Origin of the sequence: Nonomuraea sp. NPDC050022 (assembly GCF_044460705.1) — a bacterium.
In the GTDB taxonomy this organism is placed as follows: Bacteria; Actinomycetota; Actinomycetes; order Streptosporangiales; family Streptosporangiaceae; genus Nonomuraea.
On sequence record NZ_JBITKE010000016.1, the window covers coordinates 164,822 to 221,842 of the forward strand.

At 68.9% G+C, this 57,021-nt stretch carries 51 protein-coding genes and 1 pseudogene (2 of these 52 only partly in view); 22 read left to right on the forward strand and 30 right to left on the reverse strand.

All coding sequences use genetic code 11. The features are described 5' to 3' along the window. Positions 1 to 1,393: the 5' portion of an amino acid adenylation domain-containing protein gene (locus ACIBO2_RS49660; RefSeq protein WP_397304609.1), read on the reverse strand. Its footprint begins 149 nt before the window's first position; only the first 1,393 of its 1,542 coding nucleotides appear in the window; the start codon lies at positions 1,391 to 1,393; its stop codon lies off the left edge, out of view. Positions 1,394 to 1,874: 481 nt separating this feature from the next. On the opposite strand from ACIBO2_RS49660, the gene ACIBO2_RS49665 reads away from it, so the two are divergent. Continuing rightward, entirely contained in the window at positions 1,875 to 2,078 is a 204-nt protein-coding gene (locus tag ACIBO2_RS49665) for a hypothetical protein (RefSeq protein WP_358557738.1), read from the forward strand. Positions 2,079 to 2,335: 257 nt separating this feature from the next. On the opposite strand, the gene ACIBO2_RS49670 is transcribed toward ACIBO2_RS49665, so the two are convergent. After that, entirely contained in the window at positions 2,336 to 3,049 is a 714-nt protein-coding gene (locus ACIBO2_RS49670; protein ID WP_358557735.1) for an MFS transporter, read from the reverse strand. Between the two features lie 83 nt (positions 3,050 to 3,132). Between ACIBO2_RS49670 and ACIBO2_RS49675 the strand changes: the two genes are divergently transcribed. Then, a complete protein-coding gene (locus ACIBO2_RS49675; RefSeq protein WP_397304610.1) occupies positions 3,133 to 3,780 on the forward strand; it encodes a GNAT family N-acetyltransferase in 648 nt (215 codons plus the stop codon). 80 nt (positions 3,781 to 3,860) lie between these two features. Here the strand turns inward: ACIBO2_RS49675 and ACIBO2_RS49680 are convergent, their stop codons facing one another. After that, positions 3,861 to 5,078, reverse strand: a complete 1,218-nt coding sequence (locus ACIBO2_RS49680) for a globin domain-containing protein (RefSeq protein WP_358557729.1) — start codon at positions 5,076 to 5,078, stop codon at positions 3,861 to 3,863. A 32-nt stretch (positions 5,079 to 5,110) separates the two neighbouring features. Then, positions 5,111 to 5,539: an Rrf2 family transcriptional regulator gene (locus tag ACIBO2_RS49685; RefSeq protein ID WP_358557726.1), complete on the reverse strand. Its 429-nt coding sequence runs from the start codon at positions 5,537 to 5,539 to the stop codon at positions 5,111 to 5,113. 149 nt (positions 5,540 to 5,688) lie between these two features. On the opposite strand from ACIBO2_RS49685, the gene ACIBO2_RS49690 reads away from it, so the two are divergent. Both ACIBO2_RS49690 and ACIBO2_RS49695 read left to right on the forward strand, forming a co-directional pair. Beyond that, entirely contained in the window at positions 5,689 to 6,618 is a 930-nt protein-coding gene (locus ACIBO2_RS49690) for a hypothetical protein (RefSeq protein WP_358557723.1), read from the forward strand. Positions 6,619 to 6,728: 110 nt separating this feature from the next. Then, positions 6,729 to 7,145 (forward strand): hypothetical protein, encoded by a 417-nt coding sequence (locus ACIBO2_RS49695; RefSeq protein WP_358557720.1) that lies wholly within the window; start codon positions 6,729 to 6,731, stop codon positions 7,143 to 7,145. A gap of 62 nt (positions 7,146 to 7,207) precedes the next feature. Here the strand turns inward: ACIBO2_RS49695 and ACIBO2_RS49700 are convergent, their stop codons facing one another. Beyond that, positions 7,208 to 7,669, reverse strand: coding sequence for an NUDIX domain-containing protein (locus ACIBO2_RS49700; protein WP_358557717.1), 462 nt, complete (start codon positions 7,667 to 7,669; stop codon positions 7,208 to 7,210). A gap of 57 nt (positions 7,670 to 7,726) precedes the next feature. Continuing rightward, positions 7,727 to 8,692 (reverse strand): hypothetical protein, encoded by a 966-nt coding sequence (locus ACIBO2_RS49705; protein WP_397304611.1) that lies wholly within the window; start codon positions 8,690 to 8,692, stop codon positions 7,727 to 7,729. Between the two features lie 217 nt (positions 8,693 to 8,909). Between ACIBO2_RS49705 and ACIBO2_RS49710 the strand changes: the two genes are divergently transcribed. After that, positions 8,910 to 9,863, forward strand: coding sequence for a GntR family transcriptional regulator (locus ACIBO2_RS49710; protein ID WP_358557711.1), 954 nt, complete (start codon positions 8,910 to 8,912; stop codon positions 9,861 to 9,863). Here ACIBO2_RS49710 and ACIBO2_RS49715 read toward each other — a convergent pair. The 6 genes from ACIBO2_RS49715 to ACIBO2_RS49740 all read right to left on the reverse strand — a co-directional run bounded on the left by ACIBO2_RS49715 (position 9,860) and on the right by ACIBO2_RS49740 (position 17,025). Further along, entirely contained in the window at positions 9,860 to 10,843 is a 984-nt protein-coding gene (locus tag ACIBO2_RS49715) for a BtrH N-terminal domain-containing protein (RefSeq protein WP_397304612.1), read from the reverse strand. The genes ACIBO2_RS49710 and ACIBO2_RS49715 overlap by 4 nt on opposite strands. A 71-nt stretch (positions 10,844 to 10,914) precedes the next feature. Beyond that, positions 10,915 to 13,185 (reverse strand): bifunctional polysaccharide deacetylase/glycosyltransferase family 2 protein, encoded by a 2,271-nt coding sequence (locus ACIBO2_RS49720; RefSeq protein ID WP_397304613.1) that lies wholly within the window; start codon positions 13,183 to 13,185, stop codon positions 10,915 to 10,917. Then, complete coding sequence (locus ACIBO2_RS49725) at positions 13,182 to 13,685, reverse strand: hypothetical protein (protein ID WP_358557702.1); 504 nt, start codon at positions 13,683 to 13,685, stop codon at positions 13,182 to 13,184. The genes ACIBO2_RS49720 and ACIBO2_RS49725 overlap by 4 nt, the downstream gene beginning before the upstream one ends. A 312-nt stretch (positions 13,686 to 13,997) precedes the next feature. Continuing rightward, positions 13,998 to 14,945, reverse strand: coding sequence for a DUF1152 domain-containing protein (locus ACIBO2_RS49730; protein ID WP_358557699.1), 948 nt, complete (start codon positions 14,943 to 14,945; stop codon positions 13,998 to 14,000). A 65-nt stretch (positions 14,946 to 15,010) separates the two neighbouring features. Next, on the reverse strand, positions 15,011 to 15,658 hold the full coding sequence (locus ACIBO2_RS49735) for a class II aldolase/adducin family protein (protein ID WP_397304614.1): 648 nt from the start codon (positions 15,656 to 15,658) through the stop codon (positions 15,011 to 15,013). After that, on the reverse strand, positions 15,655 to 17,025 hold the full coding sequence (locus ACIBO2_RS49740) for a four-carbon acid sugar kinase family protein (protein WP_397304615.1): 1,371 nt from the start codon (positions 17,023 to 17,025) through the stop codon (positions 15,655 to 15,657). Before ACIBO2_RS49740 ends, ACIBO2_RS49735 begins: the two co-directional genes overlap by 4 nt. On the opposite strand from ACIBO2_RS49740, the gene ACIBO2_RS49745 reads away from it, so the two are divergent. The 3 genes from ACIBO2_RS49745 (at position 17,001) to ACIBO2_RS49755 (ending at position 20,082) form a co-directional block, all read left to right on the forward strand. Continuing rightward, entirely contained in the window at positions 17,001 to 17,792 is a 792-nt protein-coding gene (locus ACIBO2_RS49745) for a DeoR/GlpR family DNA-binding transcription regulator (RefSeq protein ID WP_397304616.1), read from the forward strand. The two genes, ACIBO2_RS49740 and ACIBO2_RS49745, sit on opposite strands and share 25 nt — an antisense overlap. A gap of 321 nt (positions 17,793 to 18,113) precedes the next feature. Then, positions 18,114 to 19,679, forward strand: coding sequence for an alpha-L-arabinofuranosidase B (locus ACIBO2_RS49750; protein ID WP_397304617.1), 1,566 nt, complete (start codon positions 18,114 to 18,116; stop codon positions 19,677 to 19,679). Positions 19,680 to 19,893: 214 nt separating this feature from the next. Next, complete coding sequence (locus ACIBO2_RS49755; protein WP_397304664.1) at positions 19,894 to 20,082, forward strand: cellulose binding domain-containing protein; 189 nt, start codon at positions 19,894 to 19,896, stop codon at positions 20,080 to 20,082. Between the two features lie 35 nt (positions 20,083 to 20,117). Here ACIBO2_RS49755 and ACIBO2_RS49760 read toward each other — a convergent pair whose 3' ends face one another. Further along, positions 20,118 to 20,558, reverse strand: coding sequence for an SRPBCC family protein (locus ACIBO2_RS49760; protein WP_397304618.1), 441 nt, complete (start codon positions 20,556 to 20,558; stop codon positions 20,118 to 20,120). A gap of 139 nt (positions 20,559 to 20,697) precedes the next feature. On the opposite strand from ACIBO2_RS49760, the gene ACIBO2_RS49765 reads away from it, so the two are divergent. The 6 genes from ACIBO2_RS49765 to ACIBO2_RS49790 all read left to right on the forward strand — a co-directional run bounded on the left by ACIBO2_RS49765 (position 20,698) and on the right by ACIBO2_RS49790 (position 30,059). Then, entirely contained in the window at positions 20,698 to 21,684 is a 987-nt protein-coding gene (locus ACIBO2_RS49765) for a DUF1838 family protein (RefSeq protein ID WP_397304619.1), read from the forward strand. Positions 21,685 to 21,821: 137 nt separating this feature from the next. Beyond that, on the forward strand, positions 21,822 to 25,376 hold the full coding sequence (gene dnaE / locus ACIBO2_RS49770; RefSeq protein WP_358557685.1) for a DNA polymerase III subunit alpha: 3,555 nt from the start codon (positions 21,822 to 21,824) through the stop codon (positions 25,374 to 25,376). Continuing rightward, a complete protein-coding gene (locus tag ACIBO2_RS49775; RefSeq protein WP_358557682.1) occupies positions 25,373 to 25,717 on the forward strand; it encodes a DUF6300 family protein in 345 nt (114 codons plus the stop codon). Before dnaE ends, ACIBO2_RS49775 begins: the two co-directional genes overlap by 4 nt. Before the next feature lie 61 nt (positions 25,718 to 25,778). Next, on the forward strand, positions 25,779 to 26,288 hold the full coding sequence (locus ACIBO2_RS49780; RefSeq protein ID WP_358557679.1) for a GNAT family N-acetyltransferase: 510 nt from the start codon (positions 25,779 to 25,781) through the stop codon (positions 26,286 to 26,288). A gap of 173 nt (positions 26,289 to 26,461) precedes the next feature. Continuing rightward, a complete protein-coding gene (locus tag ACIBO2_RS49785) occupies positions 26,462 to 28,216 on the forward strand; it encodes an FG-GAP-like repeat-containing protein (RefSeq protein WP_397304620.1) in 1,755 nt (584 codons plus the stop codon). A 67-nt stretch (positions 28,217 to 28,283) separates the two neighbouring features. Then, entirely contained in the window at positions 28,284 to 30,059 is a 1,776-nt protein-coding gene (locus ACIBO2_RS49790) for an FG-GAP repeat domain-containing protein (protein ID WP_397304621.1), read from the forward strand. Positions 30,060 to 30,114: 55 nt separating this feature from the next. Here ACIBO2_RS49790 and ACIBO2_RS49795 read toward each other — a convergent pair whose 3' ends face one another. From ACIBO2_RS49795 to ACIBO2_RS49805, 3 genes are all read right to left on the reverse strand, one after another. Then, a complete protein-coding gene (locus ACIBO2_RS49795) occupies positions 30,115 to 30,777 on the reverse strand; it encodes a M15 family metallopeptidase (protein ID WP_397304622.1) in 663 nt (220 codons plus the stop codon). A 62-nt stretch (positions 30,778 to 30,839) separates the two neighbouring features. Next, the gene (locus ACIBO2_RS49800) at positions 30,840 to 33,842 is read right to left on the reverse strand and encodes a BTAD domain-containing putative transcriptional regulator (protein WP_397304623.1); all 3,003 of its coding nucleotides are present in this window, start codon (positions 33,840 to 33,842) and stop codon (positions 30,840 to 30,842) included. A gap of 125 nt (positions 33,843 to 33,967) precedes the next feature. Then, on the reverse strand, positions 33,968 to 35,344 hold the full coding sequence (locus ACIBO2_RS49805; protein ID WP_397304624.1) for an aminotransferase class V-fold PLP-dependent enzyme: 1,377 nt from the start codon (positions 35,342 to 35,344) through the stop codon (positions 33,968 to 33,970). A gap of 218 nt (positions 35,345 to 35,562) precedes the next feature. Here ACIBO2_RS49805 and ACIBO2_RS49810 point away from each other — a divergent pair, with 218 nt between their 5' ends. From ACIBO2_RS49810 to ACIBO2_RS49820, 3 genes are all read left to right on the forward strand, one after another. Continuing rightward, a complete protein-coding gene (locus tag ACIBO2_RS49810) occupies positions 35,563 to 36,024 on the forward strand; it encodes a hypothetical protein (protein WP_358554560.1) in 462 nt (153 codons plus the stop codon). A gap of 97 nt (positions 36,025 to 36,121) precedes the next feature. Further along, on the forward strand, positions 36,122 to 37,213 hold the full coding sequence (locus ACIBO2_RS49815; RefSeq protein WP_358554563.1) for a PLP-dependent cysteine synthase family protein: 1,092 nt from the start codon (positions 36,122 to 36,124) through the stop codon (positions 37,211 to 37,213). Next, the gene (locus tag ACIBO2_RS49820) at positions 37,210 to 38,454 is read left to right on the forward strand and encodes an MFS transporter (protein WP_397304626.1); all 1,245 of its coding nucleotides are present in this window, start codon (positions 37,210 to 37,212) and stop codon (positions 38,452 to 38,454) included. Before ACIBO2_RS49815 ends, ACIBO2_RS49820 begins: the two co-directional genes overlap by 4 nt. Before the next feature lie 14 nt (positions 38,455 to 38,468). On the opposite strand, the gene ACIBO2_RS49825 is transcribed toward ACIBO2_RS49820, so the two are convergent. From ACIBO2_RS49825 to ACIBO2_RS49870, 10 genes are all read right to left on the reverse strand, one after another. Next, positions 38,469 to 39,887, reverse strand: a complete 1,419-nt coding sequence (locus tag ACIBO2_RS49825; RefSeq protein ID WP_358554569.1) for a High-affinity nickel-transporter — start codon at positions 39,885 to 39,887, stop codon at positions 38,469 to 38,471. Continuing rightward, complete coding sequence (locus ACIBO2_RS49830; RefSeq protein ID WP_397304627.1) at positions 39,884 to 41,161, reverse strand: tetratricopeptide repeat protein; 1,278 nt, start codon at positions 41,159 to 41,161, stop codon at positions 39,884 to 39,886. Before ACIBO2_RS49830 ends, ACIBO2_RS49825 begins: the two co-directional genes overlap by 4 nt. A gap of 32 nt (positions 41,162 to 41,193) precedes the next feature. After that, a complete protein-coding gene (locus tag ACIBO2_RS49835) occupies positions 41,194 to 42,549 on the reverse strand; it encodes a DUF4331 domain-containing protein (RefSeq protein ID WP_397304628.1) in 1,356 nt (451 codons plus the stop codon). An 85-nt stretch (positions 42,550 to 42,634) separates the two neighbouring features. Continuing rightward, on the reverse strand, positions 42,635 to 43,300 hold the full coding sequence (locus ACIBO2_RS49840; RefSeq protein ID WP_358554578.1) for a hypothetical protein: 666 nt from the start codon (positions 43,298 to 43,300) through the stop codon (positions 42,635 to 42,637). Positions 43,301 to 43,443: 143 nt separating this feature from the next. Beyond that, a complete protein-coding gene (locus ACIBO2_RS49845; RefSeq protein WP_397304629.1) occupies positions 43,444 to 44,463 on the reverse strand; it encodes a hypothetical protein in 1,020 nt (339 codons plus the stop codon). Positions 44,464 to 44,484: 21 nt separating this feature from the next. Continuing rightward, positions 44,485 to 45,453, reverse strand: coding sequence for a branched-chain amino acid ABC transporter permease (locus ACIBO2_RS49850; RefSeq protein ID WP_358554584.1), 969 nt, complete (start codon positions 45,451 to 45,453; stop codon positions 44,485 to 44,487). Continuing rightward, positions 45,450 to 46,310 carry a branched-chain amino acid ABC transporter permease gene (locus tag ACIBO2_RS49855; protein WP_358554587.1) on the reverse strand — a complete coding sequence of 287 codons (861 nt, stop codon included), beginning with the start codon at positions 46,308 to 46,310 and terminating at the stop codon, positions 45,450 to 45,452. The genes ACIBO2_RS49850 and ACIBO2_RS49855 overlap by 4 nt, the downstream gene beginning before the upstream one ends. Continuing rightward, positions 46,307 to 46,966 carry an ABC transporter ATP-binding protein gene (locus ACIBO2_RS49860; RefSeq protein WP_358554590.1) on the reverse strand — a complete coding sequence of 220 codons (660 nt, stop codon included), beginning with the start codon at positions 46,964 to 46,966 and terminating at the stop codon, positions 46,307 to 46,309. Before ACIBO2_RS49860 ends, ACIBO2_RS49855 begins: the two co-directional genes overlap by 4 nt. Beyond that, positions 46,963 to 47,718 carry an ABC transporter ATP-binding protein gene (locus ACIBO2_RS49865; RefSeq protein ID WP_358554592.1) on the reverse strand — a complete coding sequence of 252 codons (756 nt, stop codon included), beginning with the start codon at positions 47,716 to 47,718 and terminating at the stop codon, positions 46,963 to 46,965. Before ACIBO2_RS49865 ends, ACIBO2_RS49860 begins: the two co-directional genes overlap by 4 nt. 2 nt (positions 47,719 to 47,720) lie before the next feature. Continuing rightward, positions 47,721 to 48,908 (reverse strand): ABC transporter substrate-binding protein, encoded by a 1,188-nt coding sequence (locus ACIBO2_RS49870; RefSeq protein WP_397304630.1) that lies wholly within the window; start codon positions 48,906 to 48,908, stop codon positions 47,721 to 47,723. Positions 48,909 to 49,076: 168 nt separating this feature from the next. Here ACIBO2_RS49870 and ACIBO2_RS49875 point away from each other — a divergent pair, with 168 nt between their 5' ends. Beyond that, positions 49,077 to 50,177 (forward strand): 5-methyltetrahydropteroyltriglutamate--homocysteine S-methyltransferase, encoded by a 1,101-nt coding sequence (locus ACIBO2_RS49875; RefSeq protein ID WP_358554598.1) that lies wholly within the window; start codon positions 49,077 to 49,079, stop codon positions 50,175 to 50,177. Between the two features lie 61 nt (positions 50,178 to 50,238). On the opposite strand, the gene ACIBO2_RS49880 is transcribed toward ACIBO2_RS49875, so the two are convergent. Then, complete coding sequence (locus tag ACIBO2_RS49880; protein WP_397304631.1) at positions 50,239 to 51,006, reverse strand: class I SAM-dependent methyltransferase; 768 nt, start codon at positions 51,004 to 51,006, stop codon at positions 50,239 to 50,241. A gap of 70 nt (positions 51,007 to 51,076) precedes the next feature. On the opposite strand from ACIBO2_RS49880, the gene ACIBO2_RS49885 reads away from it, so the two are divergent. Beyond that, positions 51,077 to 51,646, forward strand: coding sequence for a CGNR zinc finger domain-containing protein (locus tag ACIBO2_RS49885; RefSeq protein WP_397304632.1), 570 nt, complete (start codon positions 51,077 to 51,079; stop codon positions 51,644 to 51,646). Between the two features lie 140 nt (positions 51,647 to 51,786). On the opposite strand, the gene ACIBO2_RS49890 is transcribed toward ACIBO2_RS49885, so the two are convergent. Beyond that, positions 51,787 to 52,713, reverse strand: a complete 927-nt coding sequence (locus ACIBO2_RS49890; protein WP_397304633.1) for a D-2-hydroxyacid dehydrogenase family protein — start codon at positions 52,711 to 52,713, stop codon at positions 51,787 to 51,789. A 160-nt stretch (positions 52,714 to 52,873) separates the two neighbouring features. Between ACIBO2_RS49890 and ACIBO2_RS49895 the strand changes: the two genes are divergently transcribed. Then, positions 52,874 to 53,425: a CHRD domain-containing protein gene (locus ACIBO2_RS49895; RefSeq protein ID WP_397304634.1), complete on the forward strand. Its 552-nt coding sequence runs from the start codon at positions 52,874 to 52,876 to the stop codon at positions 53,423 to 53,425. A 559-nt stretch (positions 53,426 to 53,984) separates the two neighbouring features. Here the strand turns inward: ACIBO2_RS49895 and ACIBO2_RS49900 are convergent. Together ACIBO2_RS49900 and ACIBO2_RS49905 are read right to left on the reverse strand one after the other, a co-directional pair. Continuing rightward, positions 53,985 to 54,111 (reverse strand): annotated as a pseudogene (locus ACIBO2_RS49900) (ClpX C4-type zinc finger protein); the annotation flags it as partial. Between the two features lie 17 nt (positions 54,112 to 54,128). Next, entirely contained in the window at positions 54,129 to 54,470 is a 342-nt protein-coding gene (locus ACIBO2_RS49905) for a hypothetical protein (protein WP_397304635.1), read from the reverse strand. Between the two features lie 335 nt (positions 54,471 to 54,805). Between ACIBO2_RS49905 and ACIBO2_RS49910 the strand changes: the two genes are divergently transcribed. Next, positions 54,806 to 56,632 (forward strand): glycosyltransferase family 2 protein, encoded by a 1,827-nt coding sequence (locus ACIBO2_RS49910; protein WP_358554616.1) that lies wholly within the window; start codon positions 54,806 to 54,808, stop codon positions 56,630 to 56,632. Between the two features lie 76 nt (positions 56,633 to 56,708). Beyond that, positions 56,709 to 57,021, forward strand: the beginning of a protein-coding gene (locus tag ACIBO2_RS49915; protein ID WP_397304636.1) for an energy-coupling factor ABC transporter permease. 737 nt of this gene lie beyond the right edge of the window; the window shows 313 of its 1,050 coding nt (coding positions 1–313); its start codon is at positions 56,709 to 56,711; its stop codon lies beyond the right edge, outside the window.

The window sequence follows — 57,021 nt, forward strand, 5'->3', positions numbered from 1 at the left end:
CCGCCTCGACGTCCACGCTCGCCGGGCTGACGAAGCCGATCAGCTCGCCCTCGCGCAGGACCGTGGTGGCGCGGGCGCAGTCCGCGGTCAGCTCCAGTGCGCCGGTGACCGCGTCCAGCTCGACCCGGAAGCCTCTGACTTTCACCTGGTCGTCGGTGCGGCCGTGGTGTTCCAGCTCACCGTCCGGTGTCCAGCGGCCCAGGTCGCGAGTGCGGAACATCATGTGGCCGCCGCCACGGAAGGGATCGGGCCGGTACCTCTGCATGGTCACGACGTCGTTTCCAAGGTAGCCCGCGGTCACGCAAGCGCCGCCCGCCCACATCTCGCCGATCTCGCCGATCGGGCATGGCCTGCCGTTCTGGTCGAGGATGTAGACCGTGGTGTTGGGCAGCGGTCTGCCGATGGTCAGGACGCGGCGTCGCGGATCGTAGCGCTGAATCGTGTTCACGATGGTGACCTCGGTGGGTCCGCACGCGTTGTGGAAGGCGCTGAAGCGAGACCAGGTGTCCGCCAGATGCTGGGGGCAGCGCTCGCCCGCGACCGCGACCACCTTGACGTTGCGGCACCGAGAGGCGTCGAGGGAGCCCAAGATTCCCGGGGTGGCGATGACGACGTCGACGTCGCGTACGGTCTCCTCGATGTCGTCGCCGCGGATGACGAGCGTGGCGCCGTGCGACAGGGCTCCAAGGATCTCCCAAACCGCCATGTCGAAGGCGATGTTGAGGATCTGGGCCACCCTGGTGTCAGGGCCGATCCCCAGGGAGCCCGGCTCGTTCAGCAGGATATTGCACAGGTTGGCGTGGGTCACGTTGACACCGTTGGGATGACCGGTCGTCCCAGAGGTGAAGATGACCACCGCCACGTCGCCCGACCCGCCCGGGACTCGCGAGGACCACTCGCCTGAGCGCGGGACCTCGTCCACCGCGATGACCTCGTGACGATCGCCGGCGGGGATCCTCGGCGCCGAATCAGAGGAGGTCAGGATCACCTTGACGGAGGCCGTGTCGACAATGTGGCGCAGGTGGACGGCCGGGGTGATCCGGACATCCTGCGGCACGTAGGCCGCGCCGACCTTCAAGATCGCGAGGATGCCCACGACCATGGGGATCGACCGTGTCATGAACAGGCCGACGCGGTCGCCGGGACGCACGCCACGGTGGGCGAGCGACGCGGCGAGGCGGTCGGCGCGGCGGTCGAGTTCCAGGTAGGTCATACTCTCGCCGAGATGAGTGACGGCGGTCGCGGTCGGCGTGGCCTTGGCGTGGGCCTCGAAGGCATGGTGAATGCGGTCGAACGCCGGGGCGGCTTCCGGGCCGGCGCCGAAACTCTGGAACAGGATCCGATCCGCAGAAGGAAGATCGACGAGAGCCGAGCGATTCAGACGCAGTGTCACTGGAAGTCTCCCGCTGAGTCGACGTGAGCTTGCTGTCCGCGTTTGGCTGATCTTCGAAACGATGTAGCCGCCGACCCGGTTCAACGATGGGGTGAACTTTTCGCAATCGATTCGCCCTGGCTGCGACGGGGGCTCGGTAACCACCCCGGCGCCTGCCGGGTGTCACACCGCAGTGGTTCGGCATTGGCGAGGTAAATGCCGACGTGCGCGGGTCGGTCCACTGCGCCAAGCGCTCGGCGAGCCCAGCCAAATGGCCGACCGGTGAGTCGGTCAGCGCGTAGCCGATGGTCTGCGGGGTGCGGGGCCTGTGTCCGATGCGATACATGCCGGGCGCCATCGGGCATTGCGCTGCTGGGGGTGCCGTCCTGGTCGTAGACGGCGATCCACTTCACGCTGGGCGCGTGCATGATTAGCTTCTCGGTAAGTTCGCTGGCCAGGGCGTGTCAGCATCGAATCGTGAGGACGGGATCGGAGAATTCGAATGGCTAGCCGCTGGGAGTATGCCCAGATCTTCATCACGCCTGTCATCAAGTTGTGGCTCTCTCCAGAAGGGAGAGAAGATCTTGACCGGAACGCATCTGTGATTGACATTTTGAACAAGGTGGGTGCAGACGGCTGGGAACTGGCCACACATGGAGTCGGCGATCAGGAAATCACCTACACGTTCAAGCGGGAGCTCTACTAGCGTCCAGAAGCCGGAAGAACTCCTGGCATGCACGACCCCCAATCGTCGCGGTGCACGCATTCAGCGCGCGTTGGTGAACATGGATCTCGGTGCGGATGGCCGGGCGATCACTATCGAGATTCTCGGTGCGTGGCCTGGAGATCGGTAAGAGGTTCACCTGGTTAGCCGATCTCTTTCTTGGGGGCAGTCCAGGTGTCGCAGGAGCCGAGTCGGCCGGCATGGTGTCCACGCCGGTCCGCTCGCCGGGCTCCGATGGATCAGCCCATCACCCTGCGCCGGTCACGTTCCGGATGGACGAGTACGGCGAAGCAGAGCCCGCCGAGCGCCACCAGCGCGCCGAAGACGAGGAACACCTCGGCGTAGCCGCGCTGCTGGGTGTCGGCGATGTCGAGCAGCCAGCCGGTGAAGATCGGGCTGGTGACCCCGGCGAGCGAGCCCAGCGCGACCAGCGCGGAGAGAGCGCGCGCCCGCTTGGCGACCGGGGTGATCTCGGCGAGCGAGGGGTTGGCGATGACATTGACGGTGGTCGACAGGCCGTACCCCAGAGTTTGGACCACGATGGCGAGAACCGGCGAGCTCACCCAGTAGAGCAGCATCAACATCAGCCCGGACGCGATGAGGCAGCAGCCGCCGAAGACGCCGCGGGCGAGGCGTGAGGGCACGCCCTTGCGGAGCAGCATGTCGGTGATCGGCCCGACGCAGAGCAGCGAGACGATGGCCATCGCGCTCGGCACGGTGAACAGCGTGCCGGCGGTGGTGATGGGGAAGCCGAGCCCCTCGTGGAAGTAGGACGGCAGCCAGGTGAAGATGACCGCGGCCAGCGCGCCCTGGGTGAAGACGGCGGCGAAGCTGCCGATGAAGGTCCCGCTCAGTACGATCCGCCACCAGGAGACGGCCGGTCCCGAGCCTCCGAGCAGGTCGCGGCCGTCATCGCCGCGCAGGCGGCCGGCCTGTCCGGTGCGGACCAGCACGTTGATCGCGGTAAAGACCAGGGCGTCTGCTTCGGATTTGACGGCCCTTGAAAGTACGTCGTGCCAGCGACTACGGTCTGCGGGTGATCGCTTTGCAGGACATCCTCGCCGATGCGGCTAGCGGACATATGCCCCGGCCTGGGGCAGGCCCCACGATCGTCCCGCAGCCGTCCCCGCGTGACGCGGGAGTGATCGCCTTCACCGCGCACAATGTGATCTACGCCGACCTCGATGAGGACTGGATCAGATCCCGGCTTCCCGACGGAGACCTGTCGGCGCCACTGAACCCGCCCTTCCTCATGGAACTACAGAAGGCCATGGGGCGCAGAGTCAACAACATCGACATGCTCGCTGTGGCCGTCCCCTGCGTTGGCCCTCCGCCGATCGAACTGGTCGAGGTCACGGATGCGGCCCATCCTCGTGTCCGGCGCGCCCACCGCTATCGTGACGATGTACGCGTCTGGACCTGCCCAGGAGGTTTGCTGGTCATCGGACGAGGCGTCGCCGCTCGATGGGAGGTCGCGATCGAGGTCGACTCTTCCAGCCGAGGAGGCGGTTTGGGCCGGACCCTCGCCCGCGCCGCCAGGCATCTCATCACGCACCCCCTCTGGGCTCAAATCGCCCCAGGCAATGCGGCGAGCGTCCGAACATTCCTCGCCGCCGACTACGTTCCGATCGGTGCGGAAGCGCTTCTCGTCCCACCCTCCCCGTTCGGACGGCACACTCCGTGATCAGGAAATGTCCGGAACGATCTCGCGGATGATGAGTTGGTTGACGCCGCTCTCAGGGATCTCAGCACGGGCTAGTACGGTCAAGCGGGCGTCGGTACGGGGGCCGGGCGCCACTGTTCGGAGCCGAAGACCTCGTAGCGGATCCGCTCGTCCGGTACGCCGCGGCGGTGCAGGCCGGCCCGGACCATCTGCATGAACGGGACTGGCCCGCACAGGTAGACATCCGCCTCGGGGTGCAGCGGGATCGCGTCGGTGTCGATGAAACCGGTGAAGGAATCCGGCGCGTCCGGGACCGTCTGCTCGTACCAGACGAGGTTGCGGAAGGACAGCAGCCGGGAGCCGTTGGCGATCATGTCGGCGCGTAGCGGGTGGCGTTCCATGCTGCGGTCGGCGTGCACGGCCGTGACGTCGCGGGTGGGCTGGGTGCGCGAGACGTGGTCCAGGATGGCGGCCATCGGGGTGATGCCGACGCCCGCGCTGACCAGGACCAATGGCGCATCGCTGGCGCGCAGGGTGAGCTCGCCGTACGGGTGGCTCAGCCGCAGGCGGTCGCCGATACCCACCTGATCGTGCAGGAAGCCAGAGACTATGCCGTCCGGGGTGCCGCCGGTGCCGCGCACCCGGCGTACGGTGATCCGCAGCATGCCGGCGGCGGCCGCCTGCGAGAGGGAGTACTGCCGCAACTGGCTGGTGCCGTCGGGCAGGTCGGCGGCGACGGTGACGTACTGGCCGGGCAGGAAGGCGGGGGCAGGGTCGCCGTCGGCCGGCGTGAGGATGAACGACGCCGTGTCGTGCGCCTCGGTGATCTTGTTGGCCACGACGTACTCCCGCCACGGGGTGGCGCTGTTCACGTCGGCGTTGGCGTAGAGGCGCGCCTCGTGGCCGATCAGCCGGGCGGCGAACAACCAGTACACCTCGTCCCAGGCGGCGGCGACCTCCGGGGTGACCGCGTCGCCGAGCACGGTGCCGACCGCGCCCAGAAGGTACTTGCCGACCACCGTGTACTGCTCCGGGCGGATGCCCAGGGCGCAGTGTCGCTGTGCGATGCGCTCCACGATGTGGTCGAAGACCGGGCCGTCCGGGCCGGCGCCGATCAGGTGCCCGGCGAACGCGGCGACCGCACCGGCCAGCGCGTGCTTCTGCTCGCCGGTCGCCTGCGCGCTGCGGTTGAACAGGTTGAGCAGGTCAGGGTTCTCGCCGAGCATCGTGTCGTAGAAGACTCCCGAAATGGTGCCGAGGTGTTCGCCGACGACGGGGAGAGTCGCCTTGACGATCGGGAGACTGGTTGCGGATAGCACTTGTTCCTCCTGGTGCGGGGATGGATGGCGGATCAGCGATGGCCGAGGCTCAGCAGCACCTGCCGGGTCGGCGGCGCGGTCAGGTCCCCGACCGTGAGCGGGTCGAGGCTGGCGTAGAACGCCTCTTGCGCGCGGCGTAGGGCTCCGCGCAGCAGGCAGCCTCGGCTGAGCGGGCAGATCGGGTCGCCGTCGCAGTCGACGACCTCGGTCCCGCCCTCCAGTTCGCGTACGAGGCCGCCGATCGAGGCGGTGCGGGCCGTGGCGGCGAGGCGTACCCCGCCACTGCGACCACGGACGGTCTCCAGCAGGCCCAGGTGCTGCAGCCGCTGGACCACCTTGGCCAGGTGGTGCCGGGGTACGACGAGGGATTCGGCCAGCTCGTCGATGGTGAGCAGGCTGTCGCGGGTCGCGCCGAGCATGAGGATGCGGAGGCTGATGTCCGTGGAGCGGTTGAGGTACACAGGACGACTCTACTTAAACAGGAGTCTGAAAGTCCTCTTTTGTGAGTGACCTCACTGCGGGTGAAGCCGAGGGCCCAATCTCGGCTTTGCGCTCATGCGTAAATTGCGCGTGTATCGGACGGCAAACGGCCCGCCTGACGCTGTACGCCATGGAAGCCAACACAGCGACATGCAAGATGTGCGAGAAGCAGCCCATCCAGGAGTACAACGGAAAGAACGGGCTGGAGCGGGCCCTACTCTGCAGGGATCACGACGACGAGACCAAGTACCCCAAGAAGTGGTGCGACGGTTGTCCTGAGCGCACGACGCTGCTCACCGTGGGCAAGGAAGAGTACGTCGAGATCATCCAATTCACCGTGACGCCCACGACGATGACCTCCGTCTCGGGCCCGTGGAAGTTCTCCGGACTCTCCTTCTGCAAGCCCTGCTCCGTCGCGCAGACGTGCCGGGCCTGCTGCACTCCCGCCTACCTGGCGGAGTCCAAGACCCCCTTGCGGGGGGCCAAGCTGCTGGCCGAGAACGACGCCCGATGCGCGTTCTGCGCCTCCGGTCCCGCCTTCGACGTCGAAGCCTGCGTCAAGGACGGGCTGTTCTGGATCCGTTCGTGGTTCGACAGCAAGAAGGAGACCTTCCCCAAGGAGATCCCGAACTTCAGCGTCAAGGTAGTGCCCGCGAACGTCCTCCTGGCCGAGGGCCACGGGCTGGGTGAGAAGGGCACCCTGCTGGGCCTGTGCAAGGCTCAGAGTGTGGACAACAAGATCACCAGCTACACGATCTTTATTCTCAACGGGATGCGCAAAGCGGCCTTCATGGAGACCCTGGTCCACGAACTCACCCACATCTGGCTCTTCGAGAACAAGCTTTCCAAAAAGCCCTATGTGGAGGGCTTCTGCAACTTCGTCTCCATCAACTACCTGCTGTCGCTCGGCAACGACGAGGACGCCGGGCGCCGCAAGAACTTCATGATGGCCAACCCGAACGCCTTCTACGGGGGCGACATGAAGGCCTACCTGCTGCAGGCGAAAGCATCGGCATTCAACCCGTTCATGAACCTGCGGAGCGCCCCGGACATCAAGTGACCGCTCCGGCGAGGGTCTGGGCCGCACTACCCGGCCCTCGCCTGACGCGCAAGGTGAGTGCCCTTTCGGGACACCGGGACGAAAAGATCATTGATCGCTAGGCTGCGTCCATGGGCTGGAACTTAGAGGTAGCGGCGGTCAAGACCGACGAGCTGTTCATGGCGGTGCCGGACGTCTTCCTGTCGACGGAGACCACGATGGGGTTCGAGGACGCGACCTCCGTCTCGCGTTTCCCCAACCTGTGCGTGGCGCAGGTCGGCGAATGGGCCGTGACCATCGACTCCGGCCGCAGGCTGTCCGCAAGCAGCGACTACCTGGAGGAGAGCTCGGCCGGGACCGAGCTGCATCTCGTACGGATCGACGATCAGGCCATCGCCCTGCACTTCGTGAACGGTCAACCGGTGATGGAGGAGCAGAAACCCGATGGCGAGGACGGCGAGACGTGGGCGATGGACGTCCTGTTCGACAGGACCGGCATCGGCTTCGGTGACCTGTGGGACGTGAAGTTCACGCTCTTCGAGGTCTGACAATTCGCTTGGTGGCCGGCTCGCGGCGGTGTGGCGGGTCCAGTCGTCGATGGTGGCCGGGGTCAAGCGTGAAGCAGCTCTGTGAGCGGCCCGCGCACGTCGGCGGGATACAGGTTCAGCTGCTCGAACTCGTCAGCCCTCAGCCATCTGAGCTCAAAGGTGTTGTCCGGCCCGTGGTCCAAAGCCTCGTCGCCGGCCAGCGACGGGACGCCGCTGACATCACCTATGAGGAAGTAGAAGGCGGGCCGGCCATTGTGTGAGCTGGTGAAGAGCAGCCGGTCGATCTTCCCGGTGAGAGTCGTCTCCTCGTGGAGTTCGCGTACTGCCGCACTCTCTGGCGACTCGCCATCCTCCACATGGCCCCCGGGGAGAACCGTGTAGCGGTGACCAGGACACGACGACCCCCGCCAGCCTGCGGCATCGCACATGACGCACGGGATGCCGGGGCGGCGCATGAGGAAACGCTTGATGACCAGGACTCGGAGACCGTCGGTGACCACGGCGACTGCTCGGGGGATCGGCATGAAATTGATCATACGATTCGCCCCTGAGGTCGGCCCACGCCTTTATGCCTGCTGGGTCTAGCGGGGGTTGCCGGACAGGTGCTGCACGTTGGGCGTGCGCCCATGGCGGGCGGGTGACATCTCCCTGCGGCGGGCCGCCAAGATGGCCAGCACTGCCAGCAGGGCGGTCACGGCAACCGACACTCCGAGCGCGATCCACGTGGCCGTGTCGAGGTGGATCAGCGACTGACCGCGCAGCGCCTGCCACGCCGTGATGGCGAACAGCGCGGCGTAGCCCACGATGACGACCCCGGTCAGCTGGGCGCGGGCGCGTTCGCCGCGCAGCCAGCTGACCCGGGCCGCGAGGGCGGTGAGAACCAGCACCGCGAGTACGAACACCTGCATGGAGTGCAGGCTGATGAAGTGCGGAACGCGCAGGTCGCCGCCCACGGTACTCCAGTTCGTGATCGGCATGCCATCGCCGTCGGGCACCCCCACCCCGTGCCCCCCGACCAGCGGGACCGGGTTCCCGTAGGCATCCTCGGCCATCCGGGGCGTCCTGTTGAGCGTCCCGACCATGAAGGAGGCCAGCCCCATGCCCATGACGGCCAGCCCGATCCCGGCACGCAGGGCCCAGGTGAGTGCCGGTTCACCGATCCGCTGGAACAGCAGCATGATGGCGATGAGCAGGTTCGCCGCGAACAGCCCGACCACGCCTGTGGAGAAGACCACCTGTCCGATCGTGTTGAACGTGTCGGCGCCGGTGTTGAAGTGGCTGTAGGTGCCGCGAGCGGCCTGCACCGCGATGAAGCCGACGTCGATCATCCCGGCGACGGCCAAGGCCGTTCCGAGGTTCCACATCGTGCGCCTTGCCTTGCGAAGTTTCGGCAGCAGCCAGGCGAGCGTCGCGCCATGGATGACGAACGACACCCCGAACTTCAGCGGCTTCACCCAGAGCGACTGCTGCATGAGCTCGCGGCCGTCTGTGAGGAGGCCGAAGAGCGCGATGACGATGAGCGCGGACATCGCCGCCACCATGATCATCAATGGTCGATGCCATGACCGCACTTCGGTTAACGAGATGGACATCGGGTCCTCCGATCGGGCCGGTGCGTACGGTGTATCAAGTGTCATGCGTACAGAGTAGCTACACGAGACGCGAAAGCCGCATTATTCTGCGCCTAAGGCAAATAAAGTGAACTAGTGCTGTAGCGAGCGAACTAGTACACTGTAGCGATCTCACCAAACGAATCGGGGGCACATGTCGTCGTCAACGCAGCGGCCGGACCCGCCATACCGGCGGATCGTCGCGGAGATCCGTACTCGGATCCTGACCGGCGACCTGCGGCCCGGCGAGCGGATGCCGTCCATCCGGCAGATCGCCCAGCGATGGGGCGTCGCGGTCGCGACCGCGACCAAAGTGATGGCGACGCTCCGCGACGAGGGGCTGGTCGAGACGAAGGTCGGTTCTGGCGCGGTGGTCAGCGCACGCGCGGCCCGGCAGCAGCCGACCGGCCCGAGCGCGTCACCGAAGCCGCGTCAGGGCGGCATCTCCAGGCTGAACAGGAAGCAGGTTCTCCGCACCGCCATCGCGACCGCCGACGCCGAAGGGCTCGACGCCGTCTCCATGCGGCGGCTCGCGGCCGAACTCGGCGTCGGTCCGATGTCGCTGTACCGGCACGTGGCGAACAAGGACGAGCTGGTGACGCAGATGGTCGACGAAGCCTTCGGCGAACCGGATCTGCCCATCCCGGGGCCGGAGGGGTGGCGAGCCAAGCTCGAACTGATCTCCCGCAGTCAATGGGAGCTGTGCCGGCGACACCTCTGGCTACCGAGGGCCATCTCGTTCACTCGCCCGTCGCTCGTCCCCAACATGATGGAGCACACAGAGTGGACCCTGCGCGCGCTCGACGGGCTCGGGCTGCCCGTGACGACCGGGATCCAAGAGGCGCTCACGCTGCACACGCTGGTCCTCACCATCGCTCTGTCCATGGCGGATGAGGTCGAAGCGGAGCAGGAGACCGGTGTGACGCTCGACCGGTGGTGGCTGGCCCAGCGGAAGCGAACCGACGAACTCCTCCACAGCGGACGCTTTCCACTGCTGGCCGCGATTCCCGAGGAAGCGGCGTCGGACCTGAACGGACTGTTCGAGTACGCCCTCGCACGTCATCTCGACGGTTTCGCCGTCTTGGTGGAGGGCCGCGGCGGGCGTTAGAGCTCGCTCAGCACTTGCATGGCGTCCCGCTCGATCCGCGAAAGGTCGTGGAGGATGGCGCCGGCCTGCTCAAGCCGCGCCGCGTCGCCGCTCTCTCCGGCCTTCGCGATCAAGTCGGCCACGCTCGTCCACAGCGCGGCGGCCTCGGCATACAGCCGGTGACCTGTGCGCAGGCGGTCATCGTCGACGAGTTCGGCGCACTCGCCGAGGAAGTCACGGTAGAGGGCGCGGAACAGGGCGCCGCCGGTGCCGGCCTTCTCCATGAGTACGGCGGCTTGCGGTAGGTCGCGCTGCGGATCGTCCGTGCGCAGCAGCCACTTGGGCACCTGGCTCGCGGCTTTTTCGATGCCGCGGTGGCCCAGGTTCGCGATGGGAGGGGCCAGGAAGGCGTCGGCGCAGGCTTTGATCGCGGAGATGATCTGGTCCTGCCAGGAGGGCGCGTGCGCAGGCCGGGTGATGGAGAACGAGCGGTTCCTGGCGGTCATCGGGCCTCGTTCGGCCCTCGCCATGGCCAGGCTGGCCCGGCTCGTACGTACGGCTCCTCCCTGCTGCGCGGTGTCCACCAGGTAGGCATCGTGCTCGTCGTAGCCGTACATGGCGACGACGTGGCCGCCGAAGTGCACCTTGGACTGGAAGTAGGCCAAGTGGAAGGAGTCGAGCTGCAGGCCGACCGGGCGACCGGCGTCGATCTGGGCGGCCACGTTCTCCCACGCCTTGCGTTGTGAGGTGGTCTCATCGACCGACAGCGTCAGCCCGAGCCTGGCAGTCAGGTTTCTGGTGAGTTCGAAGGGCTTGACGCGCCCGCCGAGGAAGGGGAACGGCATGCTTTTGCTGTCCCAGTAGATGAAGGACAGGCCCGAGCCGAGTCCGAACAGCATGGGCTCGGACAGATCGAGTCCCTCATGCCGCAGCAACACTCCCAGGGCCGTCGTCTCGCAGTGCTGCAGGCCACGGCCCTCGATGTCGTGCACGATGGTCATGTCGCTCTCCTCGGTGGTTGGGCGATCGGCGAAAGCAGCATGGGGTCTCCCACAGAGGAAGAGTCAAGCCGTCAGCGCAAGAGACCGGGAGCGGTGGGCGCGCTGAACGTGCCCTCCCGGCGTACCGTGTGCCAGCGCAGCCGGACGCCCAGCACCGCGGTCGCCAATGACTGGATCACCACGAGGTACAACAGCTGCCGGTAGACGAACTGCTGCAAAGGGAGCACCCACAGGGCCGAGGCGCGCTCGCCGTCCAGGCGGAGCGCGTACCAGCCGGTCACCGCCTGCACCGCGACGAACCCGGCCCACACCGCGACCACCGGCAAGGGATCGCCCACGGCCGTGCTGTAGATCGCCATGAGGTCGACGACGGGTGCGAGCAGCGGCAGCAGCACCTGGAACAGCGCCAGGTAGCCGAGGCAGCGCCGACCGAACGGGTCCTGGTCGAGCACAGCGCGTCGATGCTTCCACATCGCCTGCATGGTGCCGTAGCACCAGCGGTAGCGCTGCTTCCACAGCTGGCCGAGCGTGGTCGGGGCCTCGGTCCAGGCCAGGGCCTTCTCCTCGTAGACCACGCGCCATCCGGCCCGGCACAGTGCCATCGTGAGGTCGGTGTCCTCCGCCAGCGTGTCGGTGCTGACGCCGCCCAGGGCCACCAGCGCCGAGCGGCGGAACGCCCCGATCGCGCCGGGTACGGTCGCCATGCAGTCGAGCTGCTCGAAGGCACGCCTGTCGAGGTTGAACCCGATGACGTACTCGATGTGCTGCCAGCGGCCGATCATGCCGCGCCGGTTGCCGACCTTGGTGTTGCCGCTCACCGCGCCGACCGTGGGGTCGGAGAGCTGGCGTACCAGGTGGCCGATCGTCGCGGGTTCGAAGACGGTGTCGCCGTCCACCATGATGATCAACTCGTGCCCGGCCGCCGCGATGCCCGTGTTGAGCGCCGCGGGTTTGCCGCCGTTGCGCTGCCGGATCACCCGTACGTTGGCCAGTCCCAGCCCGGCGGCCAGTTCGGCGGTCGCGTCGGTCGAGCCGTCGTCGATGACGAGGATCTCCAGCCCGCCCTGGTAGGTGGTGTCGGCCAGTGAGCGTACCGTCGCCTGGATCCCCGCCTCCTCGTTGTAGGCGGGCACGATCACCGTCACGGGCGGGGGCGCGGGCCACGCGGGCGCGCGCCCTCTTCGCCGCTTTCCACCTCTGGTACGGCGGGCATGCACCCACGCGAGTACGGCGAAGAAGACCAGTCGCGCCAGCGTGAGCGCGCCCGCGGCGACGAGCACCCACGACAGCGAGTCGGTGAACCATCCGGATACGCGCTGGGCCACGTTCAAGGCCGAGCCGACGAACCGGTCCACTCCGCCGGCCTGCTGCTGTGCCGGCGGCATGCCGAGGGCCTTGGTCACCGTGACCGCCCGGTAGCCCTTGCCCGCGACCTCCTTCAGGACCAGATCGACGGCCTCGACGGTCTGCCGCCTGTCGCCACCCGAGTCGTGCATCATGACGATCGCGCCTCGGCCCCCGGCCGGAAGCGACGAGGTCACGATCTTCCGGGTGCCGGGGCGGCTCCAGTCCTTGGTGTCGAGATCCGTCAGCGTGACGAGGTACCCCTCGGCCGCCAGCGCCTTCATGCTCTCCCACTGCGGGCCCGTGATCGCTTCGGGAGTGGAGGAGTACGGCGGGCGGACCAGGGCGGTGTGCAGCCCGGTCGCTCCCGCCAGGGCCTTCTGCGTCAGGGACAGCTCCAGCCTGAGCCGCCAGCCGGGAACCGTCGCCAGCTCGGCGTGCGTGTAGGTATGGCTGCCCAGCTCATGACCTTCCGCGACGATCCGCCGAGCCAGTTCGGGGTATTTCGCGACCTTCGAGCCGACGACGAAGAACGTCGCCTTGGCACCGTGCTTCCTCAGGGCGTCGAGCACCGCCGGCGTCCAGGCGGGATCCGGGCCGTCGTCGAAGGTGAGGGCGATCGTCTTGTTCGGCAGGTGCGCGCTGGAGGGCTCGCTGCCGGTGAGGTTCAGCACGGGTCCGCCGCGCCGCATCGCCGCCAGCTGCGGGGAAGGGTGGTCGGTGGCGGGCGGAGCGGCGCGGGTCTCGCCGACGACGTTGGTCACGTACCCGTTGAGTACGAGGGCGCCGACCGCCAGCAGCATGCCGATGGCCAGCAGGAACCAGTGGCCCCTCGGGTCGGCCCGTTTGGCGGAAGATGGCGTGGGGGCGGGTGGTCGGGCCTGCTCAGCCTGACCCGCCTCACCTTGACCCGCCCACTGGACCGAAGCGGGATCCTGCCAGGCGGAGACCGCTGGGCGCGGCCAGGCCTGCTTGTCCTGGTCGGCCAGGTCGCTCACTTCTTCGGCCCCTTGGTCCGGCCCGGGTCGAGCCCCGGCGGCGTCTTGTTCTGGCCCGGCGGCAGGTCGGTGGGCTCGGCTACGGGCTCGACCGTGGGCTCAGCGGTCGGCTCCGGTGCCGGTTCCGTGCTCGGCTTCACGCTGGGCGACGGCGACGGGGTCCGTACGGTCGCAGGGTCCTTCGACCGTACGGCGGACCGGGTGCTGCTTGGAGTGGGACGCGCCGGGGCCTGGGTCACCGAAGGGATGGGCCGCTTGGTCCGGCTCGCCCGAGGCGTCGGTGAAGGGTCGGGCGAAGCCGTGCTGCCCATCCCGCCCTTCTGATCGCCCGGCCACCCGGTCACCGACAGCGTCGTGTTGGAGAACAGGCCGCCGATGACGACGGCGAGCAGCGCGAGGGCCAGCACGCCGGACGCGATCGAGCCGATCATGATCAGCCGTCGCCGACGACCGCTCTGGTCGACGAAGACGGCTGTCGTGTGGTGATGCTCAGGAGACACATCGGGAAATGGTAGTGACCAGATGTAACTTGTGGGGAAATAGCGCGATTTGGGCTGGATGCTCAGCGGTGTCTGAGTCGTACCGCGGCGCCAGTCCGGCGGCGGCCCAAGCTTGCAGCCGCGGCGGCGAGGTTCGCGTCGGCGGTCTGCTCCAGGTCGTAGCTACGCCTCGGTCCTCAGGCGGCGTGTTTATCTTCGATGTGAAGGACCATCAAATCGTGTCCGTCTTGATCGCGCTTGCTACGGCCGAAGAGGCCGACCGTGAGATCATCGTGGTTCTCCACCTCGCACGACTTGCTCGGGCGGGATCCCCTAGTGCGGGAACGCCTTCGGCGGGCGGGGCGTCACCTCGTCGCGGAACGTCTCGATGACGGAGACGACCTGGCGCATGAGCTCGGTGTCCCGGAGCCGGTCCAGATAGAGCGAGCGCCGGGCCAGCGCGTCGAGGTCCACGGCGAAGTAGATGGCCATGAGCGGGTTGACGAACAGCTCGCTGCCCTTCGTCCGGTCGGTGAAGCGCACGTCCCCGAACTCGCCGCGCACGGCCGCCGCGATCGAGCCGTTCACGATGCTCGGGTACGTCGGCAGCTCGGCCTGGGCGTGCGCGACGGCGTCGAGGTAGAGCGCACCCGCCTTCGTGGACCTGGAGACGGAGAACGCGCCCAGGTAGGCGCCGTCGCGTTCCAGGGCCGCCAGGTTCTCCAGGACCTGTACGTGGTTGACGCCGTGATAGGCGTCCACCCCGAAGCCCAGGCAGGCCACGATCTTCTCGGGGACGTCGAGAGCCTGGACGGCGGCCAGGCTCGTCATGTCCTCGGCCGGGGTGCCGAGGCCGGCTTCGTCGCCGCGCATGAGGATGTCGGTGCCGCCGTCCACCAGGACGACCGCGTCCAGGTCGAGGTGCTCGGCGAGCTTGGCGTACGCGGCGCGCAGCGGGCGGACGCCCACCTTGGGGAAGGCGTACACGGTCGACGGCTGGCCGTGCGTGGCCAGCCAGCGGGCCAGGCAGCCCTCGGGGAAGTACCAGTCGCGGGCCGTGGTGTCCGGGCGTATCTCCGCCGCGTTCTCGAACAGCCAGACGTCCAGGTCGAGGGCGTCGAGGTGGCTGAACGACAGGTTCGCCAGGTGCACCTCCTTGCCGGCCTCCCGGAGAGACAGGGCAAGGGGCAACCCGGCGTACACGTCGAAACCTCCGCCCGCGCCGGCGACGAGGATCCGGCTGGAACGCTCAAGCCGGGCGGAAAGGGGCGTGCCGAACATGCGTCACATCTTTCCGCAAAGCTTGTTGAAACGCTCAACTGTCCAGGCAAGCGCGCCCTGGTCCTTCACGCGAGGCGCGCTCCCATGTCCCAGGGAGTCCCGTACTTGCCGGTGAGCTCACGGATCTCCGCGTCGGCGAGGAAGCGGGGTTCGCGGTCGCCGAGCAGCAGGAGCAGCGCGCAGACCTCCTCGACCTCGACGGCCGCGTCCACTGCCGCACGCATCGACGAGCCGGTCACGATCGGGCCGTGGTTCTGCAGGAGCGCGGCCCGGAACGGGAAGTCGAGCCGTTCCAGTTCCCCGGCCTGGGCCGGGTCCCCCGGAGCGGCGTACCCGATCAGTGGTGTCTGCCCGACCCGCATGACGACGAAGTACGGTGTGAGCGGCGGGATCGCGCTGCGTGGCGACCACGGCGGCAGGCAGGCGACGGCCGCGGCGTGCCGTGAGTGCAGGTGGACGACCGCCTTGGCGGCCGGATCGCGCCGGTAGAGCGCGAGGTGCAGGGGGAACTCCTTCGACGGCATGGGCCCGGCGACGTGCGTACCGTGCTCGTCCAGGACCGACAACCCCTCGAGGTCCAGGGCGGCCAGGTCGGCGCCGGTTGGGGTGATGAGCAGTCGATCGCCCTGGCGGACGCTGAGGTTGCCCGACGAGCCGGGGCTCAGGCCGAGGGCGGCCAGGTGGGCGCCCGCTTTGACCAGTTCGGCGCTCACGACAGCTTGTCCCATGCGGTGGTGAAGATGTCCGTCTCCCCGAAGTTGCCGGATTTGAGGGCGAGGTTGATCGGTAGGGAACGCCCGTTCAGCCGCGCTTCCGTACGCGACCAGGTCACGCCGGGACTGATCTCGGCGCCGATACGCAGGGTCCGGGCGCCGAGTGCGGTGACCACGGCTCCCGACGTCTCGCCACCGGCCACGAGCAGGTGGTGGGCCCCGGCCGCCACCAGGTCGGCCGCGCACCGGGCGAGCGCGCGTTCCACGAGCTCCGCATCCGTGCCCAGGTTCGTGTCTGGGCCGAGGTTCGCGTCTGTGTCCGGCCTGAGGTTCGTGTCCGGGCTGAGGTTCGTGTCCGGGCTGAGGTTCGTGTCCGGGCTGAGGTTCGTGTCCGGGCTGAGGTTCGTGTCCGGGCTGAGGTTCGTGTCCGGCCCGGTCGAGTAGATCAGCGGTGGCCGGTCGGGGTCCTCGTGCCAGCTGGCCACGACGAAGCCGACCAGGTCGGCGACGACGCCCTCGAAGTCGCGGCGCAGCGCCACCGGATCGAGGCGCCGGTGGGGGAGTGCCGGGCGGGCATGGGCGACCTGCGCGCGAGTCGCCGCCGAGGCGCTGCCGGACAGCACCACGCCGAACCGGCGATCGGCGGGGCGGGCGAGCGCTCGGGCGGATCCGGGGTGCGGGCCGGTGAGGCCGAGCGCCAGACCGGCCGCGCCGGTCACCAGCCGCAGCTCGGCGGTAGCCGCCGCGATGGCGCGCAGGTCCGCGTCCGTGGTGGCGTCGACGACGGTCAGCGCGCCATCGGCTTCCGTGGCGTTCAGGGCCGTACGGATGTGCGAGGCGCCGGCCCGTACCGTGTCGTGTCCGATGAAGTGCACCCGCCGCCGCGTCTGAGGCGACAGCAGACGACCGAGGTGCGAATCCCGCATGGGCGTCAGCGGGTGGTCACGCATGGGACTCTCGTCGAGCAGGTCGTTGTGGACGAACAGCCGGGCGCGGTAGACGGTGCGTCCGGTCGCCGGGAAGGCGGGCACCACCACCGTACGGGTCTCACCGAGCGCGTCCAGCAGCGCGTCGGCCACCGGGCCGATGTTGCCCTCGGGTGTGGAGTCGAAGGTGGAGCAGTACTTGACGTAGAAGCGCTCGCATCCCGCGGCGCGCAACGCGTCCAGCGCCGCCACCGAGTCGCGCACGGCATCGGCGACGGGCGCTGTGCGCGACTTCAGCGCCACCACCACGGCATCGGCCTGCTCGTCGACGAGGCTCTCCAGGCCGCCAGAACCGACTGCCACCACAGTGCGGAACCCGCGGGCGACCAGCAGCCGACAGGGAGGGAAAGCGCACGATGACCGCCCCGGAGGAGCCCCCACTCATCCCGGACCAGCGCCGCGAACGGCTGCTCAAGCAGCTGCGGCGCGAGGGTGTGCTGAGCGTCCAGCAGATCACCCAGATCTTCGGCGTCTCGCACATGACGGTGCGGCGCGACATCGCGGAGCTGGAGCGGCAGGGGCGGGTCTTCTCCGTGCCGGGCGGTGTGCGCATCGCCCACCAGGTGCACACCGAGCCGACGTTCCATGACAAGTCGCTGATCGAGCAGCCCGAGAAGCGGGCCATGGGCCGGGCCGCCGCCGAGCTGGTGAAGGACGGCATGACCGTCTACCTCGACGCCGGAACGACCATCCTGTCCATGGTCTCGTTCCTGTTCCCGCGCGAGGGGCTGACCGTGGTGACCAACGACTTCACCACGGTCGAGGAGCTCCGGGCGGCCAGGCACCTGTCCGTCATCCACACCGGCGGCCAGGTCGAGCCCGACAACCGCTCCAGTGTGGGGCGGCTGGCCGCGGCCACCGTACGGCAGCTCGCCTTCGACCTGGCGTTCATCAGCACCGGCTCGTGGGACCTCATCCGCGGCGTCACCACTCCGACCGCCGCGAAGGTGGAGATCAAGCAGGCGGCGATGGAAGCGGCGTCACGCTCGGTGCTGGTGGCCGGGTCGTCGAAGTACGGAAGTTTCGGGATGTACCGGGTCGCGCCGCTGACCGCCTTCGACATGGTGATCACCGACGCCGCGCTCACCGAGGCGGCCGCCGAAGGGATCCGCGCCGGCGGCACCGACCTTGAGCTGGCCCGGATCTAGCAGCGCCTCGCGGGGCGATGCGGGGTTTCCCGGTGATCGTTCTGGCCGCGCCGCGTTTTCATAACTCTGCTGAAACCTTGACGCAACATAGGCTTCCGATCCATAGTGAGCCAGTCAACCCATAAGCGCGTCTCTGGAGGTCTTATAGCACGCAAGAATGTTAGCGCTAACAATGTAACCTCCTTTCCGTCCCTGTCGCGATATCGCAGGTCGGCAGGCATGTCGCTGTGCGCACGGCCGCATGGCGGCGTCCTTCGCGTCTTTCATTGATGACCTGTGCCTGGAATATAGCGACGCCCCCCTGAAAGGCAGAGGTTCATCATGATTGTTCGGTCCCAATTACGGCAGCTTAAAAAGGTACTGCTGTCCGCCGGTGCGGCCGTCGCGCTCGCCGCCGGCCTCCTGGCCGGGGTCTCCACGCCGTCCCAGGCCGCCACATCGCTGTCGTGTGACATCTACGCCGCCGGCGGCACCCCGTGCGTCGCGGCGCACAGCACGACCCGCGCCCTGTACGGCACCTACAACGGCTCGCTCTACCAGGTGCGTCGTACCTCGGACAACACCACCAGGAACATCGGCCTCCTGAGCGCGGGCGGATACGCCAACGCCGCCACCCAGGATTCGTTCTGTGCGGGTACGACCTGCCTCATCACCATCATTTACGACCAGTCGGGTCGGGGTAACAACCTCACCCAGGCGCCTCCCGGCGGGTTCCCCGGCCCGTCTCCGGGCGGGTATGACAACCTCGCGAACGCGACCGCCGCGCCGACGATGATCAACGGTCACAAGGCGTACGGCGTCTACGTGGCTCCCGGCACCGGCTACCGCAACAACAACGCCAATGGCGTCGCGAAGGGCGATCAGCCCGAGGGGATGTACGCGGTCTTCGACGGCACGCACTACAACGGCGGCTGCTGCTTCGACTACGGCAACGCCGAGACCAACAGCCGTGACAACGGCAACGGCACCATGGAGGCCATCTACTTCGGGAACATCAAGGTCTGGGGCTACGGCACGGGCAACGGACCCTGGGTCATGGCCGACCTCGAGAACGGCCTGTTCTCCGGAGTGAACCCGGGTTACAACGCGAACGACCCGACCGTGAACCACCGGTTCCTGACCGCCATCATCAAGGGTGAGCCGAACCACTGGTCGATCCGGGCCGGCAACGCGCAGTCGGGCAACCTGTCGACGTACTACAACGGAGCGCGCCCCAATGTCGCGGGCTACAACCCGATGAAGAAGGAAGGGGCGATCATCCTCGGCATCGGCGGCGACAACAGCGTCGGTGCCCGCGGCACCTTCTACGAAGGTGTGATGACCTCCGGCTATCCGTCGGACGCCACCGAGAACTCGGTGCAGGCCGGCATCGTCGCCGCCGGATACGCGCCGTCGAGCGGCGGCAACCCCGGCGGAACGCTCACCCCCGGCTCGTCGATCTCGCTGCGCGCGACGACGCCCTCCTACACCGACCGCTACATCCGGCACCAGAACGACCAGGTCGTCACGTCGGTGATCACCTCGGCCAGCTCGTCTCTCGACAAGAGCGACGCCTCATGGGTCGTGCGCAGCGGCCTGGCCAGCGGTTCTTGCGTGTCGTTCGAGTCGAGAAACTACCCCGGCGACTTCCTGCGGCACCAGAACTACCAGCTGTACCGGCAGCACAACGACGGCAGCTCACTGTTCGCCGCCGACGCCACCTTCTGCCCGCAGGCCGGCAAGAGCGGCCAGGGCTCCTCGCTCGCCTCCTACAACTTCCCGACCCGCTTCATCCGCCACTACAACAACATCGTCTACATCGCCAGCAACGGCGGCTCGAACGCCTTCGACAGCGCCACTTCATGGGCCAACGACGTCAGCTGGATTGTTGAACAATCCTGGGCATAGATGACGTCGCCCGTTTGAGTGGAGCCGTCCCCGGTCCCTGGGGGCGGCTCCTTGCCGTTCTCCGTAGAACTTCCATTTTCAGCTAATTTCCGAAATTTTCGGCTGCGAAGGGGATGTTTGCCCAGTTCGCGCGGCCACCGGGTACGTCGTCCAGCCGCTGACCATCACCAACACCGGCACCTCGACGATCACCGGATGGACGGCCACCTTCACGCTGCCGGCCGGGCACACGGTGACCGGCTCGTGGAACGGCACCCTCACCGTCAGCGGACAGACCGTGACCATCAGAAACGTCGCCCACAACGGCACCCTCGCCCCCGGAGCCAGCACCACCAGCGTGGGCTTCCAGGCGACCCGCCCGAGCGGCAACACCGCACTTCCGTCCGGGTACACCTGCGCCTGACAGTCCGGATACACCTGGGCCTGACAACTGAGGGCCTACCTACGAGACAGCCGCGCTGCCAGGATCCGAGCGCGGGCGAGCTGGACATTGCGCGCCTGGCCGGCCGCGAACCCGGCCAGGAGCCACGGCGCCGTCAGGTCGAGCCGGTCGCTCATCCGTGTACCAGTACCGTCCGGCTCAAGGTCGAAGCGGTAGGCCATGCGTATGCGTCCCGGGCTCCGCACCTCGCCGCGGACGGACAGGCCGTCGGTGTGCAGGGCCACGTCGATCGCGTTGTCGTAGGTGAAGATCCGTAAAAACCGGAAACGCTCGACGGCCCTGTACCGGATCACGTCGGGCTCCGAGCGGTCCACATCGCTGACGGCCACCACGAGGGGGGACAGGCCGATGTAGCTCTCCGGCGTCGTCAGGTGCTCGAACACCTTCTCCGGTGTGGCGTTCACGTGGAATTCGTGGGTCAGCACGCTGCTCGACACCTGGCCTCCTCCCGTACCTGCGAGTTATGTCGACGATTGTGGTCAGATTTCTTACCGCCGGGAAGCGCGGAATGATCACGAACAGCGGCCTGGGATGATCAGCGTGATCACTGTCATCCTCGGCATCCCAGGAGCACTCTTGTCCAAGCGTCGTGGCTTAACCCTGTCCGCGGCCCTCGCCGCGCTGTTCGTGTGCGTCGCCATTCCCGGCGCGGCGGCGGACCAGCAGACCGAGGATCCGACATATCCGGGACCGGTCTTCAAGACGGTCACGGACAAGAGCGGGCTGCTGTCCCTGCAGACCAACGGGCGGCCGGACGGAAAGGACATGGTCTTCCGGATCTCAGGGGCCGTCTACGCCAACATCGAGGGCAACGCCTACGACCCGCAGCTGCGCCATGGCCAGAGACTGTTCAACATCGAGGGCTACAACATCCGGCGGCTGTACCGGGTGCCCGGCACCACGCAGCTCTACCAGCTCTCCCGCGAGATCGTCTTCTACACCGACCCCGCCGACCCCACGAAGATCCTGCGGGAGTGGAAGAACCCGATCGACCAGCGCACCTACCCCGTCGTCCCGATCAACAACGACACGGTGAACTTCGGCCCGTTCAACGTCACCTCCTCCTACGTCGGCCCGCCCCTGCGGCAGATGCACGACGAGACCGAGTGGACCAGTGACATCCCGGTACGCACCGACTTCGGGGCCACGCTGCGCGAGCAGTTCGGCCTGGTGAACGGCGTCTACGCGGCCCAGGAGATGTTCGACTTCTACGTCGACGATCGCGAGGTCGCGGCCCGTACGGTCGCGGGCAGCATCCCCAAGGGCGCGATGGACACCAAGATCAGTTGGGCCAGGACGAGCCCGTGGGCGCCGTTCATGTGCCTGCCGGAGACCGGCGTCCGCGGCCAGCTGACCTACCACGCCCGCAGCTGGTCGCTGGATTCCTACCTGGACGTCGAGCCGTGGCTACGGGCGGAGATCGACACCGCGTACCCGCTCTTCAAGGCCGCTCCCACCGCGCCCGGCCCGAGCGAGAACTCCTGGAGCTCCTTCTACAACAAGCAGCTGGGCAAGGGTGCCACCACGTGGTCCGGCTGGTGCGCCGCCAACGGAAAGGGCTGACCTTCCGGGAGTCGCATTGCACTCTGGCAACACCCTGGCAACAGGGTGTCTGTGCCTTGGGTTCGATGCTCCAACAGCCTCGCGTGACGGAATAGGCTCATGCGTGCAGTCGGGCCGGGGCAAGGTTAGGGGAACGGGTGAGCAAGTCCTTCGTACATCTGCACGTCCACACTGAGTACAGCATGCTTGACGGGGCGGCGAAGATGAAGCCGCTGTTCAAGGAGGCCGCCCGCCTCGAGATGCCGGCGATCGCGATGTCCGATCACGGCAACATGTTCGGCGCGTACGAGTTCCAGAAGGTGGCCAAGGACAGCCCCGTCAAGCCCATCATCGGCATCGAAGCCTACGTGGCGCCGGAGAACCGGTTCGTGAAGAAGCCGGTCTTCTGGGGGTCGCGAGCCGAGACCGGTGTGGCGGACGGCGAAGGCGGCAAGGACGTCTCCGGCGGTGGCCGGTTCACCCACATGACCATGTGGGCCAAGGACGCGGATGGACTGCGCAATCTGTTCAAGCTGTCGTCCTTGGCCTCGTTCGAGGGCTACTACTCCAAGCCCCGGATGGACCAGGACCTGGTCTCCCAATACGCCAACGGCATCATCGCCACCACCGGCTGCCCGTCCGGTGCGGTGCAGACCCGGATCCGGCTCGGCCAGTACGACGAGGCGGTCAGGGTCGCCGGCGAATACCAGGAGATCTTCGGCAAGGAGAACTACTTCCTGGAGCTGATGGACCACGGCATCGACATCGAGCGGGAGGTCCGGGCCGACCTGCTGCGACTGGCCAAGCAGCTCAACATCCCGCTGCTGGTCACCAACGACAGCCACTATGTGACCGAGGACCAGGCCGACGCGCACGACAGCCTCCTGTGCGTCGGCGTGGGCAAGAACAAGGACGACCCCAACCGCTTCCGGTTCAACGGGTCGGGCTACTACCTCAAGAGCGCCGACGAGATGCGCAGGCTGTTCGCCGACCTGCCAGAAGGGTGTGACAACACGCTGCTCGTGGCCGAGATGGTCGGCGACTACAGCGACGTGTTCGCCTACGTGGACCGGATGCCCCAATACCCGGACGTCCCCGAGGGCGAGACGCAGGAGTCCTGGCTACGCAAGGAGGTCGAACGCGGCCTGGAGATGCGTTACGGCACCCCGGTCCCCGCCGAGGTCACGGAGCGGTACGAGACCGAGATGAAGGTCATCGGCCCGCTCGGCTTCTCCTCCTACTTCCTGGTCGTCGCCGACATCTGCAAGCACGCCCGCGACAACGGCATCGCGGTGGGCCCCGGCCGTGGTAGCGCCACCGGCTCGATCGTCGCCTACGCGACGCGCATCACCGAGCTCGACCCGTTGGAGCACGGCCTGCTGTTCGAGCGGTTCCTGAACCCCGAGCGCATCAGCCCGCCCGACATCGACCTCGACTTCGACGACCGCCAGCGCGACCGCATGGTCCAGTACGTGACCCAGAAGTACGGCAGCGAGGCCACCGCGCAGGTCAACACGTTCGGCACGATCAAGGCGAAGGCCGCCGTCAAGGACGCCTCCCGCATCCTCGGCTACCCCTTCGTGATGGGCGACAAGATCACCAAGGCGATGCCGCCGGACGTCATGGGCAAGGGCGTCCCGCTGGCGGACATGTTCAACGAGAGTCACCCCCGCTACGTCGAAGGCGCCGAGATTCGCGCCCTGTACGACAACGACCAGGACGTGCGCAAGGTCATCGACACCGGCCGCGGCATCGAGGGCCTGATCCGCGGTACGGGTGTGCACGCGGCGGCGGTGATCCTGTCCTCGGCGCCCCTGCTGGACCTGATCCCCATGCACATGCGGGACAAGGACAAGGTGATCATCACCGGGTTCGACTACCCGAGCTGTGAAGACATGGGCCTGATCAAGATGGACTTCTTGGGCCTGCGCAACCTGGGCATCATCGACCACGCCATCAAGATCATCAAGCAGAACCGGGGCGTGGAGCTCGACACGCTGACGCTTCCCCTCGATGACAAGACCACGTACCAGCTGCTGGCCCGCGGCGACACCCTGGGCGTCTTCCAGCTCGACGGCGGCCCGATGCGGCAGCTGCTGCGACTGATGGAGCCCACCCGGTTCGAGGACATCGCCGCGGTGCTCGCCCTCTACCGGCCGGGCCCGATGGCCGCCAACGCGCACACCAACTACGCGCACCGCAAGAACGCCCGCCAGGACATCGAGCCCATCCACCCCGAGCTCAAGGAAGCGCTCGAACCCATCCTCGGCCCCACCTTCCACCTGCTCGTCTACCAGGAGCAGATCATGGCCGTGGCCCGGGAGCTGGCCGGCTACACGCTGGGCGGCGCCGACCTGCTGCGCCGCGCCATGGGTAAGAAGAAGAAGGAGATCCTGGACGCCGAGTACGCCAACTTCCAGGCGGGCATGCGCGCCAACAAGTACAGCGACGAGGCGATCCAGGCGCTCTGGGACGTCATGCTGCCGTTCTCCGGATACGCCTTCAACAAGTCCCACACCGCTGGATACGGTCTGGTCGCTTACTGGACCGCCTACCTGAAGGCCAACTACCCCGCCGAGTACATGGCCGCCCTGCTCACCTCCGTGGGTGACGACAAGGACAAGGCGGGTGTCTACCTCGCCGAATGCCGCAAGATGGGCATCCAGGTCCTGCCGCCGGACGTGAACGACAGCCAGCTCGACTTCGTCGCCGTCGGTGACACCCAGGTGCGCTTCGGCATGGGCGCCGTCCGTAACGTCGGGGAGAACGTGGTGGAGGGCATCGTCAAGGCCCGCGCCGAGAAGGGCCGCTACGAGCACTTCAACGACTTCCTCAGCAAGGTGCCGTTGACGGCCTGCAACAAGCGAGTCATCGAATCGCTGATCAAGGCGGGCGCGTTCGACTCGCTCGACCACCAGCGCAAAGCGCTGCTCATGGTGCACGAGCAGGCGGTCGATTCGGTCATCGACATCAAGAAGAACGAGGCCCACGGCCAGGACTCCCTGTTCGGCGGCCCGAGCGACGACGAGGGCGAGGCGGCCTTCTCCGTCCAGATCCCCGACATGGAGTGGGACAAGAAGACGCTGCTGGACTTCGAGCGGGAGATGCTCGGCCTGTACGTGTCGGACCACCCGCTGGCGGGCACGGAGCGGCTGCTGGCCCGCAACCGCGACACCACCATCGCCGAACTCCTCGAAAGCGGCCGTGACGACCGCGGCGACGTACGGGTGTGCGGCCTCATCACCAAGGTCGACAAGCGGGTCAACAAGGCCGGCAACGTGTGGGCGATCGTCACGGTCGAGGACATGGACGCGGCCATCGAGTGCCTGTTCTTCCCCAAGAGCTACGAGCTGTACGCCCCAGAGCTACGCGGCGACGTCGTGGTGTCGGTCGGCGGCCAGGTCAACAACCGGGACGGCGCCATCAGCGTCTTCGCGCAAGATCTCACCCCGCTCGACGTGTCCGGCATCACCAGCGATTCCGGGCATCCCGTCACCATCCAGGTTCGCGAGGAACGTCTCACGCAGCAAACCGTGGAAGAGCTCCGTAACGTGCTGAAGTTGCACCAGGGCAGCGTGCCGCTGCGGATCAACGTGCAGCGGCTGAGCGGGAAGACCCTGGTGTGCGCTCTGCCGGAGTTCTCGGTCAACGCCGAGCCCAGCTTCGCCGCGGACGTGAAGCAGCTGTTCGGGCCGGAAGCCATCATGCTGTGACCCAACGGCGGATCGAGGTCGTCTTGACCGCGGAGCCGCCCACGTGCCCGCGCTGCGAAGGCGAAGCGCTGCTGTCGGCGCGGGTACCGTACGGCTGGGCCAACGCCGGCGGAGGGTGGGTGCACGGTCGTACCGGGGTCGTGCTCTGCCCTGCCTGCGATGAGGACGCGCCGCACGCGGCGCCGCTGATCACGTGGTTCCACGTCCACGGCCAGGCCGACCATGAGGATGTGGAGCTCGCGCGGCTGCTGGCGGTGTGGGCCCAGAACGTGTCGGTGTCCCCCTTGGACGAGAGGGCGCTGGAAGCCGAGATAGGGCGGTGGCGGCGCGGCGACCTGTAGCCGCGCGGGATCGCCGTGGTCTCGGGCGGTGACGGCAGGCCCAAAATGGAAGAATCACCTCATGGCAGAAGGTATATCGACATTTCAGGCCACCACGGATGACGGAGACGTGGTGGGGGAGATCCACGCGGAGTCCTGGAAGGTGGCCTACGAAGGCTTCTTCGACCCGGAGTACTTCGCCGAAGCCGTACGGAGCCGACGCGAGAAGTGGCACGAGACACTCGCCGACGGGCAAGGCACCATCCTGCTCGCCGCCCTGGCCGGACGGCCGCTGACCTTCTCCTACTTCGGTCCCTCGCCGACGCGGCCAGGAGACGCGGAGATCTTCGGCTTCTACAGCCACCCGGACGGGTGGGGCACCGGCAGCGCGGGCGCCCTGATCGCCGCCTCCTTGACCAGGCTGCGCGAGGAGGGCTTCAGCGGGGTACATCTGTGGACGCTGCGCGACACGCCCCAGTCACGCCGCTTCTACGCCAAGAGCGGCTTCACCGAGTCGGGTGCGGCCCGCAAGCATGATTTCGGTGACGGCAACCCGATCGAGCAGGTCGAGTACGAGCTGAGCTTCCGCTGATCACCTAGCTAGCCCGCCCACGCCCTCAGCCACCGGAATCAGGCCCGGCGACCGGCCTCTATAGAGCGCGCCGCGCCTCTATAGAAGGTGCTGGAGCACGATTCGAGAGTACTTGGAGCGCCCTGGCCGAGCCTTTCTCACAGAGGTCAGCACCCCTGGAGAAAGGGCCCGCCATGAGCGAGCAGAATCCCCCGGCACCGACGTCCAAGAACGTCACCGGATTCCTTTTACGGCTGGGCGCGGGAGCCACGGCCACGGCGTTCCTGGCTGCGGCGCTGGTCGCCGCGACGACCGCGCCCGCCGCGGCCGTGACGCGCGGCAACATCGTCGCCGTCGCGCAGAGCCAGTTCGCCAACGCCTCCCGCAACCACGAAGAGCCGATGGGCAGTGGTTGCAACTACTACACCGGGTACTTCCGGTCCTGGAAGCCGGCGGGTGGCTGCCCGGCCACGGACGGCGTGCAGTGGCGGGACAGCGACTGGTGCGCGGACTTCTCCAAGTACGTGTGGAAGAACGCGGGAGTGCCCGACGCCGACGTCGCCGAGACCAATGGCGGCGTGCTCACCGGCTGGGCCAGCTCCTTCAAGGATTACGGCACCAAGCACGGGACCTGGCACGCGCGTTCCACCGGTTACGCCCCCCAGCCCGGCGACGCGGTCGTCTTCGACTGGGACCAGAGCGGCGACATCGACCATGTCGGGATCGTCAAGTCCTCGAACGCCACCACCGTCTACACCATCGAGGGCAACAGCGGCGACCGCATCAAGGAGAACAGCTACTCGCGCACGAACATCGACATCGTCGGCTATTCCGCGCCGGTGGGCGCCGAGGACGGTCCGCCCGCCACTCCCCCCACCGACGCGAGCGGCACCAGTGACGTTCGGGCCGACTTCAACGGTGACGGGCTGGACGACGTGGCCGCGTTCTACGACTACCCGGGGGCCCGGACGGTTCTGTTCGTCTGGTCGGCCAAGACCGGTGGCGGCTTCAACCCGCCGGTCAGCATGTGGGACTCGGGAGCGGGCAACTTCGAACAGCCCCGCGCCAAGGCCATCGCGGGTGACTTCAACGGCGACGGCCTGGCAGACGTCGGTACGTTCTATGACTACTCCGGCGGCCGCACCGGTCTGTGGATCTGGACCGCAAAGACGGGCGGCGGCTTCAATTCTCCCGTCATGTCCTGGGACTCTGGCGCAGGAAACTTCGAACAGCCCCGCGCCAAAGCCGTCACCGGTGACTTCAACGGCGACAACATGACCGACGTCGGCACCTTCTACGACTACTCCGGCGGCCGCACCGGTCTGTGGATCTGGACCGCCAAGACGGGCGGCGGCTTCAATTCTCCCGTCATGTCCTGGGACTCGGGAGCGGGCAACTTCGAACAGCCCCGCGCCAAGGCCATCGCGGGTGACTTCAACGGCGACGGTCTCGCAGACGTCGGTACGTTCTATGACTACGACGGCGCCCGCACCGGCCTGTGGACCTGGACCGCCAAAACTGGCGGTGGCTTCAACGCTCCCGTCATGTCCTGGGATTCGGGAGCGGGGAACTTCGAACAGCCCCGCGCCAAGCCCATCGTCGGTGACTTCAACGGCGACAACATGACCGACGTCGGCACCTTCTACGACTACTCCGGCGGCCGCACCGGCCTGTGGACCTGGACCGCAAAGACCGGCGGCGGCTTCAACGCCCCCACCATGACCTGGGATTCGGGAGCGGGCAACTTCGAACAGCCCCGCGCCAAAGCCGTCACCGGCGACTTCAACGGCGACCACATGACCGACATCAGCACCTTCTACGACTACCCCGGCGGCCGCACCGGCCTGTGGACCTGGACCGCCAAGACCGGCGGCGGCTTCAACGCCCCCACCATGACCTGGGATTCGGGAGCGGGCAACTGGGACCAGTTCCGTACCAAGCCTGTCTGATCGTGCGAGCCGGCTGCGGCGCGCAAGCCGCAGCCGGCGGACTTCTCACCCCTTTTTGGAGAAAATCATGAAGATCACCCGTCTCATCGCAACCCCGCGCTTACCCTTCACCCGCCGCCTGACCGTGTCGGCCGCCTTGGCCGCAGGACTCCTCGCCGGAGGTGCTCTCCCTGCGGCAGCGCAGGAGCCGACCCCCGCCCCCACCACCAGCCGCGTCCCCGGCCCGGCCGGCGAGCCGGTGCCCGAGTCGCTCGCGGCATCACTGTCCTACACCGCCTGCGTTCCGGGCGGCGAGACCAGCGCGGACACCGCGATCGCCAACCAGGTCCGGCCGCAGATGAACGGCCCCCGCATGGGGAAGAGCGTGAACTCCTACAACGTCTCCTGCGCCCGGATCATCACGGCCACATCCAAGGGCCGAGGGTTGGACAAGCGAGCGGCGGTGATCGCCGTGACCACGGCCATCACCGAGAGCACCCTGCACAACTACACGGAGGCCGGCGACCACGACAGCCTGGGGCTGTTCCAGCAGCGTCCGTCCCAGGGCTGGGGCACGCCCGCGCAGTTGATCGACCCCGTGTACGCGACCAACGCGTTCCTCAACGCCATGCTGCGCAAATATCCGAACAACTCCTGGATGAGCGGGGACGTAGGCGCCATCTGCCAGAAGGTGCAGGTGTCAGCGGTCCCGGACGCCTACGCCAAGGAGGTCCACGACGCCCAGCTTCTCGTCGACGCTCTGTGGAACGCGGGGACGACACCGTCGACGGACCCTCCGTCCGGCACCTCCGAGGTGAAGGCGGACTTCAACGGCGATGGGCTGGACGACGTGGCCGCGTTCTACGACTACCCGGGGGCCCGGACGGTTCTGTTCGTCTGGTCGGCCAAGACCGGTGGCGGCTTCAACCCGCCGGTCAGCATGTGGGACTCGGGAGCGGGCAACTTCGAACAGCCCCGCGCCAAGGCCATCGCGGGTGACTTCAACGGCGACGGCCTGGCAGACGTCGGTACGTTCTATGACTACTCCGGCGGCCGCACCGGTCTGTGGATCTGGACCGCAAAGACGGGCGGCGGCTTCAACGCTCCCGTCATGTCCTGGGACTCTGGCGCAGGAAACTTCGAACAGCCCCGCGCCAAAGCCGTCACCGGTGACTTCAACGGCGACAACATGACCGACGTCGGCACCTTCTACGACTACTCCGGCGGCCGCACTGGCCTGTGGATCTGGACCGCCAAGGCGGGCGGCGGCTTCAACGCTCCGGTCATGTCCTGGGATTCGGGAGCGGGCAACTTCGAACAGCCCCGTGCCAAGGCCATCGCGGGTGACTTCAACGGCGACGGTCTCGCAGACGTCGGTACGTTCTATGACTACGACGGCGCCCGCACCGGCCTGTGGACCTGGACCGCCAAGACCGGTGGTGGCTTCAACGCTCCGGTCATGTCCTGGGATTCGGGAGCGGGGAACTTCGAACAGCCCCGCGCCAAGCCCATCGTCGGTGACTTCAACGGCGACAACATGACCGACGTCGGCACCTTCTACGACTACTCCGGCGGCCGCACCGGCCTGTGGACCTGGACCGCAAAGACCGGCGGTGGCTTCAACGCTCCCGTCATGTCCTGGGATTCGGGCGCGGGCAACTTCGAACAGCCCCGCGCCAAGCCCATCGTCGGTGACTTCAACGGCGACCACATGACCGACGTCGGCACCTTCTACGACTACTCCGGCGGCCGCACCGGCCTGTGGACCTGGACCGCAAAGACCGGCGGCGGCTTCAACGCCCCCACCATGACCTGGGATTCGGGAGCGGGCAACTGGGACCAGTTCCGTACCAAGCCGATCTAAGGTCCTCACCACACGCGACCGCCGCGGTGATCATCGATCACCGCGGCGGTCGAACTCATGTACGCGGCGACCACTCGATCAGGGGGTACAGGGCCGCGGGAGCGCCGGTGGTCAGGGCCCAGTAACGATCGCCGTACGACCAGTGCCACCACTCCCTCGGGTAGTTGACGAACCCGGCCGCGGACATGACGCCGATGAGGGTCTCCCGGTTGGCGCGGGCGTGCTTGGAGATGTTCGGCGCGACCGTGTAGCAGGCGTTGTCGCTCTCCTCCGGGCTGGCGTTCACCTCGGTGCCCATGTCCAGCTCGGCGCCGTCGCCGGTGCACAGGGTGAGGTCCACCGCCGCGCCGCAGACGTGCGGGCCGATGTGGGGCGGCGCCAGGGAACGGCTGGCCTGCACGTACACGTGCTCAGGCGACCAGTCGGGGTTGTCCGCGCCGAGCTGCGAGGCGTACCGCTGGAAGTACCTTTCCTGCAGCGCGGGCGGCCGGTACGCCTCCACTATGAGCAGCCGCAGCCCGTCGGGCAGGCCGTTCTGGGCGCGCAGGAGGCGCTCGACGTGACCTTGGCGGATGTGCGCGTACGCTCCGCCGGTGTCGGCCATCCGCGGGTCCAGCCGCAGGCCGGGGACGGTGCGCAGGTCTACCAGCGGCTCCGCGCGATCCTCGACGGGGATCTCGCTGATTCTGGGGTCTGACATGAGGACGATGTCCGGCACGACGCTCTCCTTGCACAGAAAAAGGGCTGTTTAGGAGGACGTTGAGCGAGGGCACTCCAAATTCACTCCAGAAAAGCACCAGACGAGCGCAGTTCGCCGTACTCGCGGGTGCCGTACTCGGCGAAGACGGCGAGCGCCTCGGCTCGCATGGAGGCGGCGGCGGAGGCGTCCCCGGCCGCCTCGCGGGCGGAGGCCAGGTCGCGCAGGGTGCGGGCGCGGAACAGCGGCAGCCCCAGCCGGTCCCACAGCGCGACGGATCGGCCGAGATGCTCCTCGGCCTGCGCGTGCCTGCCGTGGGCCAGGTGCAGCTCGCCGACGGTCCGCTCGACGAGCGCCATCCCGAACCGGTCGTCGTTCCGTTCGCACACCTCCATCGCCTCGCGCAGCTCGGGCAGGATGCCGGCGTCGCCGCCGAGCCGGATGCGGGTCTTGGCCAGGGCCTGCACGCAGTACGCGAGCATCAGCGGGTCGCCCGCCTCACGCAGCAGGGCCACCGCTCGCGCGCACAGCTCCTCGGCCCGGCCGAACTCGCCGACGGCCCGGTGGACCAGGCCGATGGTACGCAGCGTGAGCCCCTCGCCGCGCTTGCTGCCCAGCCTGCGGAAGGCGGCCAGGGCGTCGTCGAGCAGTTCGCGGGCGGCGGCGAACTCACCCTGTTCGATCAGCACCGATCCGGCCAGCCGTTTGACGTATCCGACCGCGGCGTCGTCGCCGAGCGAGCGGAACACCTCCGCCGCGTCCCGCAGGTGGGCCAGCGCCCCGGCCAGGTCGCCCAGCTCGCGGCAGGCGTTGCCGATGCCGGCGACGGCCACCGCCTGCCCGTGCGCGTCGCCGCCCGCGCGCAGCAGTGGCAGCGCCTGGTGGAAGAACGCCTGCGCCTCCGAATAGCGGTCCTGCCGGTAGCGGAGCTGGCCGAGCCCCACCAGTAGCGTCGCCTCGGCCAGCGGATCGCCCGCCCGCCGTGCCGCGCCCAGCGCCGACTCGTGCGTACGCCGCCACTCCTCGAAACGGGTGTCCACGGAGAACGAGGAGGAGCACAGGGCGGCGGCCACCTCGCAGGCCACCTCGTGCAGGTTCATGGCGGCCGCCCGCTCCACCGCGACGACCAGGGCGGGACTCTCGGCGCTGAACCACGTGACCAGGTCGGCCACGTCCGCGTCGACGGGCCTGGCCATGGCGTACTCGCGCCGCAGCGCCAGCGCGCCCGGCGGCCGGGCGGCGGCGGCCCGGGTGATCAGCCACAGCCAGCCGCCCAGAGCGCGGTTGACGGCCGCCGCGCGCTCCTCGGGCGGCTCTTCGGCCTCGGCGCGTTCGGCCGCGTACACGCGCAGGAGGTCGTGCAGGCGGTAGCGGGTCTGCCCGGCCGCGTCCACTGCGACATCGTCGAGGAGCTGGGCATCCATCAGGCGTTCGACGGCCTCCTCGGCCTCGGCCTCGGGCACGTCCAGGAGCGCCGCGGGCACCCAGGACGCGAAGTCGGGCACGCCCAGCAGCCCGAGCAGGCGGAACGCCCGTTTCGCTCCCTCGTCGAGCCCTCGGTAGCTGAGCGCGACGCTGGCCCGTACCTCCAGGTCGCCGGCGGTGAGCTCGTCCAGGCGGCGGTGTTCGTCGGCCAGCCGCCCGGCCAGCGTCGCGAGCGGCCAGTTCGGGCGGGCCGCCAGCCGCGCGCCCGCCGTGCGCAGCGCGAGCGGCAGATGACCGCAGAGGCGGACGATGTGCCCGGCCGCCTCCGTCTGCGCCCGTACGCGCTCAGGACCGGCGATGCGGGCGAGCAGGTCCACTGCCGCAGGGGTGTCGAAGACGTCGAGGTCGCTCACCCGCACCCCGTCCAGGCCGGCGAGCCTGCGCCTGGCCGTGATCAGCACGGCGCAGGTGGGGCTGCCCGGGAGCAGGGGGCGTACCTGCTGCTCGGAGCCCGCGTCGTCGAGCACCACGAGCACCCGCCGGCCGTGCAGGGCGCTGCGGTAGGCGTCCACGCATTCGGGCACCGTCGACGGAATCGCGGACGGCGGCAGCCCGAGCGCCCGCAGGAAACGGCCGAGCACCTCCAAAGCCGGGGCCGGAGAGCCGGTGACGCCGCGCAGGTCGGCGTAGAGCTGCCCGTCGGGATAGGCCGGGGACGCCTGGTGGGCGGCCTTCACCGCGAGCGTCGACTTGCCGACTCCGCCCTTGCCGGAGATGACGCACACCGTGACCGTGTCGCTGGGGGCGTCGAGCAGGGCGGTCAGCTCCGCGAGCTGGCGCTGCCTGCCGGTGAAGTCGGCGACTCCGCGGGGCAGGTGCGCCGGGACCGGCTGTGATCTGGACAGCGCCGGAGCGGGGTCCAGGGCGGGGTCCGCGCGCAGCACCGCCTCGTACAGTTCCTGCAGCTCGGGGCCGGGATCTACGCCCAGCTCGTCGGCCAGCGCCTTGCGGCCCTCGTGGTAGACCGCCATCGCGTCGGCCTGGCGGCCCAGCCGGTACAGGGCCCTCATGAGCAGGGCGCGGGGGCGCTCTCTGGCGGGGTGCAGGCGGACCAGCTCGGTGAGCTCGCCGACCGCCTCCGCGTGCCTGCCCAGCGTCAGCTCCGCGTGAAGCAGCTCCTCCTGGACGAGCAGCCGCGTCTCGTCGAGGCGGGCGGCCTCGCCGCGCAGCACGTGCCCGATGCCGCCGAGCGCCGATCCGCGCCACAGCGCCAGCGCCGCGCGCAGGCTTTCGGCCGCGCGGTCGTGCCCACCGTCCGCCGCGTGCCGCCGGCCTTCGGCGACCATCCGCTCGAACGACTCCACGTCGAGCCGGCCGGGCTGGAACCGGGCCGCGTACCCGGGCGGCCTGGTCTCGATCACCTCCCCCTCGCCGCCGTCCGCGAGCGTGCGGCGCAGGCCGTACACGTACGTCTGGACGAGCGCGGAGGCGCTGCGCGGCGGGTCGTCGCCCCACAGCACGTCCACGAGCCGCTCGCTGGAGACGACCTTCCCGTTGGCCAGCAGCAGCGCGGCCAGGAGTGCGCGGGGTTTCGGCCCGCCCAGCGCCAGGCGCTTGCCGCCGTCCCAGGCTTCGACGGGGCCGAGCAGACGGAACTCCACTGATCCCCCTCGGGGAGGTGACCTTGTCCCCGCAGTGATAACACCGCGCGACCCCGTACGCCACCGCCCCGAGGAAGAAATCGGTCAGTCAGTCAGGCAGCAGGGCGGCTCGGCGTCCTTGCCGATCACGCCACTCTGCGGGCGATGTCGCGCAGTGCGGCTGCGAGCCGGTCCACATCGTCGGCGGAGGTGAACAGGGCCGGGGTGACGCGTACGGCGGCGCCGCCGGTGATCCCGGTGCGGGCGATGGTGAAGATCCGGTGCCGGGTCATGAGCTCGTCGGCGATGGCCTGGTTGTCGGCCTCAGAGGTACGGCGGCGCAGCCGCATGGCGGTGATGGCGCCGTACATGTCCGGTTCGTCCGGCGTGAGGATCTGCACGGTGGGGAGGTCGCGCAGCTGGCGGACCCAGCGATCGCGCAGGAAGCGCAGCCGGGCCTGCTTGACCTTGGCGCCGAGGGTGTCGTGGAAGTCCAGGGCGGTGTCGGCAGTGAGGAAGGGGGCGACGTTCATGGTGCCGGAGTGCACGCGGGAGCGGATGTCGGTGGCCGGATAGGTCTCGTCGGCGTAGAGGGGGTCGATGTCGGCCAGGCGCTGGGCACGGATGTAGAGGAATCCGGCCCCCAGCGGCACGTTCATCCACTTGTGCAGGGAGAAGGCGGCGAAGTCGGCGTCGAAGTCGGGCAGGGTGAAGTCGAGCTGCCCCCAGGAGTGGGCGGCGTCGACGATGACGTCGACGCCGTACTGGCGGGCCATGGCGACGATCTGGCGCACCGGAGTGACCAGGCCGGTGCGGTTGTTCATGTGGCTGAGCAGCAGCAGCTTCACTTTCGGGTGCTCACGTAGCGCGCGCTCGTAGACCTCCAGCACCGCCTCACGGGTGGGAGGCTCGGGGATGACGATCCGCGCGAGGTGGACGCCGCGCCGGGCTTGGAGCCAGTTCATCGCGTACTGGGCGCTGTGGTAGTCCAGGTCGGCGTACATGATGCCGTCGCCCGGGCGCAGGCGGCGGTAGCCGGAGATCAGGCTCTGCAGCGCCTCGGTGCCGCCTCGGGTCAGCGCGATCTCGTCCCTGGTGACGCCGAGCAGCGTGGCGATGCGGTCGCGGACCTGGTCGGCTCGCGGCTTGTACGCGGTGCGCAGCAGGTGCGAGCTGCGCTCGTTGAGCTGGTCGATGTTGCATTGGTACGCCAGCCGGACCGGCTCGGGCATGATGCCGTAGTAGCCGTTCTCCAGGTTGACGAAGTCGGCGCTCACCTGGAACTGGCGGGCGACGGCGGCCCAGAAACCCTCGTCCTGGGCCAGCTGCTCAGGGGTCAGACCGCCGCCGGGCACGGTCAGCGCCTTCGCCGGGGCTGGGCGGGCCACAGCCGGGGCTGAAGGCGTCACGGCGGGGGCTGAAGGCGTCACTGCCGGGATTGAGGGCGTCACGGTTGGGCGGGTCGCGGCGCCGGCGGCCAGCGCGCCGAGCCCGGCGAGGATCCGGCGTCGGGACAGGCTCATGAGGGACTCCACCTGATAACAGCGCGATCCACGCGAGGCGCGAATGTCCACCGTAAATCGCGGTACGGGATAAATGGCCGTGCGATAGGACGCTCTTTCCCCCATGTCGATGAGCCGGCCATCGACGCGCCCGCGAAACCGGATGACGGCACGAGCTTTACCGGAAGCATTGCTATTGCGGGGCGCGTCCGGCTGCCTTTCGGGCACTATCACCGGTGATGCTTGCGACACGAACGCTCCGTTCGCGCCGACCGGCCGCCCGTGGCACCGGCCGGCTGCTGACGCACGCGGTGTTCGCGATCGCCTTGGTCCTCAGTGTGGTGTTCGCCCATGGCGGCGCGTGCGCGGCCGTGGAGCTGTCGGAGCCGGTCGCTCACAGCGCTCAACTGGCCGGCGGAGGGGTCTCCGCGTTCACCCACGGCGCTCATCTGGCGGCCGGCGGGGTCTCTCCGGTCACGCACGGCGTCCGCTGCCTGCATCGTGACCTGCCCGTGGGCCATGTACACGGAACCGAGCAGGACCGCTCGGCCACCAACCCCACCGGCGTGCCGCTCGTGCTGGCCGGGTCGGCAGTGGAGCTGCCCCGCCCGGCGGCACGGCAGACCGCCCAGGCCCCTTCGTCGTCGGCCGATATCGGGCGGGGGGTCAGGCCCGATCAGGAAAGCGTGATGCGCGTATAGGCCAGGACCGCGTCTGATTTCGTTGTCCATTGCCCGCCCAAGTTCGCGGTCATATCGCCGTGCCGTGAACTTCGCGTATTCTTCGGGGATTTCATCCATGTCATCACCAGCAATGTTCGCGCGCCCGCAAGAGTTTTCGCCGGCCGCCCATTCCACTCTGGCGCTCACCGTCGGCAATACGCCGCTGGCGTTCATTTCCGAGCCGTCCGTGCCGGGGGGAGGGGGATTCTGGGCCAAGCTCGAAGGCTTCAACCCGGGCGGCATCAAGGACCGGCCCGCCCTGCACATGGTGCGCCAGGCCCGAGCCCGGGGAGAGCTCGCACCGGGTGCGACGATCATCGAATCGACCAGTGGCACCCTGGGGCTCGGCCTGGCCCTGGCCGGCATCGTGTTCGGCCACCCGGTCGTGCTGGTGGGCGACCTCGGCATGGAGCCGTTGATGTGCCGGCTCCTGACCTCCTACGGCGTCCGCCTGGAGATCGTCACCGAGCCGCACCCGGTCGGCGGCTGGCAGCAGGCCCGCCGGGAGCGGGTACACCGCCTGCTCGCCGACCTTCCCGGCTCCTACTGTCCCGACCAGTACAACAACCCCGACAACGTCGACGCCTACGCCGGGCTCGCCCACGAACTGCTGGCCCAGCTGCCGCACATCGACGTGCTGGTGTGCTCGGTCGGCACCGGCGGGCACAGCGCGGGCATCTCCAAGGTGCTGCGCCGTCACTTCCCGCACCTGCGGCTGATCGGCGTCGACACGGTCGGCTCCACCATCTTCGGCCAGCCCGCCCGGCCCCGGCTGATGCGCGGCCTGGGCTCCAGCATCCACCCGCGCAACGTCGCCTACGACGCCTTCAGCGAGGTGCACTGGGTCAGCGCCGCCGAAGCGGTCTGGGCGTGCCGCGCCCTGGCCGCCCGGCACTACATCTCGGGCGGCTGGAGCACCGGCGCGGTCACCCTGGTGGCCCGCTGGCTGGCGCGTACCACCCCCGGCCAGACCATCGTCGCGATCTTCCCCGACGGGCCCTGGCGATACTGGAACACCATCTTCGACGACGAGCACTGCCAGCGGCACGGCCTGCTCGACACGACCCCGGCGGAGGAACCGGACCTTCTGCCGACGCCGAGCGAGCGGGAGGTGCGCCGCTGGACGCGTTGCACCCGCGTGATGGACCCGCTGGCAGGAACGCGATGAGCGGCATGCTGCGGCAGTTCCGCTCCTTCGACCGGCCGATCCAGCTGCTGCAGATCAACCAGCTGGGCATCAACCTCGGCTTCTACATGCTCATGCCCTATCTCGCCCAGCACCTGTCGACCGCCGCCGGGCTGGCGGCCTGGACCATCGGGCTGGTCCTGGGCCTGCGGAACTTCAGCCAGCAGGGCATGTTCCTGATCGGCGGCACCCTGGCCGACCGGCTCGGCTACAAGCCGATGATCATGGCCGGGTGCGCACTGCGTACGGTCGGGTTCGCGCTGTTCGGGCTGACCACCTCGCTGCCCTGGCTCCTTGCGGCGGCTGCCGTGACCGGCTTCGCCGGGGCGCTGTTCAACCCGGCGGCCCGCGCCTACCTGGCCGTCGAGGCCGGCGAGCGCAAGGTGGCGGCATTCGCCGTGTTCAACGTGTTCTACCAGGCGGGCATCCTGCTCGGCCCGCTGGCCGGCATCGCCCTGATGAGTGTCGGCTTCCCGGCCGTGTGCCTGTCCGCGGCGGCGATCTTCGCGGTGCTGACCGTCCTGCAAGGCGCGTGCCTTCCGGCCCGGCGCCCGTCGGGGGCAGAGCACCAGCCGGTGCTGCGCGAGTGGCGCGCGGCGTTCGGGAACCGGGCGTTCGTCTCCTTCGCTACGGCGATGATCGCCTCGTACGCGCTGTCGTACCAGATGTACCTGGCCCTGCCGCTGCAGGTGCAGCGCTTCGGCGGCGGCCAGGCGGGGGTGATGGCGCTGTACGCCCTCTCCGCGCTGCTCGGCATCGCCGGGCAGGTGCACCTGACCACCTGGTGCGCGGCGCGCTGGACTCGCGGGCAGGCGATCAGCCGCGGTCTGGCGCTCATGGGCCTCGCCTTCCTGCCGCCGGCTGTGGCGGCGCACCTGCCGCTGGCGCCGGTGTGGGCGATGCTGCCCGTGCTCGCCTGCACTCTTCTGCTCACCGTCGGCACGCTGATGGCCTTTCCCTTCGAGATGGCCACCATCGCCGACATGGCGGGAGATCGGCTGATCGGCACCTACTACGGGATCTACAACCTGGCCTCGGGCGTGGGCATCCTGGCCGGCAACCTGGTCGCGGGTGCCCTGCTCGACGCGGCTCGTACGACGCGGCTGGCCGCTCTGCCCTGGCTGCTGCTGGCCGTCGCCGGGCTCGCCTCCGCGGCCGCCGTCAGACGGCTGGACCGGCGCGACCGGCTCACCCCCGTCGGCCGGGTGGCCACCGCCACTTGACCAGCTGTGCCGTCTCAGAGGAGGGAGGCCAGGGCGCGGGCGGCGATGCCGAGGCCGACGAGCAGGACGAGTGCGGCGGTGATCGTCGCCGTGTACGGGCGCAGCCTGTTCAGCCGGTTCGTCAGGGTGAGGTCGGCCAGGTGGCGGACGGCGAGGGCCGCGGCGAGCAGGGTCAGGGCCATGCCCAGTCCGTAACAGACGACCGTGACGATCCCGAACGCCGTGCGCCCGAGCGCCATCGCCCCCAGCAACACCACGAGGGCCGACGGGCTCGGCACCAGCCCGCCCGCGACCCCCAGCCCGACCACGCCCCGCCCCGACGAAGCGAAATGCCCGTGCCCGCGCCCGTTTCCGTCCGCATGTCCGTGTCCGTGCGCAGGTCCGTGCCCGTCCGCGTGCCCATCCGCGTGTCCGTGCGCGTGTCCGTGCGCGTGTCCGTGTCCGTGCCCGTGTTGGCTCGCGGGTCGTACGACGGCCGAGCGCAGCAGGGCGGTGCCGATCGCCGCGATGAGCAGTCCGCTGATCACCCCGAGCCAGCCCAGCACCGTCTCCCCGGCGACCGAGGCGGAGACCGACAGCAGCACGCCCAGCACGATCACCCCGGCCGTGTGCGTCAACGTCACCGTCGCGGCCACGGCGAACGCGTCACGCACGCGGCCGTCACGCCCGGCCAGGTACGCGGCCATGACGGTCTTGCCGTGGCCGGGCAGCGCGGCATGGACGGCACCCAGGACCAGCGACACGAGCAGGGCCAGCAGCCCGAGCGGGACCGTCAGCCGGTCGGCCCCGACCAGGCTGTTGAGGCGGTCGGCCAGTAGACCGGTGTAGCGGGTGAGCACGTCCGCACCGGGCACGCGGGCCGGTGCCCCGAGGCCGCCACTGCCCGGCTCCACCGTGAAGCGGGCCTGACGGACATCGAGCGGGGAGCTGAGCAGGTCTGCCGGGTAGGCGTGCAGCTCACCGGACACGCTGCGGGTGGGCACACTGGACGCGCTGAGCCGGACACCGGAGCCGGACGCCGTGATCTCCCGCCAGCCCACGGCCTCGCCACGGTACGGGTTGGCGAATGTCAGAGTGAGTGGCCCGTCGACGCGTAGGGGAGCGGCCAGGCGGCAGGTGAGCCTGCTGGTGGGCAGCCCGGCGGCCCCAGGGCGGTAGGCGAAGGACGCGCTGGTGACCCGCCAAGCCAGTGGCCGTTCCCCGGCTTGTCCGCGCACCGCGCCGGCCAACTCACCACAGGCGCGCGCCGCGTAGGCGTCGGGCGGCCCGGAGGCGCCCTGGCGCTGCTGCAGGGTGGGGATCTCGGCGCTGTCGATGATCGCCGTGTCCTCGATCCGGTCGAGGTACACGCTCAGGCCGTCGTAGTGGTTGACGCTCAGATTTCCCAGTGGATGCGCGGCCAGAATCACGGCAGCGGCGACAAAGCCGATCACGCCGCGCCGCCCAGCGCCGCGCGGGCCTTTGCCGGGCCGTCCGGTGAGAAGTACGGGTTGATGGACAGTGCTCTGGTCAGCTCGGCGTGAGCGGCAGAGGTCCGGCCGAGGGCGCGGGAGATCTCCCCTCGGTGGTAGGCGAACAGCGCGTTCCGCCCGCCGAGCCGGTCGGCGTAAGCGGCATACCGGGCGGCCTCGGCGTGGCGCCCGGCCCGGTGCAGGGCCCAGCCGAGCGCGTCGGCCACGTCCACGCTGCGCCGCCGCCCCCACTCCGCCCGCAGCTCCCGCACGGCGACGGCCGGTGAGCCGTGGTCCGCCTCGTACCGGCCGACGGCGAGGGAGTCCGTTACGCCGTTCGCCGCCTGCAGCTTGACCTGCGCGCGAAACACCGCGTACATCCGCCGAGCCTCGGCCTGGTCCCCGAGGTGCTGGAGCAGTTCGCCGTACTCCACGACGAAGGAGGGACTGCGCGTGACGGCGTCGGCGTAGTCGCGGCGAGCGTCGGCGAGGCGCCCGAGCGCGGCCTCCGCGCGGGCCTTGCCGGCCAGGGAGGGCGTGTGCGAGGGGTCGGCGGCCAGCGCCTCGGTGTAGGCGGACAGGGCGGCGCGCGGGTCGCCGTCGCTCCAGGCGAGCTCCCCGAGCTGCCACACGCAGAAGGCGTAGTCGGCGGGGTCGGAGGCGATGTCGCGGGCCCGTTCCAGGGCCTCGCGCGCACGGGCGCTCTGCCCGCGCAGGTGGAACAGGTGCGCGGCGCGGGTGAAGGAGACCAGGTCCGGACGGCCGTCCAGCAGGTGGCGGAGCACCCGGCCGGCCTTGACGTACTGACCGAGCTCCACGTACGCGTCGGTGAGCACGGCGTACAACGGCCATCGGTACGGTGCGGCAGCGCGCGCCCGCGTGCCCCAGCGCAGCGCGAGGGCGAAGTCGTGGCGGGCGTTGGCCAGGGCGCCCATCCCGATCACGGCGTCGATGTGCGGCAGGGAACGCTGGAACGCCCCCTGCGCCTTGCCGTAGAAGGCCGGGTCGCCGGTGCGGCGGGCCTGCTCCAGGTACGCACCGCCGAGGTCGGCCCAGGTCCGCGTGTCGCCGGGATGGCGGCGCAGGTGGTCCTGGGCCTGATCGATGAACGCGGCCGGTTCGTACGCTGTACGCCGCGGCGGGGTGGGCGGCGTTTCGTCCCGGCGCAGCCAGGCGCCGGGGGCGAACCAGGCCAACAGGGCGCAGCCCAGGAGCACGCAGCCCAGCAGCGGTAGCGCTTTCCGTACGCGTCTCATCAGTCCTCGGTCAGTCAGAACGAGCTGTCGGTCTAGTGCACCGGCAGGGCGACGTACGGGAAGCTGCCGGTGATGGGTGCGGTGAGGTAGACCGGGTTGTTCTCGTCGATCAGATTGGGCGCGCCCGGTGCTGCCGGTTCGCCCAGGAGCATCCGGAGGTTGACGGTGACCACGTCGTCGGTGAGGCGACGGCCGTTGGGATAGCCCTGCTTGTCGCCTTTGAGGTAGCCATACTTGTGCGGTTTGGCGGTGACGGGGGTGCTCATGTTGAGCCGCAACTGCTCCGTGGGCGTGAAGCCGGAGGCGTCCCGGTTGAGCAGCTGCGAGTTGAGGTCCTCCTTCAGCGGGCCGCCCCGCTTGGTGGTCAGGCCGGTGAGGTAGATCTCCTCCAGGTCCGCGCGCGGCGGGGCCGGCGCCTTGACCCCGGCCTGCCGCTCGACGGTTCTGGCCTGCTCGGGGTCCCGGGTGGACTCGACGACCAGGCCGCTGCCGGTGTCGTCCTGCGGACGCATGCCGTTGAAGCGGTCACGCGAGGCGAACGGGATGAGCACCTCGTTGAAGTTGGGGTTGCCCAGCCGTGACAGCTGCTTGTATTCGCCGTTCAGGGACTTGCGGGCGGCCGTGGTCCAGACGCCGACGACCGGGTTGGCCGTGGAGTCGCCGCCCAGGGCCAGCTCGGACTTGGGCACCTGGATGGCGAGCGAGTCGACGTTCATCGGCACGCCGGTGGCGAGCGGCGGGAACGGTATGCCGAACCTGAGCAGGTTCACCGCCTTGTTGTCGCTGAAGAAGGGGTCGGCGGCCTGCCCGGTGAAGACCTTTCCGCCGCCGGGCAGGTCGAGTACGGCCTTCTGACGCAGTCCCTGGTAGCCGGGCGTGATCAGGATGCCCATGTCGGAAGGGCCCACGTAGCCATCCCTGATGAGGGTCTGGTCGGGCTGGCCCGGGCGCAGCTTGGTCAGCGTGAAGCTCTGCTCCACCAAAGATCCGGGTCCGGCCGCTTGGCGTTCGCGCCGCAGGACCGAGGGCACCGGGAACCCCTTGTCGCGGAAGGTCCAGCGGTAGGTGATGGCCGCCTTGCCGCTGCCGGTGTTGTCGATGTGCAGGTCGTATTGAACGTTGGTGTCGAACTGGTAGGGCTTGTAAGGGATCTGGAAGGGGATGTAGTTCGCGACGATGGTCACCGTGTCGGGCTTGTCCGGGCTGGTGAAGGCGTACAGGTCGCTGGCGTCTATGACCTTGTCCTTGAACGTCCCCGGGGCGTCCCAGTGGCTGGTCGCCGTGACGGCGTTCATCGCCGGGCCGAGCAGCACGGCGCCGGTCAGTACGGTGGTGGAGGCGGCGGCGGCCATGAGCCATGGCCGTCTGCCGATGAGGTTCGGCATCATGTCCCTCGCTTCGCGGATGGTCTCGTACGCGGTTCAGAGCGGTCCGCGGCGACGAAGCCGTCGCCGCGGGTGCCGGGCTGTTACGTCACACGTACTGGACGACCGCGTCGAGGTTGGCGAGGTACTCGCCCGCGTTCAGGGTGATGCCGGTGATGTCCTTGACCGTGCTGCTGAGGTACGGGCTGACGTAGAACGGCCAGTACTTCGGCCCGACGCCGCCCTCCAGCGGTCGGGGCGTGGCCACGGTCGGCAGGAACTCCGCCAGCTTGTACGTCGCCACGAGCTGCTCGCCCTGCTCGACCCCGTCGATCGCCACCCCGGCGTGAGCCCCGTCAGCGCGCAGGTGGATGTCGTGGATCGTCACCTTGTGGCCGCTCTTGACGTCGTTGAGGGCGAAGCCGCCCGGGTAGTACACGCCGTTGCAGGGGTCGATGTGGTCCTGCTGCCAGCCGATCGGCATGTAGACACCTTTGTTGTCGGGCTTGGCCTCGATCGGGTCGACTCCTTCCACCTTGACACCCCGGTCATCGAGCAGTTGGACGACTTTCGGCCCGAAATCGAAGTTGGCGTGCCCCTTCGGGCCGAAGTACGGCAGCTTGAAGCAGACGGCGCTGAGCTGGTCCACGGGCGGACCGCCGGGGACCGCGGGTCGCGGGGGGAAGGGATTGGCGGCCGCGGACAGGGCCGGTGCCGCCAGGAAGATCGCGGCGACGAGTGCGGCGGTTCGAGCGACGAGAGGGAGAGCGCGCATGCTGTGCACCTTTCATCGTGCGGAGGGTATCTGGCCTTTGACCAGGTCGGATGCACTCACAGTAATCGATCTACTACGCACGGTAAAGTGCTTGTAAAAGAAACCTCTTCAGGGGCCATTAGCCACCAAATAGCATCAAAGGCTCATGATCCGCTGATGTTGAACGGCGCGAACCACTGGCTGATCACCCGCACCTTTCCGGACGACGGAGGGATGACGGCGACGTAAATGGCCCCGCTCTTCATGGTGACCTTGGATTTGTAGAACGTGCCGCGGCTCAGCGCCTTCCAATTGGGCTGCGACAGCCCCAATTCCGCGGCGCCGGGGCGGGCGGTGAAAGTGTCCTGTTCGCGCATGCCGTACCAGACCACGGCACCGCCGGCCGATGTCTTGAGGGCGAAGACCTCCGGCGCGAGTTGCGGCTGGTATTTCAGATTCCACTGGCCCTGCGCCTTTTGCCGGTCGCTCCGCAGGCTTGCCACGAGTTCGGTGGTGTAATCCCCGGCCGCGAACAGCTGCTTGGCGCCCGCGTCCGCGCCGAGTGTGCTCATCAGGCGCGCGTGCGCCGTGGCCGCCTGCCGGGGTGAGACGGCGAGGCCACCGCGCTCGTCCACGTTCAGCGCGGTGGCGTAGCCGTTGCCGTCCTTGGCGATGGCGGGTGGCCGCGTCGCCGAGGCGGAGACCACGCGCCACCCTTCGGTGGTCTGCTGGAAGATGAGTTGCGTCCAGTTCGACCCGGTTTTGTACTCGGCCAGGAACCAGTCGCCCCTCGCCGGGATCGCGAACCGGGACTCGTCGACTCCGGCGCGGCCCTTCCTGCGCTCGCCGAGCAGCGTGTCCATCCGGGTGTTGGCGTTGGTCAGCTGCAGCGAGAGTCCCGCTTCCGCGGCCTCCCAGCCCTTGCCTTTCGAACTCGCCTGCTTGGCCAGGCGCTCGTACCGATCGAGAATGTTCTTGGCCTCGGAAGGGGAGACCGACGCGCCGGCCGGCAGCGGATTCGCGGTCGCGCCGCCCGCGAACGCCGGTGCCGCCGGTTCGCCGCCGCCATTACACGCGGCGACACCGGAAAGCGCGAGGACAATGGCCGAATAGCGGATCCTCATGGCAAGTCTCCGGAAAGTCGATTGCCACGATGTACGCAGTGGCCCCCGATCCGGGTTCACCGCTATTCCCAATCGGCAAGTTCACCGGGAATTGCCGCGCGGATTCGGCGAACTACGCCGGGCGAACGTGGGCAGCAGCCCCCGGGGCATGAAGAGGACGACGAGGATGAGGACGAGCGCGTAGACCGCGTACGACAGCACGCTCGGCGCGTACGTCGGCATCCCCGGCAGGTTCGCGACCCGGTCGAGCCCCTGCACGAGCAGCGTGATCGCGGTGGCCCCGACGACGGCTCCCCAGATCGTGCCAAGGCCGCCGACGACGGCCATGACGATGTACTGGATCGAGATGAGCACCGGGAACGACCCCGGCGCGACGTACCCGGTGTAGAAGCAGTAGATACCGCCCGCCAGGCCGGCGAAGGCGGCCGACAGTGCGAACACGACGAGCTTGTAGCGGCCGACCGGGATCCCGGCGGAGGCGGCGGCGGTCTCGCTGGTGGCCAGGGCGCGCAGCGCCCGGCCGGGCCGGGAGGCGATCACGTTGTGCGTCACGAGCATCACCAGGGCCAGGCCCGCCCAGGTCAGATACGCGTACGCGGACGCGCTCTCCGCCTCGACCGAGCCGATGCCGAACCGGGGGATGGCCTGCAGCCCGATGTCGCCGCCGGTGAAGTCCAGCTGCCCGGCCAGGGAGAGAAGGATCAGCTGCATGGCCAGGGTGGCGAAGGCCAGATGGTGGCCGCGCAGCCGCAGCAGCGGCGTACCGATGACGAGGGCGAACGCCGCCGCAGCGACGGGCGCGGCGATCAGCCCGGCCAGGGGAGGGACGCCGTTCAGCGCGAGCAGGGCGGCGGTGTAGGCGCCGATGGCGTAGAAGGCGCCCTGGCCCAGGGAGACCTGCCCGGCGTACCCCATCAGCAGGGAGACCCCGACCGTGACCATGGCCGCCAGGCCGAGCAGGATGTACACGGCCAGCGAGCTGTCGTCGAGCACGGCGGGCAGGACGAGCGTGACGGCGGCGATCAGCAGCCCGGCGGCCGCCCGCTTCACACCGTCTCCTGATGGATCGTCGATCGGCGGCTCGCCTGTACGACCATGACGACGAGCATGAGACCCAGAGCGACCTCCAGCTGGTGAGACCCGTAGCCGTACCCCGCCGCCATCGTCTCGGCGACGCCGAGCAGCAGCGCGCCGCCGAGCGCGACGCCGGGACGGGTGAGCGCGCCGAACACGGCGGCGGCGAAGCCGTTGACGATGAGCGTGACGTCGGTGTCGAACGAGATGGGCCGCAGCGGCGTGACCAGCACGCCGGCGATGCCGCCGAGCAGCCCGCCCAGAGCGAAGGCCAGCAGGCCCATCAGCCGGGTGTCGATGCCGATGACGCGGGCGGCGAAGGGGTTGGAGGCACACGCGGTCAGCGCCTTGCCCAGGTAGGTACGGCCGAAGAACAGGATGAGCAGCACGAACGTCGCCGCGGTGACGGCGATGACGAGCAGGTGCTGGGTCTGGACGTGGGCCCCGGCGATGGTCACCGAGCCGGCCAGGCCGGGGGCCGAGCGCGGCTGGTCGCCCCACAGGACGATCTCGACGGCGTACGCGAGGACGCCCACGCCGAGCGTGACGATGAGCGACGACAGCGGGGTGGTGTCCCGTTTGCCGGTGGCGGCCAGGCCGGTCAGCAGGCCTGCGAGCGCGGCGACCAGAACGGCGGCCACCTCGCTGACCCCGTGGGGGACCCCGAGCCCCAGCAGTGAGGAGGTGCAGAGCCCGGCGACGACGGCGAAGGTGCCCTGGGCGAAGTTGACCACCCCGGTGACCCGGTAGATGGTGACCAGCCCGCTGGCGATGAGCGCGATCGCGCATCCGACGGCCAGGCCGTTGAGCAGGTAACCGATGAACGCGCTCATGTGATCGCCCCGCCCAGGTACGCGCCGGCCACGCGCGGGTCGTCTGCCAGCTCGGCGCACTCGCCCTCGGCCACCACGCGCGCGGATTCCAAGACGTAGGCCCGCCGGCACAGCTCGAAGGCCAGCCGCGCGTTCTGCTCGATGAGCAGCACCGTCAGCCCGTGCGTACGGTTGAGCTCGACCAGGTGTTCGGCCAGCTTGGCGGTGGGCAGGGGAGCGAGCCCCAGCGACAGCTCGTCGACCACGAGCACGTCGGGCCGCGCCATCAGGGCCTGGCCGAAGGCCAACATCTGCTGTTCGCCGCCCGACAGCACACCTGCCCGCCTGCCGGACAGCTCGGCCAGCCGCGGCAGCAGCTGGTAGACGAACGACGGGTCGCGCTGCCGGGAGCGCCAGCCGCCGAGGGCGAGATTGTCGGCGACCGACAAATCCGGAAACACCTGGCGGCCCTCGGGGATGAGCGCCAGCCGGCCGTCGATCCGCACGGTCCCGGAGGCCGGAGTGAGCAGGCCCGCCAGGGTGTTGGCCAGCGTCGACTTGCCCGCGCCGTTCGGGCCGAGCAGCGCGACCATCTCGCCGCGCCGTACCGACAGCGTGACGTGATCGAGCGCGGTGGCCGCGCCGTACGAGACGACCAGGTCGCGGACGTCGATCATGAAGCCTGTCCGAGATAGGCGGCGAGTACGAGCGGATCCGCGCGCACTTCGGCGGGGGACCCGTCCGCGATGACCCGCCCGAGGTCGAGGACGACGACGCGGTCGGCGAGGCGGGTCACGAAGGCGACGTCGTGCTCGATGAGCAGGATGGTCAGCCCGCTCGCGCGCAGCTCCTCGACCAGGGCGGCGAGCCGTTCGCGCTCGCCGCCGCGCAGCCCGGACGCGGGCTCGTCGAGCAGCAGCAGCCGGGGCCGCGCGCACAGGGCGCGGGCCAGCTGCAGCGCCCGCTGCTGGCCGATCGGGAGCTGGTCGGCGGGCCGATCCGCCCACTCGGCCAGCCCCACCCGGTCGAGGGCGAGGTCCGCCTCGCGGGCGATCTCCCGCTCGTCGGCGCGATGCCGCGGCAGCCGCAGCGCCGCCGAGACGAACCCGGCCCGGGTACGGCTGTGCGCCCCGACCATGACGTTCTCCCTGACCGTCATGCCGCGGAACACCCGGGCGCCCTGGAAGACGATGGACATGCCCAGCCGGGCCCGGCTGTCGGGCGCCAGCCGCTCGACCCGGCGCCCGAGGAAGGCGATCTCGCCGCGGTCGGCGAGCAGGTGGCCGGTGATGAGGTTGAACAGCGTGGACTTGCCCGCGCCGTTGGGCCCGATGATCCCGCACACCTCGCCGTCCGCGACGCTCAACGTGACGTCGTCAACGGCGTAGACGCCTCCGAAGGAGCGCGATATCCCGGTGACCGCCAGCACCGCTACTCCGCGGCCACGGTCTTGGCGACCTGCGCCTTGGCCCAGGGCGTGGTGATGAACTGGCCGTTCTTCACGGTGTTGACCGAGATGTACTCGGGGGAGAGCCCGGAATGGTCGGTGGGGGAGTAACGGAAGCGGCCGTTCGGGGTGACCAGGTCCATGGTCTCCAGCGCCTGCTGGATCTTGGCCTTGTCGGTGCCGCCCGCCTTCTTGATCGCCTCGAACAGCAGCAGGCTGGCGCTGTAGCCGTCCTGCGCGAACTGTGGCGGCGGATATCCGTACTTCTGCTGATACGGCTTGGCCATCTGCTCGATGACCTGCTTCTGCTTGCCGTCGGGTAACTGCTCGCCCACCACGCCGATGGCGCTCTGCACGGTCATCCCCTCGGCCGCCGCGCCCATCGGCTCCAGCCAGAGCTTGCTGGCCTGGGAAGCGGTCAGGAACAGCGGCACCTTCAGCCCCGCGGCGGCATACTGCTTGGCCGCGGTGACGCCGGGCGCGCCGGAGCCCCAGAAGACCAGCGCCTCGGCCGCGGAGCCGCGCACATGGGTGAAGAGCGGGCTGAAGTCGGAGGTCGTGGTCTCGTACGGCTCGTCCACGGCGATCTTGACGCCGTACTTCGGGGCGAGCGCGACCATGGCCTTGTGCCCGGACACGGAGTAGGCGCTCTTGGAGTCGTAGGCGACCGCGACCGTCTTGAGGCCGGTGGCCTGGAGGTACTGCAGGTAGCGCTCGGCGTACATGCTGGACAGCGCGGGGGTGACAAAGACGTACGACTTGATCGGCTCGACCTGCTCCTGGGCGGGAGCAAGCGACAGGTAGGGCATCTTGTCGCGCTGCGCCAGGGGCTCGATCGCCAGGGCCGAGTTGGAGAAGACCGGGCCGATCAGCGCGTCGATCTCGCCCTTGATCTGGTTGTAGGCCACGATGCCCTGGTCCGGCGCGGTCTTGTCGTCGCGGGCGACGAGCTCCACCTTGCGGCCCAGCAGGCCGCCGCCGTTGTTGATCTGCTCGACGGCCAGTTCGACGGCCTTCTTGTCCTCGCTGCCGAGTGGGGTGTAGTTGCCGGTCAGCGAGACGATGAGGCCCACTTTGATGGGATCTTTAGCGCCGGATTCGCCGCCGCCACCGCTGCCGCACGCGGCCGTGGCGAGAACGAGACAGGCCAGGGACGGGAGAAACCTGTGCATCAGGACCTCCAGGACCGCGAATGTGGCCCTGAATGTAGGCAGGGCCTTTACGCCTGTCAATAGAGTGCCCAACATTGTGATCAGGTGGACGTTGGGCAGAACCGTGACAGCCGTTGCATAGTGGCCTAACTTTGGGCGTACTACGTACGCCTAGAGAAGGTGATCCACATGCGCACCTCCCCACCTTTCCGCGCGGACCATGTCGGCAGCCTGCTCCGGCCACCCGCCCTGCTCAGCGCCCGTGAGAGTCTCACCGGCGAGGCGCTGCGCGAGGTGGAGGACGAGGCGATCCGCGAGGTCGTGCGCAGGCAGGAGGAGCTGGGCCTGCAGGCGGCGACCGATGGGGAGTTCCGCCGGGCCTCCTGGCACATGGACTTCATCTACCAGCTCGGCGGCATCGGCCAGGCCACCGGCGAGCACATCACGGTCCGCTTCCACAACGAGCAGGGTGACCTTGAGTACACCCCCGCGGCGATGCGGGTGCACGACAAGATCAGGCTGACCGAGCCGATCTTCGCCGACCACTTCACGTTCCTGCGCGACACCGTGACCACCGCGGTGCCCAAGCTGACCATCCCCTCGCCCAGCATGGTCCACTACCGGGGCGGACCCGCCTCCATCGACCCGGACGTCTATCCCGACGTCGAGGAGTTCTGGAGCGACCTCAGCGCCGCCTACGCCGAGCAGGTACGCAAGATCGGCGAGCTGGGCTGCACCTACCTGCAGTTCGACGACACCAGCCTGGCCTACCTGAACGACCCGGCGCAGCGGGCCGAGCTCGCCGAACGCGGCGACGACGCCGAGCACATGCACCTGCGCTACATCAAGCAGATCAACATCGCGCTCGCGGCCAAGCCCGAGGGCATGGCGATCACCACGCACATGTGCCGCGGCAACTTCCGCTCCTCCTGGGCGGCTTCCGGGGCCTACGACTTCGTGGCCGAGGCGCTGTTCGGTGAGCTGGCGGTGGACGGGTTCTTCCTGGAGTTCGACGACGAGCGCTCGGGCGGCTTCGAACCCCTGCGCTACGTACCGCCGGGCAAGATGGTGGTGCTCGGCCTGGTCACCACCAAGCACGGCGAGCTGGAGTCCAAGGACGCGCTCAAGCGGCGCATCGACGAGGCCGCCAAGTTCATCGACCTGGACCAGCTCTGCCTGTCACCGCAGTGCGGCTTCTCCTCCACCGTCGAGGGCAACGTGCTCGACGCCGACCAGCAGTTCGCCAAACTGGCCCTGATCGCCGAGACCGCGCGGGAGGTGTGGGGCTAGGAGACCCCGGTCAGGCGCGGACGGCTGTCAAACGCGGACGGCTGTCAAGCGCGGACGGCTGTCAGGCGCGGACGGCGCAGAGGAGGCGGTTGTTGCCGCGCTGCCAGAGCGTGCCGACCTCGGCGAAGCCCGCCGCCCGCAGGGCCTCGACGTGCTGGGACAGCAGCCCGGACTCGGTGCCGCTGTGGTTCGCGCCCGCGGTCGTGCGAGCGGTACGGGCATCGTTGAGCTCGGCGAAGGCGGGCTCGGCGGCGATCGAGTCCCACCACTGCCGCCAGTCCTCGGGGCGGCCGTCGGCGAACACCCGGTCGGTGTGGCGGTCGTGGACGGCGCGTTCGAGCCGGGCGATGGCCGGAGTGGCGGCGTCGTCGGAGTCGAAGTGGTCGCCGTTGAGGAGCAGCCCACCTGGCCGCAGCACGGAGACCAGGTCGGCGTACAACTTCCGGAGCTCCGGCACGGCGAGCCAGTGCAGCGCGGTGGTGCTCACCGCGACGTCGGCCGGGCGGTCCAGGGACAGCGAGTCTGTCCAGCCCGGTGTACGCAGGTCGAGGTCGACGAAGCCGAGCCGCGGGTACGCGGCCCGGCCGAGGCCGAGCAGCAGCGGGTCGGCGTCGATCGGGATCACTGTGGCCTTGGGCAGCCGCTCCAGGAGGCGGGCGGACAGCGAGCCCGGCCCGCAGCCCAGGTCGATGACCAGCGGGTCCGGGCGGCCCAGCGCCTCGACGGTGTCGATCAACGCGGTGAAGCGCTCCTCGCGGTCGGGCAGGTAGCCCTCCTGCTGCCGGTCCCAGCGCGCGATCCAGTCGAGTGCGATCTCGTGAGTGAGCACGTCGTCTCCTTGTGACCCTCGTTTAAGCTTTAGACAGTCACAAGCTAAAGCATAGGATGTAACTGGTCAAGTGGATTTCAACAGTCACACGGACGCGGTGGTCCGAGTCGCCGTGGCGGTGGTCAATGTGCTGACCCCTGGCGAGAGCCGGGGGCGGCCCTGGCCGGCGCCGGACGATCTCGCCACCGCCGCCACGGACGTGCTCCGTGCCGTCTACCCCACGCATCCCGAGGTCACCGAGGCGGAGAGCGGCGCGTACGCCGAGATCGCGGCGCGCCTGCGCCTGGTCTTCGAGGCCGTCGCGGCGGACGACATCGACACGGCGGCGACGCAGGTCAACAGCCTGCTTGAGGAGTCGCACGCCCGGCCGACGCTCCAGCGGCACGACGGCGAGCCGTGGCATCTCCACTTCCACGGCACGGGTGGCACCCTGGCCGACGACTGGGCGGCCAGCTGCGCCACCGGGCTCGCGATCGTGCTCGGCGGCGAGTTCTTCGACCGGCTCGGCGTGTGCACGGCGCCGCACTGCGACCGGGTCTACGTGGACGTGTCGCGCAACGGCACGCGCCGCTTCTGCTCCACCGCCTGCCAGAACCGGGTCAAGACCGCGGCCTTCCGGGCACGGGGAAAGGCCACGTGAGCAGCTGGACTGGGGGTGCCCGCGAGCAACCGGACCGAGGTGCCCGCGAGGACCGGGGTTGCGTGAGCAGCCGGACCAGAGCCCCCGCGAGGGCCGGGGTTGCGTGAGCAGCCGGACCAGAGCCCCCGCGAGGGCCGGGGTTACGTGAGCAGTCGGACCGGCGCGCCCGCGAGGAATGCCTCGATGTCGGCCACGGCCTCCTGGAAGTACGTGCGGTAGTTGCCCTGGGTGACGTAGCCGAGGTGCGGGGTGGCCAGGACGTTCGGCAGCGTGCGCAACGGGTGGTCATCCGGAAGCGGTTCCTGGTCGAAGACGTCCAGCCCGGCGCCGGCGATGCGGCCCTCGGTCAGCGCCTCGATCAGGGCGGCCTGGTCCACGATGGCCGCCCGCGAGGTGTTGACCAGATAGGCCGTGCGACGCATCAGCGCCAGCTCCGGAGCGCCGATCAGCCCGCGGGTCCGGTCGCCGAGGACGAGGTGGATCGACACGATGTCCGACTCGGTCAGCAGCGCCTCTTTCGTGGCCGCGTACCGTACGCCCAGCTCGTCCGCCCGGTCGGCGGTGAGGTTGCGGCTCCAGGCGACCACGTCCATGCCGAAGGCGCGGCCGATGGCGGCCATCTGGGAGCCGATCTTGCCGAGGCCGAGCAGGCCGAGGATGCTGCCGCGCAGGTCCAGGCCGATCGTGTGCTGCCAGGGGCCGCCCGTCCGCAGCGCCGTGGCCTCGGGGATCAGGTGGCGGGCCAGGCCCAGGATGAGGGCCCAGGTCAGCTCGGTGGGCGGCGCCGAGCTGCCGGCCGTCCCGCAGACCGTGACGCCGTGGGCGCGGGCGGCGTCGAGGTCGATCGAGGCGTTGCGCATGCCCGTCGTGATGAGCAGGCGCAGGTTCGGGAGCCGGGCGAAGAGCTCGGCGGGGAACGGCGTGCGCTCCCGCATGATCACCAGGATCTCGTGGTCGTGTACGGCCCGCACCAGGTCGTCCTGCGTGGCGAAGTGCTCGCGAAAGCTCGTCGCCCGCACCGGGGACCAGTCGGCGAGGCCGAGTGCGATATCCTGGTAATCATCCAATACGGCACAGCGCAGCATAAATGCGGATATTACCGGCGCTGTCTCCGGCAGGTACAGGTGCTTACCGTCAAGCCGCTTCGCCCATGATCCGCCGCCTCGAAACACCGACACATGAGTGCGGCAGGGTGTCCTGAAGTGTGATGGGAGAGGACCACATCCCATGAGCAGACCCATGGCAGTCGCCACCCTCACCACCGCGGCCCTCGTCACTGGCCTCGCCGCCCTCCCGGGCCCCGCCACGGCGAGCCCGATCGGCACCGCGAGCCAGGCCGCCGCCGCGAGCCCCGCCGGCGTCGCCGACCGCGGGCAACGCGTTGTCATGACCGGCCGGCAGGAGGTGCCGGGTCCAGGTGACCCGGACGGGCATGGCGCCTTCACCTACCAGGTGAAGGGCGAGACGCTCTGCTACACCATCGCCGCCGACCGCATCCTGCCCGCCACGGCCGCCCACATCCACCGGGGCAAGAGAGGCGTGGCAGGCCCGATCACCGTCACCCTGAAGGCCCCGACCAAGGGTCCCGCGAAGGGCTGTATCAAGGCGGCCAAGCAACAGAGCGGTTCGAATGCCGCGCTCGTCCTGACCCAGAACGAGCTGCACGCGATCGTCAAGTCGCCGGATCGGTACTACGTCAACGTGCACAACGCGAAGTATCCGGACGGCGCCATCCGCGGCCAGCTCCCCGGCGGGGGCGGCGGGTCCGCGACCCACTGATGCCGGTTCCCTGGTGGGGTCCGCGACTCACTTCGGTGACCTGCTGAGACCCGTTCCCCGGATCAGGTCGAGCGGGTCGATGAGATACTGATCCCCTGCTCCAGCTCCCCGGTGCGATCGGGGAGCTGGAGCCCGTTCAACGGGTGGACAGGCTTTCGGCCTCCTCATGCAACGCCGCGATGAGGATCAGCTCCAGGTGGAGCTCGGCCAGATCGGGCGCCGCGAGGCCATCGAGGACTTGCATGGTGGGCCTCCCTGGCATCAAGGACGCCCCACAAGTCACAAGGGTTTACCGATCATTCCCTGGACGATCATTCCCTGGACGATCATTCTCTGAACCGTTCCCAGGCGGACTGCCGCGTCATGCCGAGCGAGGCGCCGATGCGCTCCCAGCTGACGTTCCTGGTGCGGAGGTGTCGTACCCAGTCGTGCAGATTGTCGTCGACCTGGACCTGCACGGCGGCGATCTTGGGGAGGTGATCGAGGATCTGGTCCTCGCTCATGGTCTCCCACATGGGCAGGCGGGGCTCGGGGGAGGGGTCGAGCCCCACTTCCTTGAGGATGTCGGCGCACAGACCCACACATTCGTTGCAGATGTGCACGCCGGGTCCGGCGATGAGCTTGGCTACGTCGGCGCTGCTCTTGTGACAGAACGAGCAGCGCAGGTTGTCCATCCAGTCAGGCATGGCCTGACAGTAACGCGTCAGGTGGCGCCTGACAACCCCGTGAGCTCCTGCATGATCTCCTGCCGCTCCTCGTTGATCCGGCGGCAGATCGTCACGTACGCGTTCAGCACCTTGCAGTACGCCTGGCGCGCCTCGTCGAGCTGGGCGCCACGGATGACGATCCGCTCATGGTCGCCCTGTGCCTCGGCCTCGGCGAGCAGTGCTCGTGCCTCGTCCACGATCTCTTCCGCCCTGATCCGCGTACGGCGGAGCAAGGCGGAGCATTCATGGAGCTCTCCCAGTCGCGCTGAGGAGACGATGAACTCCGCATCGTGTACGGCCGAGCCGGTCACCCTGGGCCCGCGAAGATCGGATCCCACTCTCGCCACCTCCCCGGTCAAGGTTGCCTCACTGTAGACGCGTCATCCCGTCCCGTGGATCACCTGACCTCGCGTGGGGGTAGGGCATCCTTCCCCCGGAGGAGGTTCTCTCCACCCAGGTGGGAAAACAGCGTCCCTGAATCCCGTTCGGTCCCGCCGGATTGTGCGGATTGGCGGGTTCACCTGCGCTTATGCGATGAGTGCGGCGAATCTTCTGTCTGGGGAAAAGGCGCGGATGAAGAGGCGAGATCGGCCACGCGATGCCCGGTCGTCATCACATACTGAAACGACGTGACTGCGGTAAGTGATGGCGGCTGAGGGGCGCGGTTGTGGCTATGGCGACATCGAACGGCGACGAGGACGCGGTGGACGTCAGCGTCATCATCCCGGCCCACAACTGCCGTGAATACCTGGACCGGTGCCTCACCGCCGCGCTGGTGCAGCGGATCAGGAAAGAGATCATCGTCGTCGACGACGGATCGACCGACGGCAGCGACGAGTTGCTCGACCTCTACGCCACCTACCACAAGGGCAACGTCAAGGTCGTCAGCATCGCCGCCTCGGGCGGCGCCGGGCGGCCGCGCAACATCGGCATCGAGCACGCCACCGGCCGCTACGTCTTCTTCTGCGACGCCGACGACTACCTGGGCCCCGAGGCGCTCGAACGCATGGTCGCCATGGCCGACCGCAACGGCTCCGACATCGTGCTCGGCAAGGTCGTCGGGCACGGCAGGCGCGCTCCGATGTCGATGTTCCACCGCGGCGCCGAGCGGGCCGAGCTCGGTGACAGCGCCGTCTACAACAGCCTGAGCTGCTTCAAGCTGTTCCGCCGGGAGATGCTGATCAGTCACGGCATCAAATTCGGCGAGGGCATGCTGGTCGGCGAGGACATCCACTTCACCGTGCACGCCTACTGCCACGCCAAGGTGATCTCCGTGGTGGCCGACTACGACTGCTACCACCTGGTCTCCAGGTCCGACGGCAGCAGCATCATGCAGCAGCCGGGCAGCCGGGACCCACGCGGCTGGCTCGGCATGATCCGCGGGCCGATCCAGCTCATGACCGAGCACGTCCCGCCGGGGCCGCTGCGCGACCACCTGCTCCGCCGGCACTTCAGGCTCGACGTGTTCGAGCAGCTCGGCGTGCCGTTCCTGAAGTCGGACGAGGTGCAGCGCAAGGAGATCGCGCAGGAGGTGGCCGCGCTCTGCGACAGGTGGCTGACGCCCGGCGTCTACGCCAAGCTCAGCCGGACCGACCAGCAGCGCATCGCCGCGCTCGGCGACATCCACCGCCTGGTGCGGCTGGCCCAGATCGAGGGCGCCGCCGTACGCCGCCGGCTGACCGGCCTGCGCTGGGAGGCCAACCGGCTGGTCGTGACCGGGGTGGCCGGGCTCGACGGCATGCCGGAGCACGACGGGGTCGCGCTCGTGCTGCGCGCCCGCAACGTGCGCGGGCAGGAGCTGATCGTGCCCGCCGAGCGCGAGGGCGCCGCGTTCGTCGCCAGCGTCGACGTGGCCGCGCTCGACTCCGGCATCTGGGACCTGCGGGTGGCCGTCGAGATGGAGGGCGTGGTCCGGTACGGACGGCTCGGCGCCGACCGCGACGGCTGCGTCACCCGCCCGGCGCCCCGGCTCATCGGCGCCGTGGTGGCGCTGCCGTACTTCACCAAGGACAACGGCAACCTCAGCATCGACGTCGGCGGGCACCTGATGACCGTGCCGGGCCGGGCCAGGATCCACCGGACGCGCTGGACGCTCGGGCGGCGGCTGCTCATCGACGGCGAGGTCACGGTCGTGGGCGTGATCCCGGCGGCCTCGGCGATCACCCGGCTGGTCTGGCGCGAGCGGCGTACGGGCAACGAACGGGCCGAGCGGGTGGTCGCGCTGCCGGGCGGCGGGTTCGCGGCCCGGCCCGCGATGGGCAAGTTCGCGCCGGGCATCTGGGACGCCTATCTGGAGGTCGAGCTGGGCGGGCCGCCCGCGAGGTTCCGGATCGAGACCGACGCCCAGACCGTCGCCGCGCCGCGCCGGCTGTGGGGCAGGTTGCGCGGCGGTGCCATGCTGCGGAGCGTGCGGCCGTACGCGACGTCGGGCAAGGGGCGGCTGAGCACGGTCGTGCTCAAGATGACCACCCGTACGGCCTTCCGTAGAATTCTCCGCTAATTGCCATCTATGTGCAGGTGCAAGACGATGTCCTAAAGTAGGCGTATTGCAACACCGCTTGACGAAGGGCTTTGCCGTGCACGTACCCGATGGCTTCTTCGACGCGGCCGTATCCGTGTCCGCCGGCGCGGTCGCCGCCGCCGGGCTGGCGGTCTGCCTGCGCGGCGCGCGCCGCGAGCTCGACGACCGGACCGCGCCCATGGCCGGGCTGGTGGCCGCGTTCATCTTCGCCGTCCAGATGCTCAACTTCCCCGTCGCCGCGGGCACCAGCGGGCATCTGCTGGGCGGGGCGCTGGCCGCGATCCTCGTGGGGCCCTATACGGGCGTGCTCTGTATGGCCGTGGTCCTGCTGGTGCAGTGCGTGTTCTTCGCCGACGGCGGCCTCACGG

What these genes read in the sequence shown, in the direction of transcription:
- ACIBO2_RS49750 (WP_397304617.1), top strand. Translation starts at nt 18,114, where the DNA reads ATGATTGTTCGGTCCCAATTACGGCAGCTTAAAAAGGTACTGCTGTCC.
- ACIBO2_RS49895 (WP_397304634.1), top strand. Translation starts at nt 52,874, where the DNA reads ATGAGCAGACCCATGGCAGTCGCCACCCTCACCACCGCGGCCCTCGTC.
- ACIBO2_RS49690 (WP_358557723.1), top strand. Translation starts at nt 5,689, where the DNA reads ATGGAAGCCAACACAGCGACATGCAAGATGTGCGAGAAGCAGCCCATC.
- ACIBO2_RS49860 (WP_358554590.1), bottom strand. Translation starts at nt 46,966, where the DNA reads ATGATCGACGTCCGCGACCTGGTCGTCTCGTACGGCGCGGCCACCGCG.
- ACIBO2_RS49715 (WP_397304612.1), bottom strand. Translation starts at nt 10,843, where the DNA reads ATGACCATCGTGCACGACATCGAGGGCCGTGGCCTGCAGCACTGCGAG.
- ACIBO2_RS49870 (WP_397304630.1), bottom strand. Translation starts at nt 48,908, where the DNA reads ATGCACAGGTTTCTCCCGTCCCTGGCCTGTCTCGTTCTCGCCACGGCC.
- ACIBO2_RS49785 (WP_397304620.1), top strand. Translation starts at nt 26,462, where the DNA reads ATGAGCGAGCAGAATCCCCCGGCACCGACGTCCAAGAACGTCACCGGA.
- ACIBO2_RS49840 (WP_358554578.1), bottom strand. Translation starts at nt 43,300, where the DNA reads ATGCGCGCTCTCCCTCTCGTCGCTCGAACCGCCGCACTCGTCGCCGCG.
- ACIBO2_RS49830 (WP_397304627.1), bottom strand. Translation starts at nt 41,161, where the DNA reads ATGAGACGCGTACGGAAAGCGCTACCGCTGCTGGGCTGCGTGCTCCTG.
- ACIBO2_RS49695 (WP_358557720.1), top strand. Translation starts at nt 6,729, where the DNA reads ATGGGCTGGAACTTAGAGGTAGCGGCGGTCAAGACCGACGAGCTGTTC.
- ACIBO2_RS49910 (WP_358554616.1), top strand. Translation starts at nt 54,806, where the DNA reads ATGGCGACATCGAACGGCGACGAGGACGCGGTGGACGTCAGCGTCATC.
- ACIBO2_RS49810 (WP_358554560.1), top strand. Translation starts at nt 35,563, where the DNA reads ATGCTTGCGACACGAACGCTCCGTTCGCGCCGACCGGCCGCCCGTGGC.
- ACIBO2_RS49710 (WP_358557711.1), top strand. Translation starts at nt 8,910, where the DNA reads ATGTCGTCGTCAACGCAGCGGCCGGACCCGCCATACCGGCGGATCGTC.
- ACIBO2_RS49790 (WP_397304621.1), top strand. Translation starts at nt 28,284, where the DNA reads ATGAAGATCACCCGTCTCATCGCAACCCCGCGCTTACCCTTCACCCGC.
- ACIBO2_RS49805 (WP_397304624.1), bottom strand. Translation starts at nt 35,344, where the DNA reads ATGAGCCTGTCCCGACGCCGGATCCTCGCCGGGCTCGGCGCGCTGGCC.
- ACIBO2_RS49730 (WP_358557699.1), bottom strand. Translation starts at nt 14,945, where the DNA reads ATGTTCGGCACGCCCCTTTCCGCCCGGCTTGAGCGTTCCAGCCGGATC.
- ACIBO2_RS49705 (WP_397304611.1), bottom strand. Translation starts at nt 8,692, where the DNA reads ATGATCATGGTGGCGGCGATGTCCGCGCTCATCGTCATCGCGCTCTTC.
- ACIBO2_RS49780 (WP_358557679.1), top strand. Translation starts at nt 25,779, where the DNA reads ATGGCAGAAGGTATATCGACATTTCAGGCCACCACGGATGACGGAGAC.
- ACIBO2_RS49745 (WP_397304616.1), top strand. Translation starts at nt 17,001, where the DNA reads ATGACCGCCCCGGAGGAGCCCCCACTCATCCCGGACCAGCGCCGCGAA.
- ACIBO2_RS49820 (WP_397304626.1), top strand. Translation starts at nt 37,210, where the DNA reads ATGAGCGGCATGCTGCGGCAGTTCCGCTCCTTCGACCGGCCGATCCAG.
- ACIBO2_RS49855 (WP_358554587.1), bottom strand. Translation starts at nt 46,310, where the DNA reads ATGAGCGCGTTCATCGGTTACCTGCTCAACGGCCTGGCCGTCGGATGC.
- ACIBO2_RS49875 (WP_358554598.1), top strand. Translation starts at nt 49,077, where the DNA reads ATGCGCACCTCCCCACCTTTCCGCGCGGACCATGTCGGCAGCCTGCTC.
- ACIBO2_RS49665 (WP_358557738.1), top strand. Translation starts at nt 1,875, where the DNA reads ATGGCTAGCCGCTGGGAGTATGCCCAGATCTTCATCACGCCTGTCATC.
- ACIBO2_RS49815 (WP_358554563.1), top strand. Translation starts at nt 36,122, where the DNA reads ATGTCATCACCAGCAATGTTCGCGCGCCCGCAAGAGTTTTCGCCGGCC.
- ACIBO2_RS49700 (WP_358557717.1), bottom strand. Translation starts at nt 7,669, where the DNA reads ATGCCGATCCCCCGAGCAGTCGCCGTGGTCACCGACGGTCTCCGAGTC.
- ACIBO2_RS49835 (WP_397304628.1), bottom strand. Translation starts at nt 42,549, where the DNA reads ATGATGCCGAACCTCATCGGCAGACGGCCATGGCTCATGGCCGCCGCC.